This window comes from Rhodococcus sp. NPDC060090, from assembly GCF_042729855.1.
In the GTDB taxonomy this organism is placed as follows: Bacteria; Actinomycetota; Actinomycetes; order Mycobacteriales; family Mycobacteriaceae; genus Rhodococcus.
Genome location: NZ_JBHWXB010000002.1, coordinates 112,913 through 168,676, shown reverse-complemented (window position 1 = coordinate 168,676; position 55,764 = coordinate 112,913). Strand labels below are relative to the sequence as shown.

General features: G+C 65.4%; 53 protein-coding genes and 1 pseudogene (2 of these 54 only partly in view). 23 read left to right on the top strand and 31 right to left on the bottom strand.

The features are described from left to right. Together ACFWCF_RS03160 and ACFWCF_RS03155 are read right to left on the bottom strand one after the other, a co-directional pair. Positions 1-396 carry the beginning of a glycosyltransferase 87 family protein gene (locus ACFWCF_RS03160; protein WP_378557057.1) on the bottom strand. The gene continues 843 nt to the left of window position 1, outside the view, so only the first 396 of its 1,239 coding nucleotides appear in the window; the start codon lies at positions 394-396; its stop codon lies beyond the left edge, outside the window. A 257-nt stretch (positions 397-653) separates the two neighbouring features. Beyond that, a complete protein-coding gene (locus ACFWCF_RS03155; protein WP_378557055.1) occupies positions 654-1,931 on the bottom strand; it encodes a transcriptional regulator in 1,278 nt (425 codons plus the stop codon). Positions 1,932-2,073: 142 nt separating this feature from the next. On the opposite strand from ACFWCF_RS03155, the gene ACFWCF_RS03150 reads away from it, so the two are divergent. Continuing rightward, positions 2,074-3,894: an NAD(P)-binding domain-containing protein gene (locus ACFWCF_RS03150; RefSeq protein WP_378557052.1), complete on the top strand. Its 1,821-nt coding sequence runs from the start codon at positions 2,074-2,076 to the stop codon at positions 3,892-3,894. 113 nt (positions 3,895-4,007) lie between these two features. Here the strand turns inward: ACFWCF_RS03150 and aztD are convergent, their stop codons facing one another. After that, positions 4,008-5,228: a zinc metallochaperone AztD gene (gene aztD, locus ACFWCF_RS03145; protein WP_378557049.1), complete on the bottom strand. Its 1,221-nt coding sequence runs from the start codon at positions 5,226-5,228 to the stop codon at positions 4,008-4,010. A gap of 126 nt (positions 5,229-5,354) precedes the next feature. Between aztD and ACFWCF_RS03140 the strand changes: the two genes are divergently transcribed. Next, entirely contained in the window at positions 5,355-6,542 is a 1,188-nt protein-coding gene (locus ACFWCF_RS03140; RefSeq protein WP_378557046.1) for an AAA family ATPase, read from the top strand. Here the strand turns inward: ACFWCF_RS03140 and ACFWCF_RS03135 are convergent. Both ACFWCF_RS03135 and ACFWCF_RS03130 read right to left on the bottom strand, forming a co-directional pair. After that, positions 6,496-7,080 (bottom strand): sigma-70 family RNA polymerase sigma factor, encoded by a 585-nt coding sequence (locus ACFWCF_RS03135; protein ID WP_378557043.1) that lies wholly within the window; start codon positions 7,078-7,080, stop codon positions 6,496-6,498. The genes ACFWCF_RS03140 and ACFWCF_RS03135 overlap by 47 nt on opposite strands. Before the next feature lie 81 nt (positions 7,081-7,161). Next, positions 7,162-7,839: a nitroreductase gene (locus tag ACFWCF_RS03130; protein WP_378557040.1), complete on the bottom strand. Its 678-nt coding sequence runs from the start codon at positions 7,837-7,839 to the stop codon at positions 7,162-7,164. 257 nt (positions 7,840-8,096) lie between these two features. Here ACFWCF_RS03130 and ACFWCF_RS03125 point away from each other — a divergent pair, with 257 nt between their 5' ends. Then, positions 8,097-8,936: an arylamine N-acetyltransferase gene (locus ACFWCF_RS03125; protein WP_378557037.1), complete on the top strand. Its 840-nt coding sequence runs from the start codon at positions 8,097-8,099 to the stop codon at positions 8,934-8,936. 4 nt (positions 8,937-8,940) lie between these two features. Here the strand turns inward: ACFWCF_RS03125 and ACFWCF_RS03120 are convergent, their stop codons facing one another. The 11 genes from ACFWCF_RS03120 to ACFWCF_RS03070 form a co-directional block, all read right to left on the bottom strand. Then, on the bottom strand, positions 8,941-9,948 hold the full coding sequence (locus ACFWCF_RS03120) for an NAD(P)H-dependent glycerol-3-phosphate dehydrogenase (RefSeq protein ID WP_378557034.1): 1,008 nt from the start codon (positions 9,946-9,948) through the stop codon (positions 8,941-8,943). A gap of 103 nt (positions 9,949-10,051) precedes the next feature. Beyond that, on the bottom strand, positions 10,052-10,783 hold the full coding sequence (locus tag ACFWCF_RS03115; protein ID WP_378557031.1) for a polysaccharide deacetylase family protein: 732 nt from the start codon (positions 10,781-10,783) through the stop codon (positions 10,052-10,054). A 27-nt stretch (positions 10,784-10,810) separates the two neighbouring features. Continuing rightward, positions 10,811-12,073, bottom strand: coding sequence for a benzoate/H(+) symporter BenE family transporter (locus tag ACFWCF_RS03110; RefSeq protein WP_378557028.1), 1,263 nt, complete (start codon positions 12,071-12,073; stop codon positions 10,811-10,813). Positions 12,074-12,085: 12 nt separating this feature from the next. After that, the gene (locus tag ACFWCF_RS03105) at positions 12,086-14,773 is read right to left on the bottom strand and encodes an AAA family ATPase (RefSeq protein ID WP_378557700.1); all 2,688 of its coding nucleotides are present in this window, start codon (positions 14,771-14,773) and stop codon (positions 12,086-12,088) included. An 11-nt stretch (positions 14,774-14,784) separates the two neighbouring features. Continuing rightward, positions 14,785-16,128 carry an MFS transporter gene (locus ACFWCF_RS03100; RefSeq protein ID WP_378557025.1) on the bottom strand — a complete coding sequence of 448 codons (1,344 nt, stop codon included), beginning with the start codon at positions 16,126-16,128 and terminating at the stop codon, positions 14,785-14,787. Between the two features lie 121 nt (positions 16,129-16,249). Beyond that, positions 16,250-17,047: a 1,6-dihydroxycyclohexa-2,4-diene-1-carboxylate dehydrogenase gene (locus tag ACFWCF_RS03095; RefSeq protein ID WP_378557022.1), complete on the bottom strand. Its 798-nt coding sequence runs from the start codon at positions 17,045-17,047 to the stop codon at positions 16,250-16,252. Further along, entirely contained in the window at positions 17,044-18,666 is a 1,623-nt protein-coding gene (benC, locus tag ACFWCF_RS03090; protein WP_378557019.1) for a benzoate 1,2-dioxygenase electron transfer component BenC, read from the bottom strand. Before benC ends, ACFWCF_RS03095 begins: the two co-directional genes overlap by 4 nt. A 33-nt stretch (positions 18,667-18,699) precedes the next feature. Continuing rightward, positions 18,700-19,203: a benzoate 1,2-dioxygenase small subunit gene (gene benB / locus ACFWCF_RS03085; RefSeq protein ID WP_378557016.1), complete on the bottom strand. Its 504-nt coding sequence runs from the start codon at positions 19,201-19,203 to the stop codon at positions 18,700-18,702. A 14-nt stretch (positions 19,204-19,217) separates the two neighbouring features. Next, the gene (gene benA, locus ACFWCF_RS03080) at positions 19,218-20,597 is read right to left on the bottom strand and encodes a benzoate 1,2-dioxygenase large subunit (protein WP_378557013.1); all 1,380 of its coding nucleotides are present in this window, start codon (positions 20,595-20,597) and stop codon (positions 19,218-19,220) included. A gap of 303 nt (positions 20,598-20,900) precedes the next feature. Beyond that, positions 20,901-21,893: an FAD-binding oxidoreductase gene (locus ACFWCF_RS03075; protein ID WP_378557010.1), complete on the bottom strand. Its 993-nt coding sequence runs from the start codon at positions 21,891-21,893 to the stop codon at positions 20,901-20,903. A 1-nt stretch (position 21,894) separates the two neighbouring features. Continuing rightward, positions 21,895-23,106, bottom strand: a complete 1,212-nt coding sequence (locus ACFWCF_RS03070) for a cytochrome P450 (RefSeq protein ID WP_378557007.1) — start codon at positions 23,104-23,106, stop codon at positions 21,895-21,897. A 95-nt stretch (positions 23,107-23,201) separates the two neighbouring features. Here ACFWCF_RS03070 and ACFWCF_RS03065 point away from each other — a divergent pair, with 95 nt between their 5' ends. The 3 genes from ACFWCF_RS03065 to ACFWCF_RS03055 all read left to right on the top strand — a co-directional run bounded on the left by ACFWCF_RS03065 (position 23,202) and on the right by ACFWCF_RS03055 (position 24,843). Continuing rightward, entirely contained in the window at positions 23,202-24,197 is a 996-nt protein-coding gene (locus ACFWCF_RS03065; protein ID WP_378557697.1) for an AraC family transcriptional regulator, read from the top strand. Positions 24,198-24,319: 122 nt separating this feature from the next. Then, positions 24,320-24,580, top strand: coding sequence for a type II toxin-antitoxin system Phd/YefM family antitoxin (locus ACFWCF_RS03060; RefSeq protein ID WP_169689486.1), 261 nt, complete (start codon positions 24,320-24,322; stop codon positions 24,578-24,580). A 2-nt stretch (positions 24,581-24,582) separates the two neighbouring features. Then, positions 24,583-24,843: a Txe/YoeB family addiction module toxin gene (locus ACFWCF_RS03055; protein WP_378557003.1), complete on the top strand. Its 261-nt coding sequence runs from the start codon at positions 24,583-24,585 to the stop codon at positions 24,841-24,843. A gap of 6 nt (positions 24,844-24,849) precedes the next feature. On the opposite strand, the gene ACFWCF_RS03050 is transcribed toward ACFWCF_RS03055, so the two are convergent. The 3 genes from ACFWCF_RS03050 to ACFWCF_RS03040 all read right to left on the bottom strand — a co-directional run bounded on the left by ACFWCF_RS03050 (position 24,850) and on the right by ACFWCF_RS03040 (position 27,640). Then, entirely contained in the window at positions 24,850-25,332 is a 483-nt protein-coding gene (locus tag ACFWCF_RS03050) for a hypothetical protein (RefSeq protein WP_378557000.1), read from the bottom strand. An 85-nt stretch (positions 25,333-25,417) separates the two neighbouring features. Next, positions 25,418-27,028: a 4-hydroxyphenylacetate 3-hydroxylase family protein gene (locus ACFWCF_RS03045; protein WP_378556998.1), complete on the bottom strand. Its 1,611-nt coding sequence runs from the start codon at positions 27,026-27,028 to the stop codon at positions 25,418-25,420. A 48-nt stretch (positions 27,029-27,076) separates the two neighbouring features. Continuing rightward, the gene (locus tag ACFWCF_RS03040) at positions 27,077-27,640 is read right to left on the bottom strand and encodes a flavin reductase family protein (RefSeq protein ID WP_378556995.1); all 564 of its coding nucleotides are present in this window, start codon (positions 27,638-27,640) and stop codon (positions 27,077-27,079) included. A 201-nt stretch (positions 27,641-27,841) separates the two neighbouring features. Between ACFWCF_RS03040 and ACFWCF_RS03035 the strand changes: the two genes are divergently transcribed. Then, positions 27,842-28,777 carry an AraC family transcriptional regulator gene (locus ACFWCF_RS03035; protein ID WP_378556992.1) on the top strand — a complete coding sequence of 312 codons (936 nt, stop codon included), beginning with the start codon at positions 27,842-27,844 and terminating at the stop codon, positions 28,775-28,777. 19 nt (positions 28,778-28,796) lie between these two features. Here ACFWCF_RS03035 and ACFWCF_RS03030 read toward each other — a convergent pair whose 3' ends face one another. Continuing rightward, complete coding sequence (locus ACFWCF_RS03030) at positions 28,797-29,594, bottom strand: IclR family transcriptional regulator C-terminal domain-containing protein (protein WP_378490005.1); 798 nt, start codon at positions 29,592-29,594, stop codon at positions 28,797-28,799. Between the two features lie 206 nt (positions 29,595-29,800). Here ACFWCF_RS03030 and catA point away from each other — a divergent pair, with 206 nt between their 5' ends. The 5 genes from catA (at position 29,801) to ACFWCF_RS03005 (ending at position 34,629) form a co-directional block, all read left to right on the top strand. Beyond that, positions 29,801-30,652 carry a catechol 1,2-dioxygenase gene (gene catA / locus ACFWCF_RS03025; RefSeq protein WP_378490004.1) on the top strand — a complete coding sequence of 284 codons (852 nt, stop codon included), beginning with the start codon at positions 29,801-29,803 and terminating at the stop codon, positions 30,650-30,652. A 112-nt stretch (positions 30,653-30,764) separates the two neighbouring features. After that, positions 30,765-31,892: a muconate/chloromuconate family cycloisomerase gene (locus ACFWCF_RS03020; protein ID WP_378490003.1), complete on the top strand. Its 1,128-nt coding sequence runs from the start codon at positions 30,765-30,767 to the stop codon at positions 31,890-31,892. Between the two features lie 49 nt (positions 31,893-31,941). Then, positions 31,942-32,223 (top strand): muconolactone Delta-isomerase, encoded by a 282-nt coding sequence (catC, locus tag ACFWCF_RS03015; RefSeq protein ID WP_378490002.1) that lies wholly within the window; start codon positions 31,942-31,944, stop codon positions 32,221-32,223. A 198-nt stretch (positions 32,224-32,421) separates the two neighbouring features. Then, on the top strand, positions 32,422-33,558 hold the full coding sequence (locus ACFWCF_RS03010) for an alkaline phosphatase family protein (RefSeq protein WP_378556989.1): 1,137 nt from the start codon (positions 32,422-32,424) through the stop codon (positions 33,556-33,558). Between the two features lie 87 nt (positions 33,559-33,645). Further along, the gene (locus ACFWCF_RS03005; protein ID WP_378490000.1) at positions 33,646-34,629 is read left to right on the top strand and encodes an alpha/beta hydrolase; all 984 of its coding nucleotides are present in this window, start codon (positions 33,646-33,648) and stop codon (positions 34,627-34,629) included. A 44-nt stretch (positions 34,630-34,673) separates the two neighbouring features. Here the strand turns inward: ACFWCF_RS03005 and ygiD are convergent, their stop codons facing one another. After that, positions 34,674-35,519 carry a 4,5-DOPA dioxygenase extradiol gene (gene ygiD, locus ACFWCF_RS03000; protein WP_378490135.1) on the bottom strand — a complete coding sequence of 282 codons (846 nt, stop codon included), beginning with the start codon at positions 35,517-35,519 and terminating at the stop codon, positions 34,674-34,676. A 22-nt stretch (positions 35,520-35,541) separates the two neighbouring features. Further along, complete coding sequence (locus tag ACFWCF_RS02995) at positions 35,542-36,390, bottom strand: alpha/beta hydrolase (protein ID WP_378489999.1); 849 nt, start codon at positions 36,388-36,390, stop codon at positions 35,542-35,544. A 449-nt stretch (positions 36,391-36,839) separates the two neighbouring features. Here ACFWCF_RS02995 and ACFWCF_RS02990 point away from each other — a divergent pair, with 449 nt between their 5' ends. After that, the gene (locus tag ACFWCF_RS02990) at positions 36,840-38,480 is read left to right on the top strand and encodes an ABC-F family ATP-binding cassette domain-containing protein (protein WP_378556986.1); all 1,641 of its coding nucleotides are present in this window, start codon (positions 36,840-36,842) and stop codon (positions 38,478-38,480) included. A gap of 54 nt (positions 38,481-38,534) precedes the next feature. On the opposite strand, the gene ACFWCF_RS02985 is transcribed toward ACFWCF_RS02990, so the two are convergent. Then, positions 38,535-39,695 (bottom strand): iron-containing alcohol dehydrogenase, encoded by a 1,161-nt coding sequence (locus tag ACFWCF_RS02985; protein WP_378556983.1) that lies wholly within the window; start codon positions 39,693-39,695, stop codon positions 38,535-38,537. Between the two features lie 78 nt (positions 39,696-39,773). After that, positions 39,774-40,691: a LysR substrate-binding domain-containing protein gene (locus tag ACFWCF_RS02980; protein ID WP_378556980.1), complete on the bottom strand. Its 918-nt coding sequence runs from the start codon at positions 40,689-40,691 to the stop codon at positions 39,774-39,776. A gap of 124 nt (positions 40,692-40,815) precedes the next feature. On the opposite strand from ACFWCF_RS02980, the gene ACFWCF_RS02975 reads away from it, so the two are divergent. After that, positions 40,816-42,267: an NAD(P)/FAD-dependent oxidoreductase gene (locus tag ACFWCF_RS02975; RefSeq protein WP_378556977.1), complete on the top strand. Its 1,452-nt coding sequence runs from the start codon at positions 40,816-40,818 to the stop codon at positions 42,265-42,267. Between the two features lie 164 nt (positions 42,268-42,431). Here the strand turns inward: ACFWCF_RS02975 and ACFWCF_RS02970 are convergent, their stop codons facing one another. Both ACFWCF_RS02970 and ACFWCF_RS02965 read right to left on the bottom strand, forming a co-directional pair. Further along, complete coding sequence (locus ACFWCF_RS02970) at positions 42,432-42,821, bottom strand: hypothetical protein (protein ID WP_378490623.1); 390 nt, start codon at positions 42,819-42,821, stop codon at positions 42,432-42,434. Then, a complete protein-coding gene (locus ACFWCF_RS02965) occupies positions 42,785-43,243 on the bottom strand; it encodes a prevent-host-death protein (RefSeq protein WP_378490622.1) in 459 nt (152 codons plus the stop codon). Before ACFWCF_RS02965 ends, ACFWCF_RS02970 begins: the two co-directional genes overlap by 37 nt. Before the next feature lie 328 nt (positions 43,244-43,571). On the opposite strand from ACFWCF_RS02965, the gene ACFWCF_RS02960 reads away from it, so the two are divergent. Next, entirely contained in the window at positions 43,572-44,201 is a 630-nt protein-coding gene (locus ACFWCF_RS02960; RefSeq protein ID WP_378556974.1) for a TetR/AcrR family transcriptional regulator, read from the top strand. Then, a complete protein-coding gene (locus ACFWCF_RS02955) occupies positions 44,198-44,845 on the top strand; it encodes an NAD(P)-dependent oxidoreductase (RefSeq protein ID WP_378556971.1) in 648 nt (215 codons plus the stop codon). The genes ACFWCF_RS02960 and ACFWCF_RS02955 overlap by 4 nt, the downstream gene beginning before the upstream one ends. An 8-nt stretch (positions 44,846-44,853) precedes the next feature. Here the strand turns inward: ACFWCF_RS02955 and ACFWCF_RS02950 are convergent, their stop codons facing one another. Continuing rightward, positions 44,854-45,486: a TetR/AcrR family transcriptional regulator gene (locus ACFWCF_RS02950; RefSeq protein WP_378490619.1), complete on the bottom strand. Its 633-nt coding sequence runs from the start codon at positions 45,484-45,486 to the stop codon at positions 44,854-44,856. 93 nt (positions 45,487-45,579) lie between these two features. On the opposite strand from ACFWCF_RS02950, the gene ACFWCF_RS02945 reads away from it, so the two are divergent. The 5 genes from ACFWCF_RS02945 (at position 45,580) to ACFWCF_RS02925 (ending at position 51,278) form a co-directional block, all read left to right on the top strand. Next, the gene (locus tag ACFWCF_RS02945; protein ID WP_378556968.1) at positions 45,580-47,226 is read left to right on the top strand and encodes an FAD-dependent monooxygenase; all 1,647 of its coding nucleotides are present in this window, start codon (positions 45,580-45,582) and stop codon (positions 47,224-47,226) included. Continuing rightward, positions 47,223-48,890 (top strand): FAD-binding dehydrogenase, encoded by a 1,668-nt coding sequence (locus ACFWCF_RS02940; RefSeq protein WP_378556965.1) that lies wholly within the window; start codon positions 47,223-47,225, stop codon positions 48,888-48,890. The genes ACFWCF_RS02945 and ACFWCF_RS02940 overlap by 4 nt, the downstream gene beginning before the upstream one ends. Continuing rightward, the gene (locus ACFWCF_RS02935) at positions 48,890-49,840 is read left to right on the top strand and encodes an MBL fold metallo-hydrolase (RefSeq protein ID WP_378556962.1); all 951 of its coding nucleotides are present in this window, start codon (positions 48,890-48,892) and stop codon (positions 49,838-49,840) included. The genes ACFWCF_RS02940 and ACFWCF_RS02935 overlap by 1 nt, the downstream gene beginning before the upstream one ends. A 190-nt stretch (positions 49,841-50,030) precedes the next feature. After that, the gene (locus ACFWCF_RS02930) at positions 50,031-50,207 is read left to right on the top strand and encodes a hypothetical protein (RefSeq protein WP_378556959.1); all 177 of its coding nucleotides are present in this window, start codon (positions 50,031-50,033) and stop codon (positions 50,205-50,207) included. Between the two features lie 33 nt (positions 50,208-50,240). Then, positions 50,241-51,278: an NADP-dependent oxidoreductase gene (locus ACFWCF_RS02925; protein ID WP_378556956.1), complete on the top strand. Its 1,038-nt coding sequence runs from the start codon at positions 50,241-50,243 to the stop codon at positions 51,276-51,278. A gap of 3 nt (positions 51,279-51,281) precedes the next feature. Here ACFWCF_RS02925 and ACFWCF_RS02920 read toward each other — a convergent pair whose 3' ends face one another. From ACFWCF_RS02920 to pcaD, 4 genes and pseudogenes are all read right to left on the bottom strand, one after another. Beyond that, the gene (locus ACFWCF_RS02920; RefSeq protein ID WP_378490614.1) at positions 51,282-51,698 is read right to left on the bottom strand and encodes a hypothetical protein; all 417 of its coding nucleotides are present in this window, start codon (positions 51,696-51,698) and stop codon (positions 51,282-51,284) included. A 75-nt stretch (positions 51,699-51,773) separates the two neighbouring features. Further along, the gene (locus ACFWCF_RS02915) at positions 51,774-52,985 is read right to left on the bottom strand and encodes an acetyl-CoA C-acetyltransferase (RefSeq protein ID WP_378556953.1); all 1,212 of its coding nucleotides are present in this window, start codon (positions 52,983-52,985) and stop codon (positions 51,774-51,776) included. A 13-nt stretch (positions 52,986-52,998) separates the two neighbouring features. Continuing rightward, entirely contained in the window at positions 52,999-53,817 is an 819-nt protein-coding gene (locus ACFWCF_RS02910; RefSeq protein ID WP_378556951.1) for an IclR family transcriptional regulator, read from the bottom strand. Positions 53,818-53,831: 14 nt separating this feature from the next. Beyond that, a pseudogene (gene pcaD, locus ACFWCF_RS02905) lies at positions 53,832-54,587 on the bottom strand (3-oxoadipate enol-lactonase); the annotation flags it as partial. 151 nt (positions 54,588-54,738) lie between these two features. Between pcaD and ACFWCF_RS02900 the strand changes: the two are divergent. After that, complete coding sequence (locus ACFWCF_RS02900) at positions 54,739-55,485, top strand: CoA transferase subunit A (protein WP_378556949.1); 747 nt, start codon at positions 54,739-54,741, stop codon at positions 55,483-55,485. Continuing rightward, positions 55,482-55,764: the start of a CoA transferase subunit B gene (locus tag ACFWCF_RS02895; protein ID WP_378490610.1), read on the top strand. It continues 362 nt past the right edge of the window; only the first 283 of its 645 coding nucleotides appear in the window; it begins with the start codon at positions 55,482-55,484; the stop codon falls past the right edge of the window. The genes ACFWCF_RS02900 and ACFWCF_RS02895 overlap by 4 nt, the downstream gene beginning before the upstream one ends.

Genomic DNA, 55,764 nt, shown 5'->3' with positions numbered 1-55,764 from the left:
GAGCACCACGCCCAGGGTCGACGAGGCGACGAGGCTTGCGCGGGTGACGTCCAGTCGCTGGTAGACGACCTTGAGAATCCACCACACGAGTGCGATGAGGAGGGCAGTCCACAACACCTGCAGTGTCGTGCTGCCGATCAGGGCCATCGGCGCGAACAGGAATGCGGCGAACGGCGGGTAGATGAATCGGAAGCCCGAGTGGGTGTAGAAGCCCTCTGTGTAGAGGGGGGTGTGATGGAGGAACGCGTACCCGGCGTCGCGGAAGACGTCGAGGTCCATGAGGTATTCGGTGAACGCGTCCTGCACGTATCCCGCCACCGCGTATGCCGTGACCAGTAGTCCGATGGCGATCAGTGCGGAGTGCACGGGCCTGGCGCGGACTTCGGACAACAGCACGGGTGGGACCTCCGGGTGGACGGCAACGTTTCAGGGGCCCGGTCGGGGCGACCCGTCGTCACGTTACACAAACGTTGTACGGCGTAGCCCGTCCTGAAGCGCTTTCTGCGGATAGAATCGGCTGTTTATCCCTTTTGAGTATTTCCCGGTCAAGTGCAGATGAAGCTATATCGCTCTCTTTGGATTTTGGTAGATACCTGTAGATAACTGAATCGAGCACGCTCGACCCATGGGTATTCGGATCTATCGAAGAAATGCTAGATTTCGGAATATTGTCCTGAGGCCGTGGTTCGGACGCCGGAACTCGCACAGTGCTGCACGAATGCGCACTCGGAAAGACCTTCGGCACCAACGGGATCCAGCGTCAACTCCACCGATTCCGCCAGTCGATACGGCCGGCTTTCCACCACCGAGCCCAACGCGCGTCGCAACCGCGACACTTCCGCGCGCACTGCGACGGCATGATCGGCATCGCCGAACAGTGTGTGACTCAACTCGGTCACCGACATCCCGGCGCGGCCGCGCATGTACAACAGCAGCAGGATCTCGGCGTGTCGAACCGTCACGGCGCTGCGCCACTGACGTCCGGTGCCCGTCACCTCGACCGAAGGCGACGACGACAACTGCAGCGTCATCCGGATCGTCGCCGCCGATTCGGACGGCCGGATCAGCCAGCCGTGCGACAATTGTTCCGGTACGCACAGTCCGAGTCCGGGCACCGTCAGGGCGCGATCGGTGCGGGGCGATCCGATGCGACGGGCCGCTGCGACGCCGGAGGCGTGCGCGACCCACCCGTGGTCGTCGACCAGCAGCACCGGTCCGCTCACCGACGCGAGCAATGGTGCGGCTTCGGTGCGCAGTCGGTCGAGTCGGTGTTCGTGCTGCCGCCACAACTGCGACTCGGCGAGGCGCACAGCGGTGTCGACGAGCGCGCCGATCGCAGGATGCAGCGTCATCGCCGGGCCGCTGACGTCGACGATGCCCAGCAGATCACCGCTGATCGGGTCGTGGATCGGTGCGGCGGTGCAGTACCAGGGGTGTTGTGACTGTTCGAAATGTTCGCCGGAGAACAACTGCACGGGTGCGGCCTCGGCCAGCGCGGTGCCGATCGCGTTGGTGCCCACCTTCTCTTCCGTCCAGACGGAGCCCACGCAGAAACCCAGCGTGTCGGCCCGCGACCGCACACGCGCCGAACCGCTGCGCCACAGGATGACGCCGTCCGCGTCCGTGACGACGAGCAGCATCTGCGATGCGTCGGCTACCGGCGAGATCACTTGCTCGAGGTCGCCGATGATCGCGGCGAGCGGCGACGACCTGCGACGTTGTTCGATCTCTTCGAACGAGTACGGCACGCGCGCGTTGCTGCCCGCCGGATCGAGACCCGTGCGCAGTGCCCGCGACCAGGACCGGGCGACGACACCGCGCGGCCGCATCGTCGGTGTGCCGCCGCCGATGATCGTGTCGTGCATCCGCACCAGGTTGCGGGCGTGACGGGACAGGTCGGTGCCAGGTTCGATCGCGCTGAACGTGCTCACTGGCCCTCCGTGTCACCCTGCTGGTCTCCGCAGCATAGGTCCAGCGCTGTGTCGCGCGCCACAACGCAACGTGATGCAACGCTTGTGTCCCCCTCACCCTCGGTGTGTGCTGGATCACAACAACGACCGGAAGGGATCGGCCATGACCGATATTCTCGAGCAGCCCACCGAGCGCACCACCGACCCGCAGCAGCGTGTGGACGTGTGGCTGCGAGATTTCGAAGCAGCGCTCGCGGCCCGTGACGTCGAGGCGGCGGCAGGCATGTTCGCCACCGACAGCTTCTGGCGAGACCTCGTCTCCTTCACCTGGAACCTCAAGACCGTCGAGGGCCGGGACGGCGTCGCCGGGATGCTGCGCGAACGTCTCGACGACACCGACCCCAGTGGCTTCCGCACCACAGAGACTCCTACGGAGGACGACGGTGTGGTCAGCGCCTGGATCGCATTCGAGACAGCCGTCGGTCGCGGAGAGGGTCATCTGCGCTTGAACGATGAGGGCGCGTGGACCCTCCTCACCACGCTGCAGGAGCTGAAGGGGCACGAGGAGGGGAAGAAGGAACGTCGCCCGCGCGGCACGAAGCACGGCGCCGACCGCAACCGCATCACGTGGTCGGAACAGCGGGACGCAGAGGAGCGTGACCTCGGCTACGAGACGCAGCCGTACGTCGTCATCGTCGGTGGTGGGCAGGGCGGCATCGCGCTCGGCGCGCGGATGCGTCAGCTCGGGATCCCGGCGCTCGTACTCGACAAGTACGACCGCCCCGGCGACCAGTGGCGCGGCCGATACAAGTCGCTGTGTCTGCACGATCCGGTCTGGTACGACCACCTTCCGTACCTACCGTTCCCCGAGAACTGGCCGGTGTTCGCGCCGAAGGACAAGATCGGTGACTGGCTCGAGATGTACACCCGCATCATGGAAGTGCCGTACTGGTCGAAGACGTTGTGCACATCGGCGTCGTACGACGAGGCGGACGGCGAGTGGACCGTGAACGTCGAGCGCGACGGAGAACCGCTCGTGCTGCGGCCCAAGCAGCTGGTGATCGCGACGGGGATGTCGGGCAAGGCCAACGTGCCGAACTTCCCGGGCATGGACCGCTTCCGGGGCGACCAGCATCATTCGAGCGCGCACCCCGGGCCTGACGCCTACGCCGGTAAGAAGGCCGTGGTGATCGGAGCCAACAACTCCGCCCACGACATCTGCGGCGCACTGTGGGAAGTCGGTGCCGATGTGACGATGGTGCAGCGTTCGTCGACGCACATCGTCAAATCCGATTCCCTCATGGATCTCGGCCTCGGCGACCTCTACTCCGAACGCGCCCTGGCCAACGGAGTGACCACACACAAGGCGGATCTGACGTTCGCCTCGCTGCCGTACCGGATCATGCACGAGTTCCAGATCCCCGTGTATCAGAAGATTGCCGAACGCGACGCCGACTTCTACGAACGTCTGGAAAAGGCCGGTTTTCTTCATGATTGGGGCGACGACGGGTCGGGACTGTTCATGAAGTACCTGCGACGCGCGTCCGGCTACTACATCGACGTCGGTGCCTCGGAGCTTGTCGCGAACGGCGATGTCAAGCTCGCGCACGGCAATGTGCGGGAGCTGACCGAGAACTCCGTGATCCTCGAGGACGGCACCGAACTCGACGCCGACCTCGTCGTCTACGCAACAGGTTTCGGTTCGATGAACGGGTGGGTCGCCGACCTGATCGGTCAGGACGTCGCCGACAAGGTCGGAAAGTGCTGGGGCCTGGGCTCGGACACCACCAAGGACCCCGGCCCGTGGGAGGGCGAGCAGCGCAACATGTGGAAGCCCACCCAGCAGGACGGGTTGTGGTTCCACGGCGGCAATCTGCATCAGTCGCGGCACTATTCGCTCTACCTCGCTCTCCAGCTCAAGGCGCGGTACGAGGGAATTCCGACCCCCGTCTACGGCCTTCAGGAAGTCCACCACCTGAGCTGACGCCGGGCCTGGCGAGCAGAACCGCCGGTCCCACACTGAGCGAATGAATCATTGAGTCGGTCTGACGAGGTGGGTGATTCATTCGCTCAGAGGGGTTGGGCGGTTGCGGTGGATCAGGAGGTGCTGATCTCGTTGGGAGTGCGCGGCAGGGTCGCCGTGCGGATCTCGCCCGACTCGAGGTCGACGGCGTGCAACTCGTCGGTGGCGGGGTCGGTGACGTACGCGGTGTGCCCCTCCACCGTCAGAGCCGGGCGCGGCGACTGCCACTCGTCGGGCTCGGTCCACGGGTCGAGGACGTCGATGCGGTCGACGACGTCACCTGTCTCCGGGTCGATCACGTGCAGAGCGCCGTCGGTGCCGAGTACCAGCGCCTCGCCGTGCGGCCCCCGCCCCAGCGACCGGAACGTATAGCTCGTCCCCAGATCGACGAGTCGAAGTTGTGCGGTGCGGGTGTCGACGAGCGCGACTCGTTCGGGGCGTTCGAGCTCGGCGTCGGGGTCGGTCTTGTAGTCGCCGAGGACGATCGGTGACTCGTCGGAGCCGGCCTGATTCCCGAGCCGTCCGTACGGGTCGGGCGCGGTGACTTTCGTGAAGGCGCCGTCGCGGAAGATCACCATGCCGTCCTCACACCCGAACACCACGGAATCGGCTGCGACGGCTTCGCCGTGTACTCCGGGGCATTCGTCGGTTCGAGCAACTTCGTTGCGGCTGTGGTCGAGAAGGACAACGCTGCTGCGACTTTCGCTGTCGCCCTCGGTGACGAGAAGCGATCCGTCGTCGAGCGGCACTGCGACGCCGTGATGGGCCTCCGGTGTGGTGTAGGTGTCGGTTTCGGGAAGCGGGCCGACGGGGTCGAGGCCGTCGGGGTCCAGCAGTGCGATGTTTCCGGTGCCGTCGTCGAACAGCGCGGTGGTGCCGGCGTGCACGACGACGTGTCCGGGTTTGTCGGCGGAATAGGTGAGGTCGGTGAGAGCGGGTGCGCCTGCGTAGTGGTGGCTGTGATCGCCGTGGGTGTCGCTCCAGCTGCCCGTGTCGAGGGCGCGGAAGCCGCCGGCGGTGGAGACGAACACGTGGCGGTCGTCGCCTGCGGGGCCGAGGCGGTTGAACCCGTCGAGGGGAAGATCTGCGACGACGTCGAGTTCGGTCGCGTCGACGACGAGGATTCCGCCGTCGTAGGTGAGGGCCAGACGCGGTTCGGGTGAGGTGACCTCGGCTGCCTTCGGTGCGCTGGCCGGTGCGGCATCGGAGGGCTGGGTCGACGAGGAGCATCCCGCGACCAGTGCGGCCGCGAGCGCTGCAGACAGCGCGAGGCTGCCGTGGTGGATCGGTTTCATGGTGAGGAATTCAGCCAGTAATGAAAATGAATGTCAAAGTAGATAATGCATACTGTTGCATTCGTGTCTCTACGACACGCGCTAGAGGAACTCAGAATCCCCTGACATCGTCGTTACCATCGACCGATGGACCCGGTCCGCAACCCGTACGCCCCCGGCGCGGGGCAGCGCCCACCCGAACTCGCAGGCCGCGAGAAGCAGCTCACGGCCTTCGGCGTGGTGCTCGAACGCATCGCGCGGGGAAGGCCCGAACGCAGCGTCGTACTTACCGGCCTCCGAGGGGTCGGTAAGACCGTGCTGCTCAACCACCTGCGTTCGCTCGCGATCGCCAAGAGTTGGGGCACCGGCAAGATCGAAGCCCGCCCCGATCAAGGCCTGCGCCGGCCCTTGTCGTCCGCACTCCACATGGCCGTCCGCGAGATCGCCGCGGCGCATCCCGACCCGGAATCCGTCGACTACTTCCTCGGCGTACTCAAGTCGTTCGCACTGCGCGCCACCGCAGACAAGGGCATGCGCGAACGCTGGCAACCCGGCATCGACGCCCCGGCCGTCAAGGGTCGCGCCGACTCCGGAGACATCGAGATCGACCTCGTCGAACTGCTCGTCGACGCCGCCGGTCTCGCCCGCGACGTGGGCGTCGGCATCGCCCTGTTCATCGACGAAATGCAGGACCTCCACCCCGACGACGTCTCCGCCATCTGCGGCGCATGCCACGAACTGAGCCAGGACGCCGCGCCGCTGATCGTCGTCGGCGCGGGACTACCGCACCTGCCCGCTGTGTTGTCGGCGTCCAAGTCGTACTCCGAGCGGCTGTTCACCTACCACCGCATCGACCGCCTCGACCGCGCCGCCGCCGACCATGCGTTGATGGCGCCCGCAGAACGCGAAGAGGTCGAATTCACGCGGGAAGCACTCGACGTGCTGTACGAAATGGCCGACGGATACCCGTATTTCGTTCAGGCATACGGAAAGGCCACGTGGGACGTCGCCGCGTCGAGTCCGATCACCCCCGACGACGTGCGGGTCGGTGCGCCCGACGCGGAAGAGGAACTCGCCGTCGGGTTCTTCGGATCCCGTTACGAGCGGGCCACTCCGGCCGAACGCGAATACATGCGCGCGATGGCCGAACTCTCCGGCGACGACGGCCCGGTTCCCACCGCGAAGATCGCGGTGGAACTCGGCCGTAAACCGGCGTCGCTGTCGCCGGCACGCGATGGCCTCATCAAGAAGGGTCTGATCTACTCGGCCGAACGAGGATCCATCGGATTCACCGTGCCGCACTTCGGGAAGTACCTTCGTGCTCAAACAGACTGAGCTGCGCACGTAGCCGCGTCAATGCGCGGTGTTGTGCCACCCGCACGGCGCCGGGTGTGGTGCCGAGCATGAGCGCGGTGCGTTCGGTGCTGTAGCCGCGGAAGATCCGTAGAATCACGATCTGCCGCTGCTGTTCTGGCAACAGGTCGACGAAACGACGTGCAGCTGAGGCGAGTTCGCCGTCGAGAATGTCCTCGTCGGGTGCAGGTTCGTGTATCTCGTGGACCGACACCACTGGACGTACGGCGTTGCGCCGCGCATCGACGACCTTGTTCGCCGCGATCGCGAACGCGAACCGCAGCACCGACCCACCTCGATCGTCGTATCGGGGGAGCGCGCGGACCAGGGCCAGACAGGTTTCCTGTGCGACGTCCTCGGCGGGTGTGTGCGCCCGGGTCTGCTCGTCCATGCGTGCGGTGCAGAACTGCAGGACGTGCGGGCGTACACAGCTCACCACGGTGCCGATCGCGTGCGGTTCACCGGCGACGGCGCGCGGCACCCAGTGGCGGAGCAGGAGTTCGGTGTCTTTGTCGGCCATGGCGGTGGTCCTCTCGGGTGGTGCGGATGTCACACCACCTTCCGCCGCGGAGTGGCCGCGCACTACCGACCCTCGGGTGGGTTATTCGTCCACCCACTCCACGGTGTCGTCGAGTGACGCCCGATCGGTGCGGCAGGTGTTGGCCGGATGTGCGTCGTCGGCGTATCCGAAGGCGATGGCGCAGACGACGTCGCGTTCGTCGCCGATGTTCAACTCGCGCCGCAACGCGGTCCCGGCCATCGGTACAGCGGCCTGTGGGACGGCGGCGATCCCGAGAGATTCGGCGGCGAGCAACAGCGTCGAGACGTAGCCGCCGCAGTCGACCGCGCCGTACACCCCGAGTGCCTTGTCGGTGGTGATGATGGCGACGTGCGGTGCGCCGAAGAATCGGTAGTTCTCGAGCATCTGCTCGGTGCGGCGCGCGTAGTCGTCGCGGGCGATGCCGAGCGCGTTGTACAGCGCATATCCCGCGCTGCGGCGGCGTTCGGCATACTCGCCCCGGTATTCGACCGGTCCCGGGATGTCGGGGTCGAGTTCGCCGGACGAGGCTTGTGCGTGGAGTGCCTCACGAAGGCGTTCGATTGCATCTCCGCTGATCAGGTGCGCACGCCACGGCTGGGAGTTGCACCACGAGGCTGTGCGCTGCCCCATCTGCAGCATGCGTTCGATGTCCTCGCGCGGAACCTGCTTGTCCAGGAAGCCGCGACAGCTGTAGCGGGAGTCGAGGAGGGTCGACAACATCTCTGCATTGCTGGTCATGCAGATCACAATGACACAGGTCAGGAGTTAGCGATCGTTCAGGGGGCGTGCACCACGTCCGTCACCGACGTGCCACCGACCTTCGGATCATCGTCGGCCCACGTTCGCCCGATGCGTATATCGCGACGGTGCACGGGACTCGATTCGAGCAGGATTGTGTTCTCTACATCGTTCTAGTGGCTTTCCGAGAGATGGAGATAATCCGCTGATCGTCATGCTCCACACCGGTCGCCTCACCGGCGTGTGAGACTACAGGAATGGGAACGACCGATCAGCCGCTTCTCGGGGAATCGTGGCGTACGGACCTCTTCGACATCCCTGCCTATCTGAGCGCTGTCGATGTCCACCCCTCTGAACCGACACTCGAACTACTCGAGGAACTACACGGGAAACACGTCCGTACTTTTCCCTTCGGGAACGTCGACGTGTTGCTGGGTGCCCACCCCGGTGTCGCGCCGGACGTCGTCCAGAACCAACTGGTTCGACGACGTCGGGGCGGATACTGCTTCGAGCACGCGCAGATCTTCGCCGCGGCACTCGAACACCTCGGGTTCTCGGTGCGTCGAGCGTTGGGGCGGGTCCACGAGCTCACCAACACCCGCACCCACATGGCAGTCCACGTCGAGATCGACGGTGAGAGATGGTTGTGCGACCCAGGATTCGGATTCAGCATCACCGGGCCGATCGCGCTGAAGGACGGTGCCGTCCGCGTCGAGGGAGATCGCGCGTTCGGGATGCGAGAACTCACCGATCAGGGCAACACCGTCTGGGCACTCACCCGTGGCGGCAAGGCCGAGCACTACGCCGACGAGAGTCCGGTCCATCCCGCCGACGTCAGGGCCGGGCATTTCGTCACGTCGCGTGAGGAGAATTCGCCGTTCGTGAATCACCTCATGGTGATGCGACACATGCCGTACGCCCACGTGACACTTACCGAGAGCGCGCGCACGGTCCGAGCCCCGGGTAGGGAAACCGAGCACACAGAACTGTCGGTCGCCGAAGTCGTCGACACCGTCCTCGAACTCGGAATCATGCTGGATGAGGAGGAGGTCGACGCGCTGACCGCAGTGGTGACACGGCTGCGGAAGAACGGGTGAAACGTCAGACGATGTCCTGTTCGTGCCCGGCCGCAACCCTGCGCAGCCCGCGATACGCTTCGGCGGGCGAACGACGACCAGCGACCACGGCCTCGACCTCCGCTGCGATGGGCATCTCGACGTTGTACTCGCGCGCGAGTTCCATCACCGTCGGTGCAGTCTTGACGCCCTCGGCGACCTGACCGAGCTCTGTGAGTGCCTCGTCGAGGGTCAAGCCGCGTGCCAGCGCCTCACCCACCCGCCGGTTCCTCGACGCTGGGCTCGTGCACGTGGCGATCAGATCTCCGATCCCGGTCAGACCCGCGAACGTACGCGGGTCGGCGCCCATCGCCTCCCCGAGCCGTGTCATCTCGGCAAGCCCTCGGGTGAGGACCATCGCCCGCGTGTTGTCGCCCACCCTGAGACCTTCGGCCATGCCCGCAGCGATCGCGACGATGTTCTTGAGAATGCCACCGAGCTCGCATCCGAGCACATCGGTGTTGCGGTACACGCGAAACACTTTCGATGCGAACAGCGGCTGCAACGCAGTCGCCACCGAATCGTCCTGGATCGCCACAACCGACGCCGCCGCCATGCCGTCGGCGATCTCGCCGGCGATGTTCGGTCCCGACAACAAACCGACAGGGTGGCCGGGCAGGCACTCCGCCACCACCTGGGTAGGCCGCAATCGGGTACCTGGTTCGAGACCTTTCGCCAGCGACAGGATCGGAACCCAGGCGCGTAGCCGATCGGCGATCTGCTCGAGCGTCGTGCGGACCGCGTGCGAGGGCACACCCACCACCAGTACGTCGGCTTCCTGCGCGGCCTCAGCGATATCCGACGTTGCGCGTAGCCCCTCCGGAAGCTCACGGTCGCCGAGATATCGGCTGTTGCGATGGGTTTCGTTGATCTCGGCAGCCGTGTCGGGATTACGTGCCCACAGCAGGGTCGGGGTGTTGCGCGCAGCGAGTCCCGCGACCGTGGTGCCCCACGATCCCGAGCCGAGTACGACGACGCGAACCGGACGTGCCATGGGTCCATCCCTTCGTCAGTGGTGTTCAGAACAGACTCTCACCTGCCGTATCGAGGTGCGGGATGATTGCCGGACTCCATGTCGGACAAACATCGGCGTGTTGTCACCGGCCGAGTAGTTCCGACACCGTCACGAACCGGTATCCCTCGGCGCGCAGGCCGTCGACGATCCCGGGGATCGCCTCGAGCGACGACGCCCGCGACGGATACATCACGTGCAGCAGGATGATCGAGCCGGGACGCGTCTCGTCCAGGGCGATGCGGACGATCTCGTCGGTATCGGACGAGGCCGAGTCCGGTTCGACGTCCCACATCACCGTGGTGCGGTCGTGCGAGTCGAGATATCGGGGAAGCGCGAGGAGTTTCTTCCCGTAGGGAGGCCGGAACGAGATCTCTCCGTCGTAGCCGGCAGCGCGGATCGCGGTGTCGGTGCTCTCGATCTCCTGTGCGACGGTGTCGCCTCCGACGAATACCATCCTGCGATGCGTCTCGGTGTGGTTGCCGAGTTCATGACCGGACTCGACGATCGCACGACCCAACTCCGGCCGCTCGGTCATCTCACGGCCCGTGACATAGAAGGTCGCCGGTACATCGGCGTCTGCAAGCACCTGCAGCACCTCGGGGGTGGTAGCACTCGGTCCGTCGTCGAGCGTCAGCGCGACCACCTTCTCCTCGGTGTCCACACGATCGACGAGGGTCCCGAACAATTGATAGGTCCGTGAGTCCATGACCCGATAGGTGGCGAAGGCTGCGACGATCAAAACCAGGACGATCAGAACCAGGACGATCAAAACCAGGACGACGATCGACGTCTTGACTCGTGCGCGCGGTGTCATGCGGGCATGGTGCCAGAGCCCGATTCGCTACGCGGCGTGGGGATCGGTCCAATCCTGGCGCTCGAGCAGCCACGACACTGCCACGCCGCCGACGATCCCCCAGAAGGCTGCACCGATGTTGAAGAACATCACGTCGGACGCGGTGACGATGAACGCGATGAGCGCGCCCATCGTGTAGCGGCGGCCGAAGCCTGCGACGAACGCGCCCTGTAGGGCCTTGAGCATCGCCAGACCACCGAGGACCGCCACGAATGAGGCGGGTGCCGCGATCATCCACTGCACGAACAACGGTGCGAACAGACCGAAGACGATCGCCAGCCCGCCGCATGCCAACGCCGCGGTGTACTGGCGGGACCGCTCACCCGACGCGGTCAACAGCGCGTTGGTCGGCCCCGTCAGGCACGTCGAGACTGCTCCGACGCACGCGGCGGGGAACGACCACAGTCCGCACATGATCGTGGAGATGTTGATCGGAGGGTTGTGACCGGTCGACCGCAGCACCGCGACGCCCTGCCCGTTCTGCACCACGATGACGGTGATCGCGAGGGGCAGAACCAGTTCGACGATCGCCGACCAGGTGAACACCGGTGCGGTGAACACCGGTGCGGCGAGGACGTTTCCGCTACCGGGTTCGGGTTCGAACCGGCCCGAGAACGCGACCGCGATGGCGCCTGCGAAGAGAGCACCCAGAATCGGTGGCATCCACCGGCCGAGCGCACCTACGGCGCTCAGTATCAGGAACACCACAATCATCGGCACGGCGATCGCGAAATCGGAGCCCAGCGCCTTCACCAGGTTCGTGCCGAACGACAGGAAAACACCCGCGACCATCGCCATGACGATGGGCATGGGAAGCGCTTCCATGACGCGGCGGACGAGGCCGGTTATGCCCAGCAGAGTGATCAACGCGGCCGTGACGAAGAAGGCTCCGACCACCTCGGCCCAGCTCAGATGAGTGAGGGCGCCACCGACGAGAATCGTGCCGGGGATGGTCCAGAAGAAGCCCAGCGGCTGCCGGTAGGCAAGGCTCATCGCGATCGTCAGGATGCCGTTGAGAACGAAGACCCCGAAGATCCACGACGCCAGCTCTGCCTGCGACAGTCCGCCGGCGGCGCCGGCGGCGAGAATAACCGCAACCGGACCTGTGCACGAGAAGATCAGACCGATGAGGCCGTTCGATGCGTACTTGGGTCCGAAGTCGCGCAACACTTCCGACGGTCGGATCCACGGCCGAGACGGTCGCTCGAACAGATCCGTATCGGGATGCGTGGCTTCGTCGACGGCAGTCACCGGGTTGTCTCCTTATTCTTCTTGCCGGAAGCGGGCGGCGAGTTCGCTGCGTGAGCGGATGCCGAACTTCGCGTAGACGCGGGTCAGGTGGTACTGGACTGTCTTCACCGACAGGAACAACTCCCCGGCCACTTCCTTGTTGGTGTGGCCCGACGCGACAAGGGTTGCGACGGCGCGTTCTTGAGGGGTCAGCGTCGACACGTGTGCCTTCCCTCGGGGGGAGTCGTTGTCGCCTGCTTTCAGCCCGCCGGCCTTGAGTTCGCGGTCGCAGCGTTCGACGTACGAGGTTGCGCCGAGCGTGGAATACAGTTCGCGGGCGCTACGAATCACGGCGTCGGCGTCGCGCCTCCGGCCGGCTCGACGGAGCGTCTGCCCGTAGGCGAAGTTGATACGTGCACGCTCGTACGGCGTCGGCAATGTGGCTATCTTGTCGAGCGCGGATTCGAAACTCTCGCGAGCGGCATCGATGTCGCCGCGCGAGCCGTGGATGCGTCCGCGCACGTACCCGAGTCGCGCTTGGGCCGAACGGTGTTGCCGGTCGGCGGCGCGCTTCTCGTGGGGCGCGAGGAAAGCATCGGCTTCGTCGACGCGGCCCGTCATGACGAGAGCATTGCCGTGTAGGTCTGCCCAGGGCCAGAAGCCGGGTTCGTCGACTGCTTCCCGGTGTTGGAGCGCGACGAGGGGCTGCAGTTGGCGCAACACACCTTCGTAGTCGGCTGCGACCTCTGCGCACTGCGCTGCCGCAATGCAGGACGGCACCAGCATGATCGAATAGTCGTTGGGACCCGACCTGCCGCGACGCAGATGTTCGACGGCTGCGGGCCAATTCCCACGCAACGCCTGGACCTGGGCTCCGGTCCAGTGCACGAGAGGCCGGAGAAGATCCAGCCCGGTCGAATCCAACTGTGCTGCAGCACGATCGACAGTCCTGGTCGCATCACTCCATGCTCCGAGTGCGAACTGAGTGCGGGCGAGCCACGCTTGTGCCCACAGTGAGATCCGCAGCGACCCGCCACGAAATGTGGTGGGCTCGGCCGCCTCCAATTCTGTGCGGGCGCGGTCAGGTTCGTCGAGAGCAAGCGCAAGCCACCCCTCCGCCATGCGGATTCGCTGACTCTGTGCGCCGAGGCGAGTCTGGTCCGACAGCGCGGCGTAGGACTCGCGCGCTTCGGCGATCTGTCCGGTCATGCCCAAGCCGAGGCCGCGGATCGCCAGTGCCTCCACCGACGCAGGTGTGTTCTCCGGTACGAGTTCCGAAGCACGGTCGGCCCACTGTACGAGGTCCTCACCGCGCATCCGGGCCAGAGAGTGGAGCACCATCCGGTGGGCGATCATCGCGGCCTGTTCAGGGTCGGATGCCGGATCCTCCAGCATGTCCCATGCCTCGGTCAGGAGGTCGTGGGCTTCGGCGGCGCGTCCTCGCTGGATGGCCAGATAGCCGAGCACCGCGTTGCGTCTCGGTCCGCCCGGGACGCTTTCGATCTCGGGAATGAAGGTCTGGGCCTGGGGAAGATCCGCCGCGCCGGTGAGTGCGTCGACCCCGCGGATCAGCCTCGTCGTGCGAAGGTCGCGTTCGGGCGTGATGCGACTCGCCGTGATGAGGCCTTCGGCAGCCTGCGACCACGCGCCGTCCCGCGCACGTTGTCGCGCATACTGATCGAGTCGATCGGCGAGAGTGCCGTCGGCCGTGGGTGTCGCCGACACCAGGTGGAACAGGGCTTCGCCCTCGTCGTCGACGATGGTCGCTGCGCGCAGGTGCAGTTCGCGCCAGCGCGCAGGCCCGATGTCGTCGGTGACCGCGGCAGCCGTCATCGGATCGCGAAACGACAGGGTGACGACCCCGCGATGTTCGCGCATCATGAGCAGGTCTGCGCTGCTGGCCTCGTCGAGTAGTGGTGTGGGGTCGTCGATGCCGGCGAGATCCGCAGCCGGAGCGAGCGGTGTCCCGCTGCCGAGGATCGCAGCTGCCTCGACGAGAGAGCGTGTCTCGGCCGTGCAACGTGTCAGTGCTCGACGGACCGTTGTGGCGTGTTGTTGTGGTGCCGGGAAGCGGGCTTGCCACTGCTGCCACTGGACGCGGGGAATCTCGTCCAGCAATTGGAGAATCGCCCGCGGACTCCCGAGGGTGTGATCGCGGAGGCGTTGCGCGGTCCACGGCGACAGATCCACTCCGATACGGAGCAACGCGAGTTGTGCGATGTCGGCGGATGCAAGCGGGCCGACGTAGACGGTGTCGGCGCGGTGCGACGACAGAATGTGCACGGTGGCGTCGGCAACTCCCTCCGGAAGGACATCCGGAACGATCCACAACATCAGGATCGAATGCCGGTGTGCACGCCTGATCATCGACGAGAGTGCCTGGAGGGATTCGGTGTCGGCCCAGTGTGCGTCGTCGACGACGATGATCGTGGGCACGTGGATCGTCTCGAGGAAGGCGTGTGCAGCGTCGATGGCATCGTCGCCTGTCACCGATGCCTGCATCAGCTGTTCGAGCACACCCCAGGGATGGCCTGATTCCCATGTCGCACCGGAGGCGCTGCGCACTGACAGATCTCGGTGGCGATCGGTGAAACCGCGTACGAGTGAGCTTTTTCCGATGCCCGGCGGCCCCTCGACGAGGGCGAGCGCGGAAGATCCGGCTCGCGCCCCGTCGAGGAGCCGATCGAGCTGAGAGAGCTCGTGTTCACGTCCGACCAGCATCGAATTGTCCGTCACGCATCCACGGTAGTACCGCTAGGAGCGGCCGGAAGGTCGATCCGCCTGTTGTGCTGCAGCGGACGGGGAACGAAGAGGGTGACGAGTCCACCGGCGAGAGCGATCACCGCGAAGATGTAGAAGTTCACGTTGTTCGCGAAGCCCGCGCCGATCAGCAGACCGCCGATGATCGGGCCGACGATGCCGCCGAGCCGGCCGAATCCGGCGCACCATGCGACACCTGCTGCTCGAGCGGGAGTGTCGTAGTAGTTGGACACGAACCCGTACACGAGCACCTGGGTGCCGATCGTGCCGATACCGGCGATCGCGACAGCGGTGAGGAGCACGGGCAGCGGGAACCCGAGGGTGAGCATTACCAGTGCGACTGCGGCGAGGAGGAAGGTGGTCACGATGACGGACTGCGGACCACGGCCGTCGGCGATCTTCGAGGCGATCAGACCTCCGACGATCGCGCCGCCGTTGAGGACGAGCAGGAATGCGAGCGACCCGTCGGCGTTGTAGCCGGCGTCGGCCATGATCTTCGGCAGCCAGGTGTTCAGGCCGTAGGTCAGGAGTAGGCCGGCGAAGCTCATCATGCCCAGCAGGCCGGTGCCGAGTGCGTACTTCCTGGTGGCGAGCGCGGGGAAGCCGATCTTCTCGGTCGGAGCTGTAGGTGCGGCCGTCGGCATCGGGAAACCGAATTTGTCGCAGATGGTCTGCGCCTTGTCGTGGCGCCCGCGGGACACCAGCCATGCTGGGGATTCGGGGAGTTTGACCAGCGCGATCGGAAGCAGGATCACCAGCGGCAGGGCACCGATGAGGAACAGGCCACGCCATCCGATGGCGTCGCGCAGCAGGATCGCGAGCAGCGAGGCGAGCACACCGCCGGCGGGGACACCGCTGTAGACGATGGCGTTGAACAGGTTGCGCTTGCCGGGCGGGGCGAATTCCGCGACGACGGCACCCGCGGTGGCGACCAGGCCGCCGACACCGATACCGGTGAAGAAGCGCAGACCACCGAACGTTGCGATGCTGGTGGAGAAGGCTGCGGCGCCCATACCGACCGAGAACCATACGATGTTGATGAGCATCATCCGGCGGCGGCCGACGCGGTCGCCGAATGCGCCGGTGACGAGAGCGCCGACCATGACGCCGATGAGGGCGTAGGAGCCGAGCGCACCGCCCTGCTGAGCCGAGATCTCTCCGAGCTGGGTGGGGTCGGCCATCAGGGTCGGGAGGACGGTCCCGTACACGACGAGGTCGTATCCGTCGAAGATGATCGCGAGGGTGGCGAGGGCGACGATCCAGACGACGCTTCGCTTGTGCTGTGGACTGGCCCAGGTCTGCGTGGTTTGGGTCATGGCGAGCTCCGGTTTGTGTGAGGGGTCACAAATGCTTGCGGGCAAAAAAGGGGCCTCACCAGCGGGGAAGGCCCACTGGTGAGGCCCGGCGATGTTGGGGACGGTCGGAATGCTCCGGCCGTCAGCCTTGGTCGCCTCCAGCAACGGGAAGAACCGAGCCGGTGATGTACGAGGCCTCGTCGGAGGCCAGGAAGGTGATTGCTGCGGCCTGCTCGTCGAGCGAGCCGTACCGCTTGAGCAAAGAGGAGTCGACGGTCTGGTCCACGATCTGCTGGTACCAGGCCTTCTCCTGCTCGGACTGCGGGGAAGGCCCGCGCGCGACCCGCCGTTCCGGTGCGACGGTGCCACCGGGAGCGGTGGCCACTACGCGGATGCCGTACTGCGACAGTTCGAGTGCGAGCGCCGAGGTGATCGCGTTGACGCCACCCTTCGCCGCCGCGTACGGAACACGGTTGACGCCGTGGGTCGCCACGGAGGAGACGTTGACGATCGTCCCGGACTGCTGGCCGATGAGATACGGAGCCGCCGCGCGGCACGACCACAGAGTGGGGAACAACGACCGGCGGATCTCCTTCTCGATCTCGTCGGGCGCGTAGTGCTCGTACGGCTTGGCCCAGATGGTTCCGCCGACCACATTGATGAGCACATCGATCCGGCCCGCCTCGCGGACCGCGAACGCGACTGCTTCCTCCGCGCCTTCGAAGGTCTCGAGGTCGGCTGTCACCGAATGGGCCTTGCCGCCATCGGCCCGCAGGGTTTCTGCGACCTCGTGGGCGAGCTCGGCACGGTCGACCAGGACGACCTCCCCGCCTTCGGCCGCGACGCGGGTCGCGACCGTGAGGCCGATGCCCTGCGCGGCACCGGTGATCGTCAGGCACTTGCCGTCGAATCGGCCCGGGAAGATCTTCGCCTCACTCATCCCTGTGCACCTGCCGTGACCTGGTCCGCAATGGCGCGTTGCATCGTTTGCTTGGCGTGCTGGGAGTGGGCGACGAACAGGTCGCGAGCCGCGGCCTTGTCGCCCTTCTCGAACGCTTCGACAATCTTCATGTGCTCGTCGACGATGTGCGCCTCGACCCACTGCGCGTCACGCAGCACTTGGTACATCAGCTGCGTCACCTCGAGGCGGTTGTACGCCTCGAGTAACACCGGGTTGGTGCAGCAGCGGAACAGGAACTCGTGGAACGCGGCATTGGTGTCGGTGAAGGCGGCTGCATCCGTGAAGTGCTCTCCTTCGATCGATGCACCGGAGGCCTCCGCGAGAATCCGGAACTCGACGAGCTGCTCCGGAGTGAGCCGGCCGATGGTGAGTTCGAGGACGCCGAGTTCGAGCGCCATGCGCGCGTCGAACTGCTCGTCCGACTCCGCGACCGGGGGATGTTCCTCGCCGATCTCGTAGTTGCCCGGCGATGCGGGGGTCTCGAGCGCGACGGGTCGCCCCGTTGCGGAGGCGGCCTTCTCTGCGGCGGCCTTCTCGGCATCCGTGGGCGCCGGTGCGGTTGCACCACCCGCGGTCGCCGACGTGTTGAACTTCTCGAAGTAGAAGTTCACCGGTGTGATGTCGTTGTCCGAGAGGTGGTTACGCACCGCCTCGACCATCGGCGGCGGACCGCACAGGTAGATGTCGACGTCGCCGTCGTTGAGATGTTGCGGCTCGAACAGACCGGTGACGTAGCCCTTGTTGGGTGCCGACGAGTCCTTGTCTGCGACGCAGTAGTCGAACGTGAAGTTCGGCAGCGACTTCGTGTACTCCTGGAGCTTCTCGAGCTCGACGAGATCGTGGTCGAACGTGACCCCGTAGATCAGGTGCACCGGATGGTCGGTGCCCTCGTTCTGGACCTTCGACAGGATCGACAGCAGCGGGGCGAGCCCGGTGCCGCCGGCCAGCAGCAGCGACGGACGTTTGCGTTCGCGGAGGAAGAAGCTGCCGAACGGGCCGGTGAACTCGAGGGTGTCGCCCACCTGAGCGCGATCGCGCAGGTATTCCGACATCAGGCCGCCTTCGGTGATCTTCACCAAGAATGCCAGCGAATTGTCGTGCGGTCCGGTGCTGAACGAGTACGAGCGCGTCGCCTGTTTACCGGTGCCGTCGTCGCTGCCGGGAACGCCGATGTTGACGTACTGCCCGGGCAGGAACACCAGGTCGTCCCGGTTCTCGATCTCCACGGTGAACCCGACGACGCTCTCGGAGAAGCGATTGAGTTCGGTGATCGTCGCGGTGTACGAGGCAGCTGCGGTCTTCGCGACATCCGAGGTGCTGGCGATCTGCACGACCAGATCGGACTCGGGCATCATCTGACACGGCAGGCAGTAGCCTTCTTCGGCTTCCTCGTCGGTCAGCGCGTCCTCGATGTAGTCGCCGCCGTCGAAAGTGCCGGATTCGCAGAATGCCTTGCAGGTGCCGCACGCGCCGTCGCGGCAGTCGAGCGGGATGTTGATCCGCGCCTTGTACGACGCATCGGCGACGGTCTCGTTCGGCTTGACCTTGATGAAGCGGGTGACCCCGTCCTCGAAGCTCAATGCCACCTGGTACGTCATGGTGTCCAAGCCTCCTTTCGTGATTCGGGGGTGCTAGACGACGTAGACGTCGACGATGTGGTGGATGTAGTCGTTCTTCAGGATGATCTTCTTCTTCGTGATCACCGGCTGATCACCCGAGACATCGAGGGTGAGGAACGTCGTGCCGAAGTAGGTGTCCGTCGTGTTGTACCGGAAGTACAGCGAGAACCAGTTGTGGCGCAAGTCGATCTCGGTGCCGCGACGCTCGAGGATCTCGACGTTGGTGATGTTGTGGCCGGTGCGCGGTTCGGGCAGCGACGTCGACGACGAGCGGTCGGTGCGGATGCGGAACACGCGGTCTTCCAGCCCGCCCCGGTTGGGGTAGTAGATCAGCGAGATCTCGGACTGCGGATCCTCGGTGATCCGTCCGTCGTCGTCCCAGGCGGGCATCCAGTACTCGGCTTCGGGGTGGTAGCACTCGAGCCACTTCTCGAACTCGCGGTCGTCGAGCAGCCGCGCTTCCTTGTAGAGGAACTGTTCGATGTCGGTCTGCGTCAATTCTGTTGCAGTAGTCATTGTTCCGGTTCCTCTCAGCGCGCGGTGGTCTCGGCGGACTCGGCTGCCAGCTCTGTGTCGACGGCCTTGCGCATCGTCTCGAGCCAGTAGCTGTGCTGGATCGGGTAGAGGCCCTCGTCTTCGGTTTTCACGCCGCTGGACAGGACATCGTTCATACCAAGATCTTTCGCGACCTGATCCGGTCCGGTGAGCACGTGGGTGGCGCCGCGGCTCATGTCGTTCCACGGTGCGGTCGTCGCCATGTACGTCTTCTGGCAGGACCGGAACTCTTCGAGGTCGTCGGGGGTCGCCATGCCGGTGGCGTTGAAGAAGTCCTCGTACTGGCGGATGCGGTTGGCGCGAGCCTCGGCGCTTTCGCCCTTCGGGGCGATGCAGTAGATCGTCACCTCGGTCTTGTCGACCGAGATCGGCCGCAGGTGCCGGATCTGCGACGAGAACTGGTCCATGATGTACACGTTCGGGTACAGGCACAGGTTGCGCGACGCGCCCACCATGAACTCGGCCTTCTTCTCGCCGTGCTCCTTCGCGAGTTCGTCCTTGCGCGGGTAGAGCGGGCGGTCCTCGGGGTTGCCCCACCACATCCACAGCAACAGGTGTCCGTGGTCGAACGAGTAGTAGCCGCCGCCCTGCTTGCCCCAGGTGCCCGCGTCCATCGCCTTGGTCTCGTTGGCGGACTCACCGGCGCCGCGGCGTGCGGTGGTGGCGGCGTAGTTCCAGTGGGTCGCCGACACGTGGTAGCCGTCGGCGCCGTTCTCCGCCTGCAGCTTCCAGTTTCCGTCGTAGGTGTAGGTGGACGACCCACGCAGCACCTCGAGACCCTCGGGGGACTGGTCGACGAGCATGTCGATCATCTTCGTGGTGTCGCCCAAGTGCTCTTCCAGCGATTTGACGTCGGGGTTGAGCGAACCGAACAGGAACCCCCGGTAGCTCTCGAACCGGGCGACCTTCGTCAGATCGTGGCTGCCGTCGGTGTTGAACTGCTCGGGGTAGCCGGCGTCGCGCGGGTCCTTGACCTTGAGCAGCTTGCCGTTGTTGCGGAACGTCCAGCCGTGGAAGGGGCACGTGAACGTCGTGCGGTTGTCCGTCTTACGGCGGCACAGCATCGCGCCCCGGTGGCTGCACGCGTTGATCAGGGCGTGCAGTTCGCCCTCCTTGTCGCGGCTGATGACGACGGGCTGACGACCGATGTTGGTGGTGAAGTAGTCCCCGACATTCGGCACCTGACTCTCGTGCGCGAGGTACACCCAGTTGCCCTCGAAGATGTGCTTCATCTCGAGCTCGAAGATCTCTTCGTCGGTGAAGACGTCGCGGCGGACCTGGTAGCGCCCGGTTGCGGGGTCTTCGACGAGGGCGCCCTCGAGGTTGTTGCGCACGTGTTCCACGGTGTCGGTCATGGGGATCCTCCAGTGTCGCGTAGTTCCCGGGACGAACAGGACTGCTGTCCGAGGAAGTCCCGGACGGGCTGTCGTGCGGGACTCGGAGACATGCCGTGTCCGGTGGGGTTCGGACGGGCAGTGTCCGGCATTACTACTACCCTGACAGGCTGTGTTTGCGGTCACACCGGGTAAATGCCTAGTGATACCTAGGACCCGAGGCTCGAGGGCCGAAGGGCTCTGGGCAGCCCTGAACGGCCGAATGCCACCTTCATGCACTCGAGCTGCATGAGGGTGACATTCGGCCATTCGGCGAGCGGGACCCTAGCCGGCGGCGGTGAACTTCTCGCGCCGGATCCGACGCGGCGACATCCGACGCCGCTTGAACGACTTCACCGAGGCTTCCACGAACTTCTCCGACCCGCAGATGTAGCCGGTGAACTCCTTCGCCGAGGCGACGTCCTCCACGAAGGCGTCGGTCACGTAGCCCTCCCGGTCGCCACCGTTCTCACGGCTCACGCACGTGACGTATCGGAATCCGGAATGCCTGCTCTCGAGTTCACGGAAGAAGTCGGCGTCGTACACGTCGGCGCAGGTGCGCACGCCGTAGTACAGCAAGATTTCCCGATCCGGATCCAGCGCGAGCGCATGACGGACGATGCCCTTGAGCGGTGCGAGACCGGTGCCGCCGCCGAGCAGCGCCATCGGTCCGGTGCTCTCCTCGTCGAAGGTGAAATCGCCGTATGGGCCGGTCATTTCGATTCGATCACCCACCTCGATCGATCCGAACAGCCACTCGGAGGCCACTCCGCCGGGCTGCCGTCGCACGTGCAGTTCGAGCAGTTTCGGTTCCGTCGGCGGGTTGGCGAGGGAGTACTGGCGTTTCGTCGAGGTCTTCGGCACGGTGACATCGACGTACTGCCCCGCGGAGAACGTGAGGGGTTCGTCGAGGGTCAGCAGCACGCGTCGTGTGTCTGCGGCGATATCGCGCACCTCGGAGACCGTGGCGACGAAGTCGTGCAACACGTGCGTGGACGTGAGTTCCTCTGCGATCGGTGGGTCGATCGTGGTATCGCTGCAGGGCGTGGCCTGGCAGGCCAGTGCGAATCCTGCGACGCGTTCGTGCTGAGGGAGTGTGTTCTCGGGCGAAGTCCGGTGGTCGATCGAACCCGAACGAACCTTGATCTTGCACGTGCCGCACGTTCCCTGATTGCACGAGTTGGGCATCCACACGCCGCTGCGCAGGAACGCGTCCAGAAGGGGTTGATCGGGGCCGCAGTCGACCGATGTGGCGCCGGTAGTGACGGTGTACGACATGTCAGACCTCCCAGGTTGCGTGCAGCGAGGTGGGACCGCGGAAGCCCCAGCCCCAGAACTCGACGTCCTCGCTCGTGTCACGTTCGAGATTGGGGATGGTTTCGAGCAGTTCTTCGAGCCCGATACGGCAGACATGGTTCGCGAAGTAGATGCCCGCGCAGGCGTGGTTGCCGGTGCCGAACGCGAGGTGGGGTAGCGGCGGTCGCGTCATGTCGTACTCGGTGGGGGCTTCGAACGTGTCGGTGTCGTGGTTGGCCGATCCGTAGGAGAGGATGACGACCGACCCTTCGGCGACCTCTGTTCCGGAGACCATGGTGTCGCGCTTGGCGATTCGGGCGGTTCCCGACCAGATCGGCGAGGTCCAGCGCATTCCCTCGGCGATGGCACGGGGGATCAGATCGGGTTCGTCGACGACGGCCTCGAACTGCTCGGGGCGAGTGAACAGGCCGGCCAGTGTCGACGACATGGCATGCCCCGGTTCCTGCATGGCGCCGAGGAGGAACACGTAGAGCGTCGGGTAGATGTAATCGCGGTCGCGGGTCTTCCCCTCGGGCATGCCGTCGTGCAGCCAATGCGAGATGGCGCTGTCGTCCGGATGCTCGATCCAATGGTCGATCAGCGGATCGACGATCGACTGGATCTCGGCCTTGGCGGCGTCACCCTCGTCGAATCGTTTCTGGTCGGTGAAGTTGCCGTCGGCATCGACTGCGGCGTTCGTGAACGAGTCGGACAGCTTGTGGAACCATTCGCGAAGTGTGTCCGAGCCGACGTCTTTCAGACCGAGGAGGTCTCCGAGGGCCCGGACGCTCAGTGGCTCGCAGTACTGCGTGACCAGGTCGGCCCTACTGGTGGCGTCGAACGCTTCGAGGTAGCGGCGGGCGATCGGTCGGACGAGATTCTCGACCCACCGGTCCACTTCGCTCGGCTGCAGCGCCGGCTCGACCATCGACCGCAGATCCTTGTGGATATCGCCGTTGGCACCGATGATCGCCGGATGCCCGAATGTGCGGCCACCGGCCGGGGTGATGATCCCTTCGAAGTCGTCACTGTTCGCGATCGTGCGGCACGCTTCCGTTGTCGACGCGACGAATGCTCCCAGCACAGGCACGAATGCGATGGGTGCTTCGGCCCGCAGGCGCTCGTAGACCGGGTACGGGTTGCGTTCGAGTTCGGTCATGGTGATGTCTTCGATCCAGGAGAGAGTGCTCGTCATCGGGATGCTCCTCGGGGTGGGTCGTGGGCCCTGTCTCGCGGGGGCCTTCCGTACGCTGTGATGAGGACCATATGATCCAGGTCACTCAGAGTTCTATGCCGATTGCGCGGAGTCGATACGCATCGCGCGGAAATGTCGCCGAGCGGGAGTCGGGAGGTGAGAAGGTGGCAGAGTTCGAGGACTGGGAGGACGCCTCCCGGGTGGTCGCCGACGTGTATTTCCCGCACGAATTGACCGTTCTCTCCGGTACCGATCGACCCGAGTTGCAGCTGTCGTCGGTGGATTTCGGTCCTGTGACGATCGGCAGGATCACCTGGGGTGTCGATGTGGCCATCGAGTGCGAATATCCCGGGTCGTACGAGATCAACATCCCGCTCGCGGGCGTTCTCGAATCTCGGGGCGACGGCGGTGCGGTCGTCTCCGGTCCGGGTCAGGCCTCGGTGTTCAGCGCTGACACACCGAATCGGATCACACGTTGGGATGCAACGTGTTCCGTATTAGGTGTCAAATTCGATCGCGACCACCTCGAACGCGAGGCCGACCGGATTCTGGGTGCACCGCTGCGGTCCCGGCTCGTGCTGCCCAACCAGATCGACCTCACCGGGGCGGCCGGTGACTGGCGCCGCCTGGTTGCCTCGTTGTCGGATCAGCTCGAAGGTGCAGACACGCTCACCAACCCCCTTGTGTCGCAGCAGATTGCGGGTGCCGTCACCACCGCGTTCGTGCTGGCGGTGTCTCCCCCGTCCGAAGAGGCAGCTCCGGCGCCGAGGCCGGGGATGGTCCGGCGGGTCCTCGACGCGTTGCACGACGACCCGTCACGCCCATGGACCGCTGCAGACATGGCGGAGATCGCCGGCACCAGCGTGCGGCGTATGCAGGAGACGTTCGCCGACTACGTGGGAAGCAGCCCGTCCGCGACCTTGCTCGACATCAGATTGGATCGCGCGCACGCAGAACTCGCGGCCGGTGGCTCCGGCGTCACGGTGACCGACGTCGCGTTCCGGTGGGGTTTCAGCAGCCCCGCCCGATTCGCGGCGGCGTTCAAGAAGCGGTACGGGATGACGCCGAGTCAAGCGTTGCGCGACTCCTGACGGCAGGACTGCGTCATCCGAGCCGATCGCGGACGTCTCGGCGGAATCGGTGCCGATGTGTCGTGGTCATTGCTGCGATGTCCAATAGGACGTACAATTTTCCGTACAGGTAGGAGGTTGTCATGAGGACCATGAGTTACAGCGAGTCCCGTGCTCGTTACGCCGAAGTTCTGGATTCGGTGGTGAATGACCGCGAGGAAATCGTGATCACCCGATCGGGCCACGAGCCCGTGGTGATCGTGTCGCTGGCGGATTTCGAGTCGCTTCGCGAGACCGCCTACCTGATGCGTTCACCGGCAAATGCGCGACGCCTGCTCGACGCGATGGAGCGACTCGAAGCCGGAGAGGGTCAGCCGCACGAGCTGATCGACGGTGACGACTGACGATGCGGTTGGTGTGGGATGTCAACGCCTGGGAGGACTACCTCTGGTGGCAGACTCAGGACCGTAAGGTGTTGAAGCGCATCAACTCTCTTGTGCAGGACATCCTACGAAACGGGAACGCCGGCATCGGCAAACCGGAGCCGCTGAAGCACGACTTCGCCGGGTACTGGTCCAGGCGAATCACCGACGAACACCGTCTTGTCTACAAGGTCACCGACACCGAGGTGCGTATTGCGGCGTGCCGGTATCACTACGGGCGCTGACACGTTCTATCCGATCCACATGGCTGGGGTCGGGCGGTCGAAGGACAACTCGGGATAGTCGTCATCGGCGACAGGTGTCCGCAACCGCCGCTCGACGTAGTCGTGGCCGTGTGTGCGCATGTACTCGATGCACGCCACGGTGTAGCCGACGGAATCGGTGCCTGCTGGGCGAAACAGGTTGGGGAATCCGTGCGCCGTCACGGCAGCCGAATCGATGTCGGTGGCCTCACGACCCAGAAGGTGGATCTTCCCGTCGCCGTCGATCACGAACTTGGCGCGGGCGATGACGAACCGTCCGACGTGGATCTCCCAGCGATTGTTGATGTCGTCGTACGTGGCGGCGGTTGCGTTGACCAACTCGCGGACGGACAGATGCAGGTCGTCGCGGAGGCGGACCGCTGCGCGCTGGGATGCGAAGGAGCGCCCGAGGATCACGGCGTCGAACTCCGGAATGGGGGCAGGGGCACCGGAATTCGAGGCGGCGGACATCTCGGACGCTCCTTCGCGTGAGGGTGGTGGGAACCGCGCGCAGGCGGGAGGGGGGGTCGTCCGCCCGCGCGCGGTAGTTGGGGTTCTACTTGTAGAACGCCGAGACGTCCGAGTTGCCGACGAGATCGGGCACGGTCCAACCGTCGAGGTCGTACTCGCTCATGAACCGCTCCGCGAAGCCCTTCATGGAGGCCACGTCACCGCGGGTCTCGGCGGCGAACAGCAGTTCGGCCTTGACGTTCTCGTGGTTGCCGGCGTAGTTCCGCTCGTAGAGCTCGTGGCGGCCACCGAACTCGGATCCGATCGAATCCCACAGTGCCTTCATGACCTTGACCCGGTCGACGGCCTGGATTCCGTCGGAGCCGCGAACGTACTTGTCCAGGTAGGGGCGTACGTCGGGGTTCTTGAAGTCGGCGGCAGACGACGGTAGGTAGATCAGGCCCGAGGCGACGTCCTGCTCGATGATCTCCTTGATGCGCGGGTAGCCCTGCATCGCGAACATTCGGTACGTCAGGCCGTATTCGAGCTTCGGGATGACGGTGTCGCCGATCCACGGTTCGGGGTTTTTGACCATCGAGTCGCTCAGCGACCAGAACAGGTTGCGCCAGCCGATGACCTCACCGACGCGCGTCTGAACTCCTCGGAATCCGCCGGCGCCGGTGGCGTCGAGCGCCTTCATGAGCAGGCCGGCGATGAAGTCGAGCTTCACAGCGAGGCGGGTGCAGCCCTGCAGCGTGAAGCGCTGGAGGAAGCCGGAACCAGGCAGGAACTGGTTGATCTTCTCGACGTCCCCGTACATGAAGACGTTCTCCCACGGGACGAGGACCTTGTCGAAGATGAAGATGGCGTCGTTCTCGTCCATCCGGCTCGACAGCGGGTAGTCGAACGGCGAGCCGACGATGTTGGCGTTTTCCGAGTAGGAGGCGCGGGAGATCAGCTTGATGCCGGGTGCGTCCATCGGCACCGTGCAGATCAGCGCGAATTCCTTCTTCTTGATCGGCAGACCGTAGTGAGCGATGAAGTTGTAGTTGGTGATGGCCGAGCCGGTCGCGACGACCTTCGCACCGGAGACGATGAGGCCGGCGTCGGTCTCCTTCTCCACCTTCATGAAGACGTCGCCGACCTGGTCCGGCGGCAGCTGGCGGTCGACAGGCGGGTTGATGATCGCATGGTTCCAGTACAGGACCTTCTCCTGCGATTCCCGGTACCAGCGCTTCGCGTTGTCCTGGAACGGGTTGTAGAACTCGTCGTTTGCGCCGAGTGTGCCGAGGAAGGAGGCTTTGTAATCGGGGGAGCGGCCCATCCAGCCGTAGGTCAGGCGTGCCCAGGTGGCGATGGCATCGCGGTCCTTGACCAGGTCGGCCGAGGATTTCGGGGTGCGGAAGAACGGCATCGTGACGCCGCCGTTGCCGGTGTCGGTCGGTGTGGTGAGCGCGTCGACGTGCTCACCGGTGTGCAGCGCGTCGTAGAGGCGCGCGGTCATCCGGATGGAGTTGCGGAACGCCGGGTGGTTCGTGAAATCCTTGACCTTCTCGCCGTGCAGGAAGATCTCGCGGCCGTCGTCGATCGAGGCGATGTACTCGTCGCCGGTCATGGGGCGGGTCGCGAAATTCTTCGTCTGGTTCGCTTCGCACTCTGCGGCGACGTTGACCTTGGACCGGTCGAGAGTGTCGGGGCGCGGTTCGGTGGTGGTCATGGAATTTCTCCTAGTCCGGTGGGGCAGGGATTCGCTGTGTCAGTGGTGTCAGGCCGGGGATGTGGCCAGGTGAAGTGGGGTGAACTTGGTCTGGGCGTCGAACCAGCCGCTGTGTGGGTCGTCCATCGAGCCGTTCCACGCGGCGGATGCGCTGGGGGCGCCGAGGTCGTGGAAGGTGCTGCGGAAGAAGAGGAGGGGGTCGATGTCACGGCTGGAGGCATCGACGATCTCTCCGATGTAGATGACGTGGTCACCGCCGTCGTATTCGCGCCACGGGATGCACGAGATCGTCGCGGCGGTGCCGGCGAGGACCGGGGCGGTGGGGCCGTCCTCCCAGGTCGGCTCGGGCGACTGCGGCCTGCCCGCGAAGTGCATCGCGGTGTCGACCTGGTCGTAGGCGAGGACGTTCACGGCGAACGGTGCGTCCGACAGGAATCCGCACGCTTTCGAGGTGCGGGTCAAGGTGACCTGGCACAGCCGGGGCTCGAGCGACACTGCGGTGAACGCGGTGACGGTGGCGCCGTGCGGTTCGCCGTCCCGGTTGGCGCAGGTGATGACAGTGACGCCACTTGCGAACTGTCCGAAGATGTTTCGCAGGTCTCGCTGTTCCATGTCTGCGTCCTCCCTGTCCGGTTCGATCTGATGTGACACAGACCATATGGACACCGGGAGGGATGCGCGATCCAGTGGGCGCGGTCACTATCCACCTAGCGCGGCGGGTAGGTATAAAGTCCTTGTTTGCCAGGGGACGTGTCCCTGATCACACTGGAATCAAGGTCCCCGGTATCCGAAAAGACGAGGGTGGATCACAGAATGGCAGAGGATTCGACTCGACACCCGTCCGACTGGGACGAGGTGGAAGAGGTGGTGTCGCATGCGTACTTCTCGCATGACCTCACTCCCCTCGAGAAGGTCGAACCTCGCCTGAACCTGCGCACATTGCCTTTGGGGCCGATCCGGTTGGCCCGGATCGGCTGGGGTGCCGAGGCGTCGGTGCACAGTTCGCACCCGGGCGCCTATGCCGTGAACATTCCCTTGTCGGGCACGATCGAGTCGATCGCCAGTGGCGTCGAGACCGAGTCCGGGGTGGGGCAGGCAACCGTGTTCGAGCCGGACATCGACGCGACGATCCGTCGGTGGAGTGGCGACTGCGAGATCGTCGGGGTCAAGCTCGAGCGCGACTACCTGCACCGGGAGATGGCCCGTATCCTCGGGCGCCCCGACCTGCGCCTTCCCCCTCAGGTCGACCTGTCGACCGACGCGGGGCAGAGTTGGATGTCGTTGCTGCGTTCGATCATCGAGCAGCTCAAGTCCGATGAGTCGCTCTGGGGTAATCCGTTGGTCGCCGATCAACTCTCCGGTGCCCTGACCTCGTCGTTCATTCTCGCGGTGATGCCCGACGACGCTGACCCGACGGGAGGTGCGCGGCCTCGGATCATCAAGCGGGTCCTCGACCGAGTGCACGACGATCCGTCACTGCCGTGGACGTCGGCGGACATGGCCGAGGTCGCCGGGGTGAGCGTGCGTCGTCTGCAGGAGGGATTCCGGGAGTACCTCGGTGTCTGCCCTCGCGACTACCTGCTCGACCTGCGGTTGTCGCGCATCCACGAGGAACTCTCTGCCGGAAACGGTGGGAATCTGTCGGTGACCGATGTGGCGCTGAAATGGGGAATCACACACACCGGCCGATTTTCGGCCGCCTACAAGCGCAAGTACGGAGAAGCGCCGTCGGCGACGCTGCGCGCCTGATCCTGCGTATCTGCGATGTTCAGCGGTGTCGATATCCGAGTTCGGCGCTCAAGGTTTCCGCGCACTCCATCACGCGCTTCGCGCACAGGTCGCGGAACGAGTCGAGGGTGTGCCGTCCCGTCGAGGTCGAACATGCGAGCACGCCGACCGCGCGACCCGCAGGATCGAATACGGGTGCTGCGATCGAGATCAATCCCTCCTCGAGCTCCGCAGAGGCCATGGCGTAACCCTGGCTGCGCACCTCCGCGAGTTCGACGCGGAATGCGTCGGCGTTGTCGATGGTGGTGGGGGTGAGTTTCTCGAATCGGGTCTCCGCGATCACGGCGTCGACCTGTTCGCGTGGTGACCAGGCGAGCAGGGCACGACCCATCGAGGTTGCATATGCGGGTACGCGGGTGCCGACCGAGACGTTGATGCTCATGATCCGTCGCACCGGTACGCGTGCCGCGTACACGACTTCGGTCCCGTCGAGCACACCAAGCGACGCCGATTCGTGTGTGTGGTCGGCGATCTCCACCAATTTGGGCAGGGCAGAATCCACGAGGGTGTGCGAAGCCGTGTAGTGCTGCCCTATGCTCAGGACGCGCGGAGTCAGTGACCAGCGCGTTCCGGTCGAAGTGACGTAACCTAGGCGCTGCAGCGTCAGCAGGATTCGACGCACTGCCGGCCGTGACAGGTCGGTCTTGGTTGCAACTTCGGCCAACGTCGGTTTCGGATCCTTGTCGTCGAAGGCATGCAATACCGCAAATCCGCGTTCGATGCTCTGAACGAAGTCGCGGTCGTTACTCCGGTTGTTGCCTAGGCCGGTGCTCGGCATTGCATCTCCTACCTGCGGGACTTGTCGATGTTGCCCTATTCGGTGTTGACAAGCGATGTGACAACACGCACAGTATGTGGTGTACGCACAGCGATCCACAAGTACGCACAGCGTACTTTCGGTCAGTCCGCAGCCCCGGAACCGACCGGACCAGTGCTTTTGCTACCTGCTTTCCACACCGTTCTCAGCCCCGACGAGGAGAGTCCATGACCACCACCGAGAACCCCACCGCTCACGGTTCCGGCAACGCCGCCACCGACAAGTTCAAGTCCGAGCGGGCCACGTCCGACACGTCCGTCGAGCGTGCGGCCGCGATCTACAAGGACGTGCTCGAGGCTCTCGCCGGCATCGTCCACAAGCACGAGGTGACGTACGACGAGTACCGGGTGCTCAAGCAGTGGATGATCGACGTCGGCGAGTACGGCGAGTGGCCGCTGTGGCTGGACGTCTTCCTCGAGCACGAGGTCGAGGAAGTGCATTACAACCGCAAGCACTTCACCGGAACCAAGGGATCCATCGAAGGCCCGTACTACGTGCCGAACGCCCCGAAGCTGCCGTCGAAGTGCACCATGCCGATGCGTGAGAAGGACAAGGTTGCGCCTCCGCTGATCTTCAAGGGCAAGGTGACCGACCTCGAAGGCAACGGCATCCCCGGTGCCACCGTGGAACTGTGGCACGCGGACGAGGACGGCTTCTACTCGCAGTTCGCCCCCGATATCCCGGAGTGGAACCTGCGCGGCACCATCGAGGTCGACGAAGACGGCAACTACGAGATCACCACGCTCAAGCCGGCGCCGTACCAGATTCCGAACGACGGCCCGACCGGTTGGTTCATCAAGTCCTACGGCGGTCACCCGTGGCGTCCCGCCCACCTGCACCTGCTGGTGTCGGCCCCGGGCAAGCGTGCCGTCACCACTCAGCTCTACTTCCAGGGTGGCGAATGGGTCGAGAACGATGTCGCGACCGCGACCAAGCCGGAGCTGATCCTGGATCCGGAGACGAACGCCGACGGCATCGCAGAGGTGACGTACAACTTCGCCCTCGATCCCGAAGCGTGATCCACATCTGACCTCGAATGCCGGTGTCCCGCAGGGGGCGCCGGCATTCGCCGCGAGTGCACCTGCGCCGTATCGACCGTCACACCCAGAACTGATTGTGAGCTGACCGAAGATGTCCGACCCCGATCTGGCGATCGTCTCCGTCGAATCGACGATCGTCGACGTACCCCTGATTCGTCCGCACAAGTTCGCGACCACGACCTCGGAAGTGCAGCCGATCCTGTTCGTCGCCGTCACCACCGCCGGCGGAGTCACCGGCTACGGCGAAGGCGTCGTGCCCGGAGGCCCGTGGTGGGGAGGCGAATCCGTCGAAACGATGAAGCAGATCGTCGATCGTTACATCGGCCCGTACATCATCGGTCGCGGTGTCGACGAGATCAGCGGCGTCATGCTCGACATCGAACGGATCGTCGCGAATGCACGTTTCGCGAAGGCCGCGGTCGACGTGGCCATGCACGACGCGTGGGGTCGCAGCCTCGGTATCCCGGTCGCGTCGCTGCTCGGCGGTGCTTTCCGTACTGGAGTCGACGTGCGCTGGGCGCTCGGCGCGGCACCTCTCGAGGAGATCGTCGACGAGGTCACCCACAAGATGGAGCAGCGCCTCAACTTCTCCTTCAAGCTCAAGATGGGTGCCCTCGATCCCGTTGTCGACACCGAGCGTGTCGTGAAGATCGTGGAAGCGTTCGACGGCAAGGTCGGATTCAGCATCGACGTCAATGCCCGCTGGGATCGCTTCACCGCACTGCGTCAGGTTCCGCAACTCGTCGACGGCGGTGTCGAACTCATCGAGCAGCCCACCCCGGCCGACCAGCTCGACGTCCTCGCCGAGATCAACCGCCGTGTCTCCGCGCCGGTGATGGCCGACGAATCCGTCCAGACCCCGCACGACGCGTACGAGGTCGCCAAGCTCGCCGCGGCCGACGTCATTGCCCTCAAGACCACGAAATGCGGTGGCCTGCAGCGGAGCAAGGAAGTAGTTGCGGTCGCGAAGGCTGCCGGGTTGCGCTGCCACGGCGCGACGTCCATCGAAGGCCCCATCGGCACCGCCGCGTCCATTCACTTCGCGTGCTCCGAGCCCGGAATCAACTACGGCACCGAGCTGTTCGGCCCGCAGCTGTTCGCGGTCGAGTTACTGAAGAAGCCGCTCGAATACTCCGAAGGACAGGTACATCTCCCCGAGGGCCCCGGCCTCGGCGTCGAGCTCGACATGGATGTCGTGAAGAAGTACGCACGCGACTGACGTCGCACCCCTTTTGTCAGAGTCACATTGGATTCGAAGGAGAAACCCCATGGCACTGTTCCACGTTCGGATGGATGTCAATATTCCGCGCGACCTCGACCCCGAAGTGCGCGCCGAGACGCTCGCCAAGGAGAAGGCCTACAGCCAGGAACTCCAACGGTCGGGAAAGTGGCCCGAGATTTGGCGCATCGTCGGAAAGTACAGCAACATCTCTATCTTCGACGTGGACTCGGCCGATGAGCTGCACGAGATCCTGTTCAATCTGCCGCTGTTCCCGTACATGGACATCGAGGTCATGGCGCTGACGAAGCACGGGTCGGACGTCAAGTAGTCGCCTCCCACAATTCGCGCCGCTTGTTCGTCGCGAGATCCTTTCGAGTGTGCAGTTCTTGACGTGTTTCTTCACTGAAACCGACAATAACTGCACGCTCGATCGTGACAGCAGCGGGTGGTGTTCTCGCGAGGACAATCACGACGAGAATCTGTGCGGGTGCGGACAGAGCGCGGCGGTCGGGGCCATACTCGGGGTATGAGCCTGCCGCTTCGCGACGTGTACGCCGAGCCCACCCTCGCCGACCTCCTGCCGTCGGTACTCGCCTCCGCGGGTGTTGCCGGCGAGATGAACCGCCTCGAACTTGCCGAGTGCTCCCGGACCGTAGTCCTGCTCGTCGACGGTATGGGGTGGGAACTACTGCAACGGAACCAGAAGGCCGCACCGTTCCTCACCTCCGCCCCCGGATACTCGATTCGCGCCGGGTTCCCCACCACCACCGCGGTGAGCATCGCGTCGCTCGGCACCGGCCTCCCGTCGGGCCGCCACGGCATCACCGGCTACCAGTCGTACGTCGACGAGATCGAAGCACCCGTCAACTGGCTGCGCTGGACCCTCGCGGGCACTTCCATAGACAAACGGGACGACTTCGTTCCCGAGGACGTACAGCCGCATCCGACGGCATTCGAACGAGGCAGTGATGCAGGCGTCGCTGTCACCACCGTGGTGCCGAAACTCTTCGACGGCAGTGGCCTCACCCGCGCAGTTCTCCGCGGCGGCGCGTTCGTCGGGGTTTCCGCATACGGTGACCTGCTCGCCCGCGTGGTGTCGGCGATCGGCGCCGACGAACGCAGTCTCGTCTATTGCTATCTGGGCGAGGTCGACACGCTCGGCCACGTGTACGGGCCCGAATCGGATGCGTGGCTCGCGCAACTCACCATCGTCGACCGGTTCGTCGAGCAACTCTCCGGAGCGCTTCCCCGCGACGCCCGCCTGCTCGTCACCGCAGATCACGGCATGGTCGACGCCTCGCGCGGGCGCCGCGTCGACTTCGACCACACTCCCGGGCTCGGTGAGGGGGTGAGCGTCATCGCCGGTGAACCGCGCTGCAGGCACGTCTACACCGGCAGCGTCGGCGCGGTGCTCGAACGCTGGCGGAACGAACTCGGCGACGACATGTGGGTCGGCACCCGCGACGACGTGCTCACCGCCGGTCTGTTCGGCCCCGACCCTACGCCGTCGCTCGTCGGCCGGATCGGCGACATCGTCGCCATCGGTCGGGGAGAGTCGTCCGTGATCCGCACCGACGGCGAGCGTGTGATGTCGGAATTGCCCGGGCAACACGGTGCGCTTACCGATGATGAACTACTCGTGCCACTTCTGCATCTCCAGTGACAGGCCAAGTGTGGTGAGCCGCAAAGGGGGTCGTGACGTGTGCAATGTCGCGTACCTGCGCCCGAATTTGTCGCATAGTGTGTGCACATGAGCTCGAGTGCTTCTGTGACCTGGCACGATCGGACGAGTCGGATCGCGTTGATCCTGCTCTGGGTCGTCCGGATCCTCGTCAAGCCGATCCTGAGCATCTGGCCGAGCAACGACTTCGGGATCGGCCTCCTCGGTCGTCTCTCCTGGGTGGTCGACAAGGTCACGCCCAGACCGCGATCGGTCCAGATCGTCGACACCGATCTCGGTGGGGTGCCCGGCGAGTGCATCATCTCGCCCAAACCCGTCGACGACCCGCTCGAAGACGCCACCATCCTGTATTTCCACGGCGGCGGCTTCATCTTCTGCGGGCCCTCGACGCACCGTCAGCTGTGCGTGCAACTTGCGCTCGACTCGGGTGCACCCGTGTATTCGATGGATTATCGGCAGGTCCCCGTCGTTCCGATCGCGGGATCGGTCCACGACGCGATGAATGCGTACACAGCACTGCTCGAGACGGCCGTCGATCCCACCCGGATCATCGTGGGCGGTGACTCGGCCGGTGGATATCTTGCCGTCAAGGTCGCCGAGATCGCGGCGAGGCGCGGCATCCAGCGACCGGCCGCTGTCATCGGTTACTCGCCGCTGCTGAGTCTGGACCTCGACGACTCCGGCCACGACCTCGAGTACATGAAGAAGGATGCCTATTTGCCGATCGAGGCCCTCGAAAAGTTGCGACCGCGCTGGCTGGCGGGGCAGGAAGCGATCGAGGGCGAGATGAACCCGGTCGACGCCGACCCGGCGCTCTTCCCTCCGATGTTCCTGTGTGCAGCCGAATTCGAGCTGACCCGACCCGACGTCGAGGACATGACCGAGCGACTCACCGATGCGAGTAAGACGGTGGAAACGCACCTGTGGCGCGAGCAGATCCACGCGTGGCCGGTCCTCGCCCGAGCCCTGCCCGAGGCGATGGAACTCATCGGGTTGAGCACCCGGTTCGCGCGGCGTGCCGTCGTCGCAGTCGACGACGACCGTGCCGCTTGATGTACTACTGTGCTGCTTGATGTACGACAGGGCCGCTTGATCCACTACAGGTTCGTGTTCAACGGATCCGTCGAATCGGGAAGGCCCGCACCGCGGTCGCCGTTCTCGACACCGGGCGGGCACTGCGCACCCGCCGTATAGGAGGTCATCGACAACGATCCGTAGTCGACCCCGCCGACGAGAGTGTCGGGCTGCTCTCCGGATGCAGCGAGCAAGCCCGCGAAATGCAGCATCGGCAGAAAATGGTCCGGTGTCGGAACGGCTTTCGCGAAATCGGGATGTTCCTGCAATGCGGGTGCGTCGCCGGGCCGGTCACGTAGGAGTTCGCCGGCGGTCTCGTCGAAACGCTGGGCCCAGTCGAACCCTTCACTCGGCTTCGACGGGTCCATGCTGCGCAGGTTGTGCACGATGTTGCCGCTGCCGACGATCAGCACGCCGGAATCCCGCAGTGCGGTGAGCGAAGCGCCGAGCTCGACGTGATACTCGAGGGGCTTGTACGCGTTGAGGCTCAACTGCACCACCGGCACGTTCGCATCGGGGAACATGTGGGTGAGCACAGACCACGTACCGTGGTCGATTCCCCACGAATCGACATCGCCGCCCACCCATTTCGGTCGGGCAAGATCGGCGATCTCCTCGGTCAGTTCGGGGAGACCGGGTGCCGGATACTCGACGTCGAACAATTCCTGCGGGAACCCGAAGAAGTCGTGGATCGTGCGCGGCGACGGCATCGCGGTGACCGCGGTGGCATTGATGAACCAGTGCGCCGAGATCGACAGGATCGCGCGGGGAACAGACACCGATTGGCCGAATGCGGCCCACGACTGCGTGTACCGGTTCGATTCGAGTGCATTGAGGGGACTGCCGTGGCCGATGAACGCGACAGGCATGCGTGTCGTCATGGAATATCACTCACCTTTCAGGGGAGATGCGGGGGCGCAACCATTCCACGAGATCGCCCAGTACCCGGTCGTTCTCGGGCTCGTTGAACACTTCGTGGAACAGCCCGTCGTACAGCTTCAATGTCAGATCTTCCGAGCCGGCACGGTCGGCGATCAGTTGTGAACCGGCCGGGTCTGCGAGAGTGTCCGCAGTGCCGTGCTGGACCAGCACCGGCAGTGTCAGGGACGGCAGCCGCGACGCCACACTCTGCTCGTTGTCGATCAATACCCGTGCGATCCCCGCCGGAACCAACCCGTGATGCACGAGCGGATCGGCCTGGTACGCCGCGACGACCGCAGGATCGCGCGACACGGCGTTGCTGTCGAGCTTCTGCACCGGCACGTCCGGGAGGATGCGGCCGATTATCTTGCCGATCTCCACGACGATGCCCGGAGTGCCGGACGTAACGACCACCGCTGGTCCGGACAGCGCGAGCGCGGTCAGACGATCCTGGTGGTCGAGTGCATACGCCAGGGCGATGGCCCCGCCCATCGAATGCCCGAGCAGGAACACCGGCAGGCCGGGGTAGGCCTGCGTTGCGATATCGAAAAGGGCGTCGAGGTCGTCGGTGAACTCCGACATCGCGCGGGCGTGCAGCCGCTTGCCGCCGGAACGGCCGTGACCGCGATGGTCGGGTGCGAACACGACCAATCCCAGCTCGGTCAGGCGCTCAGCGACGTGGTCGTAGCGGCGCGCGTGCTCGCCGAGCCCGTGTGACAGCACGAGCACCCCGACGAGCTCGGCGTTGTCGGGCGACCACAGGTCGTACACGATCCGAGTGTCGTTGCCCCCGCTGAACGAGGATTCGGTGTGCTGCATGGGCGTCTCCTGCCGGGTAGTCGACCTGCTGTCCTCCGCATCCTTGCACGAGGACACGCTGCGGGCTTGTGGACTGGAAGAGACCCGAGGAGCATTCGCGCACTCGCGGACCTGCAACCGCGCACCCTCGCGCCGATGCATGCGCCGGCCTTCGAAGGCGACTGCGGTGCGGCACTCGGCGGACTCGCTGCGGCCTACGAGGAGCGGTTCACCGCTGCGCTCCAAGGCGTCCGCATGACGCCGTGAACAAATCGATTGACGTCGTCCGGGGCGTCGGTATCCTGGACGACGTGATTCAAGCGCTTCTTTTCCACTGACGACACCGGCCCCGCAACCCGTGATGTAGCCGGGCGGGGGCCGACGTGTGTCCAGAGGCCGTTCATCCGGCTGTTCGTCAGAAGCGCAGTCCTCCACCATTCGTGGACGACGCGCCTCCATTCGGAGGAAGAATGTCCATCACTATGACCCTGCCCCAACGAGCTCGGGCGCAACTCGGCGCGATCGACGTGCACATCGCACGCGGTGGTCGTCCCGTGCTGCAGGGCGTCGACCTTGCCGTGACGCCCGGATCCCGGCTCGGAGTCGTCGGCGACAACGGTCGCGGTAAGACGACGCTGATCGATGTGCTGGCGGGCCGGCTCGAACCCGATCAGGGCACGGTGCGGTGCTTCGGGTCGCTCGGTGTTGCCGAGCAGGAAATGGCAGTCACCGAGAGTCGCACGGTCGGCGATCTCATCGACATCGAACTCGTCCATGTCCGTGAGGCGTTGCGCCTGCTCGACGAGGCAACAGAGGCTCTCGCCGAGGAACAGCCCGGTGCTGCGGATGCGTATGCCGACGCCCTGGATGCAGCCGAACAACTCGATGCGTGGGACGCCGACCGGCGCGTCGATACCGCACTCGAGGCGCTGGGTGCGGTCACCGACCGATCATGTTTGCTCGCAGAGATGTCGGTGGGGCAGCGCTATCGCGTCCGGCTGGCTGCGCTGCTCGGTGCAGAGCACGATTTCCTGCTCCTCGACGAGCCGACCAACCACCTGGATGCGTCGGGGCTCGAATATCTCACCGAACGGCTGCAGCAGACCCGCAGCGGTGTCGTGCTCGTCAGCCACGATCGGGCGCTCCTCACGGATGTCGCGACGTCGATCCTCGATTTGGATCCCAGCGTGGACGGTCGCCCTCGCCTGTACGGCGGAGGGTACGCCGGATATCGCAAAGGTCGTGTCGCCGAATATGATCGATGGGTCGATCAATACGCGCGACAGCAGGCCGAGCATGCGCGTCTCGCCGTCGATCTGGAGGCGGCGCAAGACCGGCTCGTCACGGGGTGGCGGCCGGGCAAGGGCACCGGCAAGCACCAGCGCGCGACTCGCGCACCGGCGCTCGTGCAGTCGGTGCACCGGCGACAGGAAGCACTCGACGAGCATGCGGTGACCACTCCACCACCACCCCTGCGGTTCTCGATGCCTGCGCTCGGTGTCGCATTGGACGGGATCGATCCCGATGCGCCGTTGATCCGAGCGGCGGATGTCGAGGTGTCGGGTCGGCTCATCGCACCGGTGTCCCTCTCGCTCGGCGCGGGCGCGAGGCTTGCGGTCACCGGGCCCAACGGTGCCGGAAAGTCGTCGTTCCTCGCTGTGCTGGCAGGTGAACTGGAGCCCACCTCCGGCGATGTGGATATCGCGGAGCTCGTGCGGGTGGGACGGCTCGCGCAGGAGTCACCCGCGCCCTCGGGGGTACGTGTGCGCGAGGCGTACGACAGGCACGTGGGAGTGCTCGCGTCCTCCGGCGTTGTGCCGGAGGGGGAATCGGTGACACTCGAAGATCTGGGTCTGTTCACCGATCATGATCTCGACCAACGAGTTCGAGATCTGTCGATGGGGCAGCAGCGCAGGCTCGATCTGGCGCTGGTACTCGCGTCCCGCCCGCATGTCCTGCTTCTCGACGAGCCGACCAACCATCTGTCGATCACGCTCGTGGACGAGTTGACCGAGGCACTCGGGGCAACCGACGCGGTGGTGGTGCTCGCGACACACGACCGGCAACTGCGACGCGACATCGCTGAGTGGCCGACCTTGGCGCTCCCGTGAACGGTGTGGAGTCGAGCCCGGAATCCGCTATTCCGGGTTCGACTCCACACTTTCTCAGCCGTACACCTGCGCGTAGAGGTCGCGGATCTCGGCGTCGGTCGGGATCAGGGGGTTGTTGTTCGGCGACCCCGAAGCCAGGGCCTGCTCGGCCATGAGCGGGATCAGCTCGTCCCACTCGGCTTTGCCGATGCCGTAGACCTTGGGCGTCGGCACCTGCACATCGCGGCACAGTTCGCTCAGCGCTTCGACGAGGTTGTTCGCGGCAGTGGTGTCGTCGTCGGTGAGTGTCGCGACCCCGAGCGCGCGGGCACAATCGGCGTAGCGGGCTTCGGCGGCGCCCACGGAGAACGCGGTCACTGCAGGGAAGAGCATTGCATTGGACAACCCGTGCGCCACATGGAAATGCGCGCCGATCGGGCGGCTCATGCCGTGCACCAGCGCGACCGACGAGTTGGAGAATGCGATGCCGGCCTGGGTGGCGGCGAGCATCATCTGTTCTCGCGCTTCGGCATCGGTGCCGTCGGTATAGACCCGTCGCAGCACCTTCCCGATCGTGCCGATGGCGATGAGCGCGAGGCTGTCGGAGAACGGATTGGCCTTGCGGCTGACGTATGCCTCGATGGCATGAGTGAGGGCGTCGACACCGGTATCGGCGGTCAGACGCGGCGGCATCGACAGGGTCAGCTCGTAATCGATCACCGCGGCGACCGGTAGGAACGCCAGGCCGGGGCACAGCATCTTCTCGTCGTCGGCACTGTCGGTGATGACGGTGAACTGGGTTGCTTCCGAACCGCTTCCGGCGGTGGTGGGTACGGCGATGATCGGCAGGGCAGGCCCGACGTTGTTGCGTGGCGCCTTGTAGTCGCGCATCCGCCCGCCCTGTCGCCCGAGAATGCCGAGGGCCTTGGCGGTGTCCATCGGACTTCCGCCACCGAACCCGATGACCGAGTCGGCGTCGTGTTCGGTGAGCGCGGAAACACCTGCGTCGAGGGAGTCAGTGGTGGGATCGGGGACAGCATCGGCGAACAAGCGGGGTGTGGCGCCTGCGGCTTCGAGGTCGTCGAGCATCTTCTGAGCGGCGCCGGTACCGACCTGGAACGAATCGGTGACCACCAGCGGACGGGACAACCCGAGGCTCGAGACGACGTCGCCGATGTCGCGGACGGCTCCGCCGCCGATACGCATGATGCGGGGTAGCGCGATGGGTGCGGTCATGTTCGGATCATGTCATCTCACGCCGGCCGAATGTGTGCTGGGACACACTCCGTTCAGCGCCGACACGCCGCTGACGAATCAGTTCCCGGAACCGCGCACGGGGGGCACGCTGTCGGTCGACGGCACGATGGAATGCGCGAGGGCCTGGACCAGGAACTCGAGCTCGGGTGTCGGGGTCGTGCCGGTGCGCACGACACCGCACACCGGCACCCTCAGTAGGTGTCTCTTCTCGCGCATGAACTTGAGCCCCTTGCTCGGGGTCTCGGACGCCGTGCTGGCGAACAGCACCGTCCAGGCACGCGGGTTGGTGAGGACCTCGAGTGTTGCGGTGTGGTCGCTCGCGATCGCCGGACCGAGACGGACGCGTCTTCCCACCTCGACGAAGGCGTCCTCGATGACGCGGTGGAGCAGGACCTGGCTGTTCCGGGGCGGGAGGAGCAGCGGGTAATGGGCCAGTTCACCGATGTCGACGGTCGAGAACGCAGACAGTGGATGGTGGCCCGAGGTGACGACCACCAGGTCCTCGATCCCGAGCCGCACGGTTTCGAGCCCCGGTCGGTCCACCTCCCCGCGGATGAGGGCGAGGTCGGCTTCACCGGAGGCGACAGCGTTGACGCGGTCGGTGAAGTCCTTGATGACGAACTCGACGTCGATGTGGGGGTATCGCTCGCGAACCTGGGAGATCGCGTCGAGGCTCTGCGTCGCGAAGCTCATGTTCGCGGTGATCCGGATGCTGTCGCGAGGTTCGGTGGCCACCTCGAAGGCGCGTGCTTCGAGGCTGAGCACTTCCGATGCGATCGGCATCAGCCGCAGGCCGGCAGAAGTGAGCTTGACCGATCGGGTTGACCTGTCGAAGAGGCTCGTGCCCAGTTCCTGCTCCAGTTTCGCGATCTGGTGGCTGATCGCGGACTGCGAGATGAAGCACCGCTGCGCTGCACGGGAGAAGCTGGACTCCTCGCCGACCGCGAGGAAGTAGCGTAATTGTCGGAAGTCCATCGAACCCCACTTATGAGCGAAACAGATAACAGTTTTTCGAATATCCCAGGTTACTGGATACCAACGTCCCTGGAAACCTAGGTTTGTAGTCATACAAGAACTTCAATGTGGAGGTATCGGCAGCATGGGTGGTGCAGACAAGGGAGAGGCGACCGTCGTCGACCGGACCGAGGTAGTGATCGTCGGGTCCGGGTTCGGTGCCCTTGCCGTGGCGAAGAAGCTCGGCAAGGCAGGCACACCGTTCGTCCTCATCTCGGAGACCACCGAGCACTTGTTCCAGCCCTTGCTGTACCAAGTGGCGACGGGTGTCATCTCGCCCGGCGAGATCGCCCCCTCCGTCCGTGCCATCCTCGCGAAGTACCCGAGCGCCGACGTGCGACTCGGCCGCGTGGTCGACGTGAACCCCGACGACAACATCGTCGTGTACGAGGCGGCAGGCAAGCGCCACACCCTCGGCTACGAGCATCTTGTCGCCGCGACCGGCGCCCGGCAGGCCTACTTCGGCCGCGACGAGTTCGCCGACCTGACCTTCGCTCTCAAGACGGTCAACGACGCCGAGCGCCTGCGTCGCCAGATCATCCGCTGCTTCGAGGAAGCGCACATCACGACCGACGCCGAGCTCCGCAAGAACCTGCTCAGCTTCGTCGTCGTGGGTGCAGGCCCGACCGGCGTCGAGCTGGCAGGCCAGATCAAGGAGCTCGCTCAGCGCTACTTCGCGGAGTCGATCGGCAACATCAAGGGCGAGGACGTCACCGTCACGCTCGTCGAAGGCGCCGACAAGGTCCTCCCGCCCTTCGGCGGCAAGCTCAGCGAATACTCGAAGGTGTCCCTCGAGAAGGCCGGCGTCGATGTCGTTGTCGGCACCATGGTCACCGACATCGACGAGCACGGCGCAACCCTGAAGACGGCGAGCACCGGCGAGACCCGTCGCCTCACGGCCGAGACGATCATCTGGTCGGCCGGAATCCAGGCCAACGATTTCGCCGACGTGCTCGCCGAGCGCACGGGCTGCAAGACCGTCCGGAGTGGGCGACTTCTCGTCGACAACGACTTCACCGTCGGACGCGCCGACAACATCTACGCCATCGGCGACATGGTCACGCTCGACAACCTGCCGGCGCAGTCGCCGTTCGCGATGCAGGGCGGCAGGCACGTCGCGAAGCTGATCCTCGGCAAGGTGCCCGCGGGAACCGCGTTCCAGTACCGCGACAAGGGCAGCATGGCGATCATCAACCGCTTCCGCGCGATCACCCGCGTCGGCAAGATCGAACTCACCGGGTTCATCGCGTGGGTTCTGTGGCTTGCCGTGCACCTGGTGTACCTCGTGGGATTCCGTAACCGGTACATCGCGGTGATGTCGTGGTGCGGTTCGTTCCTCGGCCACCGTCGTCCGCACTTCTACTACGCACAGGAACTCGAACCGGCAGCCCCTGCAGAAGCGGAGAAGCCGGCCGATGCGCCGAAGGCGGATGCATCGAAGGCCGATGCGTCCAAGACGGACGCGGCCAAGCGCCCGAGCAAGCGGGCGAAGAGGAAGGCCGCGGCTGCGGCGCGCGTGCCTGTCCCGGTCTCGTAGGAGTTCGGCGCCCGCACGAAAAGTTCCACGAACGAGGCCCACGACGTGGCAGCAAGAGGTTCCCGGTCGTTGGACGTCGATGCCTTCGAGTGCGACGTTGGGCAGGTCGGGGCCGAGCTGGGCTGGACGCGAGGGCGACGATGTGGACGCACGTGGCGCCCCGGCTACTTCGTCTCGTTCGGGTGGCTGGTGTGGACCTGCTCCAGAAAGACCGTGCCCTCGTAGACGTAGTACCAGATGCGAGCGGTGCCCTGCGCCGTCGGCTTGTGCTGCCAGCGCTCGTGGGTCGCGCCGTGGCGCGAGATCGTGCCGAGCTCGCCTTTGAGTCGGTAGTTCGTCGCCGTGGTGACCAGGGGCGTCTGCGTGAGGAAGTCCCACGTCTCGGTCATCGGGTTGCGGATCGTCGCGACGAGGTCTCGCCATCCCTTCTTGGCGTCGGTGGTGGCGAAGCGGATTTCGTACTCGATCTTCTTCGGAGGACGGGGGACCAGCTCGCCTTTCTTGGCGGCGGCCACGATTACGGACGCTCCACGGTTTCGTCCTCGTCGAGCCATTCGAGGTCTGCGCTGCCGAGTCCCGCGGCGATGGCCGTGGCGGTCTCCTTCCATGACGTCAGCTCGGCGATCGCCAGGTGCGGCTGATTGGTGGAGAACGAGGCGCGCGCCGCGTCCACGAGGTCCTGTGCGCAGGACTCTCGGTCTGCGGGCGACAGGGCGAGCATCCACGGGAAGGCCTTGGCCATGCGTTCGGCGAGCGAGCCGCTGTCGTCGAGGGTGACGGTGATGAGCTGCGCGGCGAAGTTCAGCAGTCGTGAGCGGCCCTCGGCCTCGCGTTGCGACATCAGGACCAGTGCCTCGCCGTCGCGGCGGGTCACGGTGACGGGGTGGTCCTCGGCCTCGGCGAAGACCTCGGCGGAGTGCTTGCTCAGGTCCGAGGAGCGCCGGGTCCGGGCGGGGAGGTCTGCTGCGATGGCCATGGATTCATGGTATTCGGAACGTGTTCGGAAGTCTAGTATGCGGGGTCGCGGCACGTCGCGATGCTGATTGGCGAGCACGTATCGACGGGGGTTGCGGGTGTAGTCGGTCGCGCTCGACCGCGGAGGCCTTGGGCGCGCAGCCGATTGGGAAGTGTTCGGGCCGGTGGTTGCTGAGTGGATCGAGAGTGCACGGTGACCGCTGCGGTGGTCGTGCACAGCAACGATGTGGTGTGCATGCCGCGACTGGAAGACGAGAACCTGGACGAGAGTGCCCCGCGGCCCATGTGGATCGGATGGGCGCCGCAGCGGCTGCGGTATAGTTTTACACATGTCAAATAGTGAAGGTGCACGGTTGCCTCCGGAAGAGCGTCGATTCCAGATCCTCGATGTCGCCGCCGAGCACTTCGCCAGACATGGTTACGAGAGTGCGTCCATGAGTCGCATCGCGGCAGACGCCGGAATCACCCGGGCGCTCGTCTATCACTACTTTCCCAACAAGGGGACCCTGCTCGACGCCGTGCTGCGGCGGGAGGGTCAGACGTTACTGGAGGCGACGGCCCCGCAGGGTGGGACGTCGGTGAGCGACGCGCTCGGGCGAGCCCTGAAGGCATACTTTTCGCACTTCGCCTCGAGCGCAGGCGATCTGCGTGATCTGTATGCCCCCACGGCCGTGTCACCAGCTGTGGTTTGGGAGATCGCCGCGTCCAACCACGAGGTCCAGGTCGAGCGGCTGATCGCAGCCACAGGCCAGAAGGACTCACCGTCTACCCGATTGGTGTTCTCCGCGTGGCTGGCATTCGTCGAGACCGCCGCTCGAGGCGCGGCGCAGAGCGGCGACGTCGACACCGACGAAGTCCTCCGGCTCTGCCTGACCGTGTTCGAAGCATCGACCGGCCTCGATCCGGCGGCGCTCGGTGCGGAAGTCACCACCACCCATCCGAACCAGGAGGAGATATGAAGATCGCATTGCTCGGTGCCACCGGCAACGTCGGCTCGCGCACCCTCGCAGAGGCGGTATCCGCAGGACACGAGGTCGTCGCCTACGTTCGGCGTCCCGAGGCCGTCCCATCCGGTCCTGGGGTGACCGTCGTGAAGGGGGAACTGGACGACGGACCGGCCCTGACCCGCGCCCTCGAAGGGAGCGAGGTCCTCATTGTGGCGGTGACCGGATCGATGAGGGATACGAGCTTCACGCAGCGCATGTACCCCACGGTGGTGAAGGCAGCAAAGGATGCGGGCGTGGCGCGACTCGTCGTCGTGTCCGTGTTCGGTGCCGGTGACACGGCAGACAAGGCGTTCGGTATCGCCAAGCTGGTCTACCGCACTGTCCTGCGGGGGTTCCTCAGCGACAAGGCGAAATCCGAGAGTCTCGTCGTCGAATCAGGACTCGAGTGGGCGCTCGTCTATCCGGTGAATCTGAAGGACGCGCCTGTGCGCGCCGAGTGGACCGCCGTCCCACTCGATCGTGTCGCGAAAGTTCCCGGGATGCCGACACTCCCGTTCGGGAATGTGGCAAAGACCTTGGTCGACCTGGCCGGCGGACGCGGAGGCTCGGGGCAGCGGATCCTCGTCACGACAGCAGACGGCTGGAAGTCTGTCTGAGATGCGGGCTACTGCGCCGCCGCCAGGACCATGTTCGTGATCCGCTGCGACAATTCGTCGGCGTCCGTTGTGAACCGAGTCGGCGGCAGGTCTGCGAACAACGCGGATTGCTGCAGCAGCGCGAGTGCGGCGCGCACGGCGAAGTCCAGATCCCGCTCGGCTGTGTCCCTGACCTCGTCCTCGATGCTGGAGAGGAGCCGCGCCGCAAGGGATTCGGAGATCGCCCGGGCCAGCTCCGCCGCCTGTTCGTACATGACCGTGTTGTCGGCGAGCAGCACGCTGCGCAGCATGTGGTGGTGTGTGTCGTAGAGCTCGACGAGTTCGCTCACGGCGGTGGACACGAACTTCTCGTCGGTCCAGTCGGCCCTTTCGGGGGAGTCGAAGGCGACGGCGATTGCGTCGACGATGCGTTGCTTGAATCGCTCGTGCACTTCGAACAGTAGCGCGTCCTTGTCGGAGAACCGCGCGTAGATCGCGGTGGGCGCGCTGCCTGCACGCTTCGAGATCTCGGTGATCGTGATCTGCTCGAACGGCTTGAAGGCCAGCAGTTCCTCTGTGGCGGTCACGATGCGCTCCATCGTGGCGCGACTGCGTGACTGTCGCGGGGCGATGACTCGCGGGTCGGTCGACTTTCTGGGCATGGGATCACTCTAACCGCTTGACTGTAACGGTAATCTCATTACAGTTTCCCTCGACAGCACTGACTGCCGCGAACCGCAGAGGGCGGAGACGACATGACACAACCGGTGATAGTGGTGGGAGCCGGGCCTGTCGGCCTGGGAACGTCCCTGGAACTGGCCCGATTCGGCGTGCCCAGCGTGGTGCTCGAGCAACGGCCGGCCCCGTCCACGCATCCGAAGACCCGTAACTTCAACACCCGCACGATGGAGATCACGCGGGGGTGGGGGTCGCTGGCCTATCCGCGTTTCCGGGCCGTCGACACACCTCCGGGTTGGAAGAGCCCGATCCGCTTCTTCGACAACGTGACCTCCCGCGAATTCGGGCATCTGGACACCGCAGGATTCGAAGGACCGGGCCCGGCGATCAGTCCCGCGTTGCCGGTCATGTCGTCGCAGGACCGGTTGGAGGCGATCCTGCGCGACGCCGCCGCCGCGACCGGTCTCGTCGATCTGCGGCTCGGTCATCGCGTGACGGCACTGCTCGCGGGGAGCGCACCCACCGACGATCACGCGACCGTGCGCGTCGAAACCGGCGACTGCGAATACGAACTCACCGGATCGGCACTTGTGGCCGCAGACGGTGTCGACAGCTTCGTCCGGAATGCGATCGGCGTGCCACTCGAGGGGCCGCAGGGCATCCACCACTTCGTCAACTGCTACTTCCACGCCGATCTCGAATCACACCTCGGTGACCGCAAAGGCGTTCTCCTCTATGTCGCAGGATCCGCCGCCGGAGTTCTCCAGCCACTCGACGCACGCGGTCGATGGCTGTGCCAGATCACGGTGCAGCCCGACGACTGGGACCGCGCCAAATGGGGCGACGAACGTGTGACCGCGTGGGTGCGGGCCGCGATGGGCGTCGACGACCTCGAGGTCGACGTGCGCAGCGTCGGCACGTGGCGGATGAACGTCACCGTCGCCGAGCGGTTCGTGCACGGTCGCGTGGTGCTCTGCGGCGATGCAGCACACCAGTTCCCGCCGACCGGTGGCCTCGGGGTGAACACCGGAATCCAGGGCATGCACAACGTGGCGTGGAAGCTGGCACTGCACGTGCTGGGTATCGCGGACCACTCGTTGCTGGACACCTACGACGACGAGCGACGCGGCCCGGCCCGCCGAACTGCGGACCAGAGCTACGAGAATTTCCAGAACGTCGCTCGGCTGGGTGCGGCGATCTACGGTTTCGGCGAGCAGGGTCTGAGTGCGGATGCGATCCTGACCGAGACACGCCGCTACGGGAACCACCTGGGCGTCGAATTCGGCACGCGATACAGTTCGGCGGCCGTCGTCCCCGACGGAACGACGCCTCCCACAGTCGCGGACGACTACTCGGACTACATCCAGAGCGCCACACCCGGATGCCGGGCACCGCACGTGTGGATAGGCCCGGATCACGCCATCTCCACCGTCGACCTGTTCACCTCGGGAGGATTCACGTTGCTGACCGGGAGCGACGGCGGCACCTGGCTCGACGCGGTGGCCGAGCTCCGGAGAAACCTCAGGATCCCGCTCGCGGCCTACACGATCGGTTCGGTCGGGCTCGACGACGACGGCACATTCTTCGAGACGTACGGCATCGACACCGGCGGGGCGGTCCTGGTCCGGCCGGACGGCTATGTGGCCTGGAGATCGTCGCGCGGCGGACCGGCGAACACGCTCGTCGACGCACTGATCACGATACTGGGAAGGAACCAGCCATGAGCGACGTCATCATCGTGGGAGCAGGACTGGCAGGCCTGGTCGCCGCTCACGAACTCACCTCGCGGGGCCGTTCGGTGACAGTGGTGGACCAGGAAAACCACCGCAATCTCGGCGGACAGGCATTCTGGTCGTTCGGCGGCCTGTTACTCGTGGACTCACCGGAGCAGCGCAGGCTGCGCGTACGGGACTCCTTCGATCTCGCGTGGCGGGACTGGCAGGGCAGTGCACAATTCGATCGACTCGCCGACGAAGACACATGGGCGGCGCGCTGGGCGCGCGCCTACGTCGAATTCGCTGCGGGCGAGAAGCGTTCGTGGATCTCTGAACACGGTATCGAACTGACGCCGCTGGTCGGTTGGGCCGAACGTGGTGACCTGCGCGCCGATGGGCACGGTAACTCGGTACCCCGATTCCACGTGCCGTGGGGAACCGGCACCGGCGTGGTCGAGCCGTTCATCGCGAGTGCCCGACGCGCCACGAACACCGGAGCGCTCACCTTCGCCCACCGCCACCGAGTCGACGAGATCGTCGTCACCGCAGGCACGGTCACCGGGGTTCGCGGCAAGATACTCGCCCCCGACGACTCACCGCGCGGGGTGGCCTCCAACCGAGACGAGATCGACGATTTCGAACTCACCGCGCAAGCGGTGATCGTCACCACCGGAGGGATCGGCGGCAACCATGATCTCGTACGCAGATACTGGCCCGACGACCTCGGGACGCCACCGGCCCACATGGCGACGGGGGTTCCCGCCTACGTCGACGGGCGGGGTCTCGACATCGCGGCGGAAGCCGGTGCGCGACTGGTCAACCGGGATCGGATGTGGCACTACACCGAAGGGCTCCACAACTGGGATCCGATCTGGCCCGGCCACGGAATCCGCATCCTCCCCGGACCCTCCTCGTTGTGGCTGGACGCGCTGGGACGGCGGCTACCCGCACCGTTCTACCCCGGCTACGACACCATCGGGACACTTCGACATCTGCGCACCACGCCGGACATCGCCGGTTACGACCACTCGTGGCTGGTGCTCACCCAGCGGATCATCGAGAAGGAGTTCGCGCTCTCCGGATCCGAGCAGAACCCCGACATCACCAGTGGCAGTAAGAAAGCCGTACTGCGGGAGCGGATCTCCAGAGGTGCCCCCTCGCCTGTCGAGGCATTCAAGCGACACGGAGAGGACTTCGTCGTCGCCGACACCCTCGACGAACTCGTCGCCGGCATGAACGCGCTCACCGACGAACCGCTGCTCGACCTCGCACGCGTGGAGGCCCAGATCGATGCGCGAGACTCCCAGGTCGCCAATCCGTATGCCAAGGACGCGCAGATCCAGGGCATCGCCAACTCGCGACGGTTCCTCGGCGACAAGATCAGCCGTACCGTCCCGCCGCACCGTCTTCTCGATCCGGCCGCGGGACCGCTCATCGGTGTCAAGATCCATGTGCTGACCCGAAAGACACTCGGGGGCATACAGACCGATCTCGAATCTCGGGCTCTCGGGGCGGACGGCAACCCGGTTCCGGGTCTGTACGCCGCCGGTGAGGTAGCCGGATTCGGCGGTGGCGGAGTCCACGGGTACAACGCCCTCGAGGGCACGTTCCTGGGAGGGTGCCTGTTCTCCGGTCGCGCAGCAGGTCGCGCTGCCGCACAGGAGGTCCTGTGATGGCGGGCCCGGGACTGTGGGCAATCCTGCGAGGTCTGCGAACCCCCTCCCTCGATCCGTGGCGGCATCTCGACGAGCCTGCTACCGCCGACGAACCGGGTGCGTTGCGCGTGTCCTTCCTGGGCGTCTCGACGATGCTGCTGACCGACGGTGACACCACGATCCTCACCGATGGCTTCTTCACCCGTCCGGGACTTCTGCGGGTGAAAGCCGGAAAGGTCGCCCCGCACCGCGACACAGTTGAGTCCGCGCTGCGGCGCTTCGGGGTGGGGAAGGTCGATGCGCTGTTCGTCGTTCATTCCCATTTCGATCACGCACTCGATGCGCCACTCGTCGCCGAGTTGACCGGCGCGCGGCTCCTCGGATCGGAATCTACGCGGAACATCGCCCGCGGCTACGGTTTCCCCGATTCCCGTGTCGACGTCGTCGTTCCGGGTGAACCGATCGAGGTCGGCCGGTTCACGCTCACCCCGTTGCCGGCCGTGCACAGCCCCGGAGATCTCGCGCCGGGACGGATCGAGCAGCCGCTTGCGCCGGGCGCGAAGGCCCTGGACTACCGCACCGGCGATTGTTATGCGCTCCACATCCGGCACGACGATCGGACGATCCTGATCCAGGCGAGTGCCAACATGCTCGCCGGCGACTTCGATGCACGCGGTGCCGAGACCGTCTACCTCGGAATCGGTGTGCTCGGCAAGCAGGACCCGGAATTCCGCGAAGCCTACTGGCGACAGTTCGTCCTCGGCACCGGGGCGAGGCGGGTCGTGCCGATCCACTGGGACAACTTCACGGTCGGTCTGGATCGCCCGCTGGTACCTTTTCCGTCGTTCTTCGACGACTTCACCGTCACGATGGAGTTCCTCACCCAGCGCGCGGCGGCGGACGGTGTCGAAGTTGCCATGCCGGTTCTCGGCCGGCGCACAGATCCGTTCCGGGCACGGTCGGGGTAGCGTCCCGGCTCGTGTGCGACGGGGGCACGGCCGTGCACAAGCCGATCGGGACTCGTTCCGTTTGGCGCGCGGGACTGATGGGTGCGCCCCGGGATCCGACCGGGTATATGTATGCGAAGGGGGGCGCACACCAGGTCACACACGGTGTTCGGTGGTCAGCACTCTCCTCCCACATCCGAGAGGAGTCGATGTGTCGATCCGATCCACGTCCGATACCGCGGCCAGGTCCCAGGCCAGGTCCCAGACCCAGCGGCCGCTGCCGCCCCGCGCCGTCGAGCACGAAGGGCCCTCGTTCACCGAGGCCATCCATTCCCGTCTGTTCTCGAACTACGAGCCGCCGCGGGGGGATCGACCCGGAGCTGCCTGACGTCGACCCGGCCGTAAGGCAGACTGTCGGAGTATGAGTGCACCGTCGAAAAACCAGAGCACACGTATCGTCCTGGCGTCTCGCCCCAACGGAACACCGACGGCCGACAACTTCCGTACCGAGGTCGTCGACCTTCCTGCACTGTCCGACGGGCAGGTCCTGCTGCGCACCGTCTATCTCTCCCTCGATCCCTATATGCGCGGCCGCATGAGTACCGCGAAGTCGTATGCCGAGCCTGTGGAAATCGACGACGTGATGGTCGGCGGCACGGTCGGCCAGGTCGTCGAATCGCGACACGCGAACCTCACCGTGGGTGACTATGTCCTCGCGGGCGCAGGCTGGCAGTCGCACGCGGTCATCAGTGGTGATGAGGTGCGCAAGCTCGACCCCGACGCAGCACCGCTGTCCACGGCGCTCGGCGTGCTGGGGATGCCGGGCTTCACGGCCTACTCGGGACTGTTGAAGATCGGGCAGCCCAAGGAAGGCGAGACCGTCGTTGTGGCGGCTGCGACCGGGCCTGTCGGATCTGCGGTCGGTCAGATCGCGAAACTGAAGGGTGCCCGCGCAGTGGGTATCGCGGGTGGGCCGGAGAAGTGCAAGGCACTCATCGATGAATTCGGGTTCGACGCCGCCATCGATCACCGCGACCCCGACTTCGCGCAGAAACTGGCCGACGCGGTGCCGGACGGCATCGATGTGTACTTCGAGAACGTCGGCGGGCATGTGGCCGATGCGGTGATGCCGTTGCTCAATCTCTATGCGCGCATCCCGGTGTGCGGTCTGGCGGCCCAGTACAACGGTGTCGACCTCGACCGACGCGACCGCCTTCCGGGATTCTTCTCTCTGGTGCTGGTCAAGAGCCTCACGATCCGCGGGTTCATCCAGTCCGAGTTCGTGTCGGAGATGTACCGCGACTTCATGAACGACGCGTCGGGCTGGGTGCGCAGCGGCGATCTGAAATTCCGCGAGGACATCGTCGACGGTTTGGAGAACGCACCCGAGGCGTTCATCGGTCTGCTCGGGGGAAAGAACTTCGGGAAGCTGCTGGTACAGGTGGCGCCGGAACAGTAGTGCTCAGCGCCGTGGAGTGGCAGTCGACCAGAGCGCCCACAGAATCAGAACGGGCTGGAAGAACAGTCGGATGAGCCGCTTGCGATCGGTGTCGAGGCCGAATGCATCGCGGCTGTGGCGGTATTGCGCCACGTTGCCGGGGAAGACCGCGAGGAAGAACAACGCGGCGATCCGGCCGATGCGGACGCGGTCGCGTGGAAGGACCGCGAGGCCCGCTCCGAGCATGATCTCGACACCTCCCGACGCCATCACCACGCCGTCCTTGTCCATCGGCACCCAATCGGGAACCTGCGCCTGAAAGTCTTTTCGGGCCCAGAAGAGGTGACTCATACCGGCGAAGACGAGGGCAGCGGCGAGGAGATTTCGAGCAATCGTCCTCGGACGAGTGGTGGCTGGTGTTTCTGTGTGCTGATCACTCATATCGCGATCGTACGGACCGGGCGGCCCCCCGCAGCGGGTTCTCGACATCTTCGCGGCGGGGGCCGGCCGGATGGATCAGGCGATGCGCTCGAATACCGCGGCGAGGCCCTGCCCGCCGCCGATGCACATCGTCTCGAGTCCGTAACGGCCTTCGCGGCGGTCCAACTCGCGCAGCAGGGTCGCGAGGATGCGCCCGCCGGTCGCGCCGACGGGGTGACCGAGCGAGATGCCGGAACCGTTGGGGTTGAGACGGGTGTCGTCCGCGTCGATGCCCCAGGTGCGGATCACTGCGAGGGCCTGCGCGGCGAACGCCTCGTTGAGTTCGATGACGTCGATGTCGGCGAGGGTCAGGCCGAGACGGCCGAGTGCCTTCTCGGTGGCGGGGACCGGGCCGATTCCCATGGTGCGGGGCGGCACTCCGGCCACTGCCCAGCTTGCGAGCCGAGCAAGTGGACGCAGGCCGAGCTTCGCGGCCTTCTCCGCTGTCGTGACGATCGTGAGGGCGGCGCCGTCGTTCTGGCCGCTCGCGTTCCCGGCGGTCACCGTGGATTCGGGGTCGGCCTTGCCGCGGATCGGACGCAGCTTCGCGAGCGTCTCGAGGGTGGTGTCGGCGCGGGGATGTTCGTCGGTGTCGACGACCAGCGCATCACCCTTACGTTGCGGCACTGTCACGGGCACGATCTCCTGCGCGAACACACCGTTCTTCTGTGCGGCGACGGCACGCTGGTGCGATTGGACGGCGAGCGCGTCCTGATCCGCACGGCTGATGGAGAATTCGGCGCGTAGGTTCTCGGCGGTCTCGATCATGCCGCCGGGGACGGGGAAGTCGCGGCCACCGGCGGTGACGCGGGCACGCGCGAGCCGGTCGTTGAGGGCGACTGCCTCACCCTTGACGCCCCAGCGCATCCCGGTCGCGTAGAACTCGGCCTGACTCATGGACTCGGTGCCGCCGGCGAGGATCAGGTCGCTGCCACCGGTCTGCACCTGCATGACGGCCTGCAGGATCGCCTGGAGGCCGGAGCCGCAGCGTCGATCCACCTGAATGCCCGGAACCTCGACGCCGAGACCGGCATTGAGTGCGGCGATGCGTCCGATCGCCGGGTTCTCGCCGCTCGGGGAAGCCTGTCCGAGGATGACGTCGTCGACGTCGGAGCCCGAGATGCCGGTGCGCGACACGAGCTCGCGGATGACGGTGGCGGCGAGGTCTTCCGGTGTCATGTCCTTCAGGACGCCGCCGAAGCGTCCGACCGGGGTGCGAAGCGGTTCGCAGATCACTACATCGGTCATGGTGTCTCTCCGATCAATTGGTCTGGGTGCGGGCGTAATCCGACGTGATCTCGTCCGCGGTGGAAACAAGGGCGGGGACCAGCCGGTCGTGCAGGGTTTCGACCGGGTAGCGGGCGGCGTGGGTGGAGATGTTCACCGCGGCCACCACGGTGCCGGATGCGTCGCGGATCGGTGCGGCCAGCGACCGCAATCCCTCTTCGAGTTCCTGGTCGACGATGCAGAATCCGTCGCGTCGCACCCTGTCGAGTTCGGTGCGCAACGTGTCGCGGGTCTGCATGGTGGTACCGGTGATGGGAGCCAGGTCGGCGCGAGCGAGATAGTCGTCGAGTTCGGCGTCGGGCAGACCGGCGAGCAGGACGCGACCCATCGACGTCGCATAGGCGGGGAACCGCGTGCCCAGGGTGATCGTGACGGTCATGATGCGGTTGACCGGCACCCGCGCGACGTAGACGACATCGTCGCGGTCGAGCACCGACACCGACGTCGACTCGTGGATCTTCTGGGCGAGTGCCTCGAGGTGCGGCCGCGCGACCTCGGGCAGCGACAATGCCGACAGGTAGCTGTATCCCAGTTCGAGGACCCTTGGGGTGAGCCAGAATTGGGATCCGTCGGTGCGCACGTAGCCGAGTTCGGTCAACGTGAGCAGGAAGCGGCGCGCGGTGGCGCGGGTGAGTCCAGTGGCGCGCGCGACGTCGGACAGGGTGCGACGCGGATTTTCGACGCCGAACGCCTTGATGACGGAGAGGCCCCGGGCGAGCGACTGGACGTAGTCGGGAGAGGCGTCCTTGGCGGGGACGTCCTTCACGGCCGGGTCCGTGTCGGTGTCGGTCACGACCGGTTCTTCTTCAGGTGGTCGGTGATCAACTGCGTGACCTTGTCTGCCTGTTCGACGTTCGCGAGGTGCGCGCCGGGCGCCACGACGTGGAACTCGGAGGTCGCGATGCCCTCGGCGAGGGTCTGCATGACGGTGGGCGGGGTGGCGGGGTCTTCTTCGCCGGCGATCACCAGTGTGGGTGCGGTGATGCGGGCGAGGTCGTCGCGTCCGTCCCAGGTCGCGAGGGCTTCGCAGCATGCGGCGTAGCCCTCGTCGGTGGTGTTCTTCACCATCGTGACGTGCCGGTCGACGAGATCCCGGTCACTGTCGAGGAGGCCGGGGCTGAACCAGCGCGACACGATGGATTCGGCGATGGAGGCCACTCCGTCGGTGCGCACGGTCTGGGCACGATCGAGCCACGGCTGCGCGGGCAGGAACGCCGACGATGTGCACAGCAGCGTGAGTGAGCTGATGCGGTCGGGGTGGTTGGCGGCGAGCCATTGGCCGACAGCGCCGCCGAGTGAGAGTCCGATGTAGTGCGCGACCTGCACGTCCAGTGAATCGAGCACCGCGATGATGTCGGCGCCCAGCTCGCTCATCGTGTAGGGACCCTGCGGTGTGGGCGAGGAGCCGTGGCCGCGGTGGTCGACGGCGATGACGTGCCAGTTCGCGGACAGTGCGTCGATCTGCGGCTCCCACATGGACAGGTCGGATCCGAGCGAGCCGAGGAGGAGTACCGCCGGCGCCGACGGGTCTCCGTGCTGTTCGTAGTGCAGCGTGGCAGTCAATTCGTGCTCCATTTGTTCGCGATGAGGACGGGTGGACGCTATGCGGACAAGGCTAGAACGGACCGACGTGCGAAGCAACGGTTCGGCCTCATTTTGTTCGCATTGCGGACGAGGGTTCACATTACGTACGTTGCCGGTTATTCTGGCATGCATGGACAAAGTCGTTGCCTCCGCCGCCGAGGCAGTAGTCGACATTCCCGACGGTGTGACCATCGCCGTCGGCGGATTCGGCCTGGTCGGCATCCCCGAGTTCCTCATCAATGCGCTGCTCGATCAGGGCGCCACCAACCTGGAGACCGTGAGCAACAACTGCGGTACCGATGGGTTCGGTCTCGGCCTGCTCCTCGAGAAGGGTCGAATCCGACGCACCATCTCGTCGTACGTCGGTGCCAACAAGGAGTTCGCCCGCCAGTACCTCTCGGGTGAACTCGAAGTCGAGCTCACGCCGCAGGGCACACTCGCCGAGCGGTTGCGCGCCGGTGGTGCGGGCATCCCCGCGTTCTTCACTCCCGCGGGAGTCGGCACGGCCGTCGAAGAAGGCGGCCTGCCGCTGCGCTACGACGGGCACGGAGGCATCAAGATCGCCTCCAAGGCGAAGGAAGTCCGCGAGTTCGACGGAGAGACCTACGTCATGGAACGCGGCATCGTCGCCGACTACGCGCTCGTGCACGCCTGGAAGGGCGACCGGCACGGCAACCTCGTCTACCGGGCCTCGGCCCGCAACTTCAACCCGCCCGCTGCAGCCTCGGGCCGGGTCACAATCGCTCAGGTCGAGCATCTCGTCGAGCCCGGCGAACTGGATCCCAACGAGATCCACACCCCCGGCATCCACGTGCAGCGAGTGGTGCACGTCGGCAAGATCGAGGTCGGAATCGAGAATCGGACGGTGCGCTCATGACTCAGACCGCCAAGGGCATGACCCGCGAAGAGATGGCCGCGCGCGTCGCCGAGGAACTCCGCGACGGTCAGTACGTCAACCTCGGTATCGGCATGCCCACGCTGGTGCCGAACTTCATCGAGCCCGGCATCGAGGTCATCCTGCACGCCGAGAACGGCGTGCTGGGCGTCGGCCCGTACCCGACCGAGGACGAGCTCGACCCGGAGCTCATCAACGCGGGTAAGGAAACGATCACCGCGATCCCTGGCGCGTCGTATTTCGACTCGTCGCAGTCGTTCG

Excerpts from the sequence above, each read along its gene's own strand:
- ACFWCF_RS03150 (WP_378557052.1), top strand. The coding sequence starts at position 2,074 with ATGACCGATATTCTCGAGCAGCCCACCGAGCGCACCACCGACCCGCAG.
- aztD (WP_378557049.1), bottom strand. The coding sequence starts at position 5,228 with ATGAAACCGATCCACCACGGCAGCCTCGCGCTGTCTGCAGCGCTCGCG.
- ACFWCF_RS03140 (WP_378557046.1), top strand. The coding sequence starts at position 5,355 with ATGGACCCGGTCCGCAACCCGTACGCCCCCGGCGCGGGGCAGCGCCCA.
- ACFWCF_RS03135 (WP_378557043.1), bottom strand. The coding sequence starts at position 7,080 with ATGGCCGACAAAGACACCGAACTCCTGCTCCGCCACTGGGTGCCGCGC.
- ACFWCF_RS03130 (WP_378557040.1), bottom strand. The coding sequence starts at position 7,839 with ATGACCAGCAATGCAGAGATGTTGTCGACCCTCCTCGACTCCCGCTAC.
- ACFWCF_RS03125 (WP_378557037.1), top strand. The coding sequence starts at position 8,097 with ATGGGAACGACCGATCAGCCGCTTCTCGGGGAATCGTGGCGTACGGAC.
- ACFWCF_RS03120 (WP_378557034.1), bottom strand. The coding sequence starts at position 9,948 with ATGGCACGTCCGGTTCGCGTCGTCGTACTCGGCTCGGGATCGTGGGGC.
- ACFWCF_RS03115 (WP_378557031.1), bottom strand. The coding sequence starts at position 10,783 with ATGACACCGCGCGCACGAGTCAAGACGTCGATCGTCGTCCTGGTTTTG.
- ACFWCF_RS03105 (WP_378557700.1), bottom strand. The coding sequence starts at position 14,773 with ATGCTGGTCGGACGTGAACACGAGCTCTCTCAGCTCGATCGGCTCCTC.
- ACFWCF_RS03100 (WP_378557025.1), bottom strand. The coding sequence starts at position 16,128 with ATGACCCAAACCACGCAGACCTGGGCCAGTCCACAGCACAAGCGAAGC.
- ACFWCF_RS03095 (WP_378557022.1), bottom strand. The coding sequence starts at position 17,047 with ATGAGTGAGGCGAAGATCTTCCCGGGCCGATTCGACGGCAAGTGCCTG.
- benC (WP_378557019.1), bottom strand. The coding sequence starts at position 18,666 with ATGACGTACCAGGTGGCATTGAGCTTCGAGGACGGGGTCACCCGCTTC.
- benB (WP_378557016.1), bottom strand. The coding sequence starts at position 19,203 with ATGACTACTGCAACAGAATTGACGCAGACCGACATCGAACAGTTCCTC.
- benA (WP_378557013.1), bottom strand. The coding sequence starts at position 20,597 with ATGACCGACACCGTGGAACACGTGCGCAACAACCTCGAGGGCGCCCTC.
- ACFWCF_RS03075 (WP_378557010.1), bottom strand. The coding sequence starts at position 21,893 with ATGTCGTACACCGTCACTACCGGCGCCACATCGGTCGACTGCGGCCCC.
- ACFWCF_RS03070 (WP_378557007.1), bottom strand. The coding sequence starts at position 23,106 with ATGACGAGCACTCTCTCCTGGATCGAAGACATCACCATGACCGAACTC.
- ACFWCF_RS03065 (WP_378557697.1), top strand. The coding sequence starts at position 23,202 with ATGCCGATTGCGCGGAGTCGATACGCATCGCGCGGAAATGTCGCCGAG.
- ACFWCF_RS03060 (WP_169689486.1), top strand. The coding sequence starts at position 24,320 with ATGAGGACCATGAGTTACAGCGAGTCCCGTGCTCGTTACGCCGAAGTT.
- ACFWCF_RS03055 (WP_378557003.1), top strand. The coding sequence starts at position 24,583 with ATGCGGTTGGTGTGGGATGTCAACGCCTGGGAGGACTACCTCTGGTGG.
- ACFWCF_RS03050 (WP_378557000.1), bottom strand. The coding sequence starts at position 25,332 with ATGTCCGCCGCCTCGAATTCCGGTGCCCCTGCCCCCATTCCGGAGTTC.
- ACFWCF_RS03045 (WP_378556998.1), bottom strand. The coding sequence starts at position 27,028 with ATGACCACCACCGAACCGCGCCCCGACACTCTCGACCGGTCCAAGGTC.
- ACFWCF_RS03040 (WP_378556995.1), bottom strand. The coding sequence starts at position 27,640 with ATGGAACAGCGAGACCTGCGAAACATCTTCGGACAGTTCGCAAGTGGC.
- ACFWCF_RS03035 (WP_378556992.1), top strand. The coding sequence starts at position 27,842 with ATGGCAGAGGATTCGACTCGACACCCGTCCGACTGGGACGAGGTGGAA.
- ACFWCF_RS03030 (WP_378490005.1), bottom strand. The coding sequence starts at position 29,594 with ATGCCGAGCACCGGCCTAGGCAACAACCGGAGTAACGACCGCGACTTC.
- catA (WP_378490004.1), top strand. The coding sequence starts at position 29,801 with ATGACCACCACCGAGAACCCCACCGCTCACGGTTCCGGCAACGCCGCC.
- ACFWCF_RS03020 (WP_378490003.1), top strand. The coding sequence starts at position 30,765 with ATGTCCGACCCCGATCTGGCGATCGTCTCCGTCGAATCGACGATCGTC.
- catC (WP_378490002.1), top strand. The coding sequence starts at position 31,942 with ATGGCACTGTTCCACGTTCGGATGGATGTCAATATTCCGCGCGACCTC.
- ACFWCF_RS03010 (WP_378556989.1), top strand. The coding sequence starts at position 32,422 with ATGAGCCTGCCGCTTCGCGACGTGTACGCCGAGCCCACCCTCGCCGAC.
- ACFWCF_RS03005 (WP_378490000.1), top strand. The coding sequence starts at position 33,646 with ATGAGCTCGAGTGCTTCTGTGACCTGGCACGATCGGACGAGTCGGATC.
- ygiD (WP_378490135.1), bottom strand. The coding sequence starts at position 35,519 with ATGCCTGTCGCGTTCATCGGCCACGGCAGTCCCCTCAATGCACTCGAA.
- ACFWCF_RS02995 (WP_378489999.1), bottom strand. The coding sequence starts at position 36,390 with ATGCAGCACACCGAATCCTCGTTCAGCGGGGGCAACGACACTCGGATC.
- ACFWCF_RS02990 (WP_378556986.1), top strand. The coding sequence starts at position 36,840 with ATGTCCATCACTATGACCCTGCCCCAACGAGCTCGGGCGCAACTCGGC.
- ACFWCF_RS02985 (WP_378556983.1), bottom strand. The coding sequence starts at position 39,695 with ATGACCGCACCCATCGCGCTACCCCGCATCATGCGTATCGGCGGCGGA.
- ACFWCF_RS02980 (WP_378556980.1), bottom strand. The coding sequence starts at position 40,691 with ATGGACTTCCGACAATTACGCTACTTCCTCGCGGTCGGCGAGGAGTCC.
- ACFWCF_RS02975 (WP_378556977.1), top strand. The coding sequence starts at position 40,816 with ATGGGTGGTGCAGACAAGGGAGAGGCGACCGTCGTCGACCGGACCGAG.
- ACFWCF_RS02970 (WP_378490623.1), bottom strand. The coding sequence starts at position 42,821 with ATGGCTCGACGAGGACGAAACCGTGGAGCGTCCGTAATCGTGGCCGCC.
- ACFWCF_RS02965 (WP_378490622.1), bottom strand. The coding sequence starts at position 43,243 with ATGGCCATCGCAGCAGACCTCCCCGCCCGGACCCGGCGCTCCTCGGAC.
- ACFWCF_RS02960 (WP_378556974.1), top strand. The coding sequence starts at position 43,572 with ATGTCAAATAGTGAAGGTGCACGGTTGCCTCCGGAAGAGCGTCGATTC.
- ACFWCF_RS02955 (WP_378556971.1), top strand. The coding sequence starts at position 44,198 with ATGAAGATCGCATTGCTCGGTGCCACCGGCAACGTCGGCTCGCGCACC.
- ACFWCF_RS02950 (WP_378490619.1), bottom strand. The coding sequence starts at position 45,486 with ATGCCCAGAAAGTCGACCGACCCGCGAGTCATCGCCCCGCGACAGTCA.
- ACFWCF_RS02945 (WP_378556968.1), top strand. The coding sequence starts at position 45,580 with ATGACACAACCGGTGATAGTGGTGGGAGCCGGGCCTGTCGGCCTGGGA.
- ACFWCF_RS02940 (WP_378556965.1), top strand. The coding sequence starts at position 47,223 with ATGAGCGACGTCATCATCGTGGGAGCAGGACTGGCAGGCCTGGTCGCC.
- ACFWCF_RS02935 (WP_378556962.1), top strand. The coding sequence starts at position 48,890 with ATGGCGGGCCCGGGACTGTGGGCAATCCTGCGAGGTCTGCGAACCCCC.
- ACFWCF_RS02925 (WP_378556956.1), top strand. The coding sequence starts at position 50,241 with ATGAGTGCACCGTCGAAAAACCAGAGCACACGTATCGTCCTGGCGTCT.
- ACFWCF_RS02920 (WP_378490614.1), bottom strand. The coding sequence starts at position 51,698 with ATGAGTGATCAGCACACAGAAACACCAGCCACCACTCGTCCGAGGACG.
- ACFWCF_RS02915 (WP_378556953.1), bottom strand. The coding sequence starts at position 52,985 with ATGACCGATGTAGTGATCTGCGAACCGCTTCGCACCCCGGTCGGACGC.
- ACFWCF_RS02900 (WP_378556949.1), top strand. The coding sequence starts at position 54,739 with ATGGACAAAGTCGTTGCCTCCGCCGCCGAGGCAGTAGTCGACATTCCC.